The sequence below is a fragment of the Streptomyces sp. SM18 genome, from assembly GCF_002910775.2.
GTDB lineage: Bacteria > Actinomycetota > Actinomycetes > Streptomycetales > Streptomycetaceae > Streptomyces > Streptomyces halstedii.
The window spans coordinates 6,464,124-6,521,598 of record NZ_CP029342.1; the positions used below are offsets into that span (position 1 = coordinate 6,464,124).

Annotated in this window: 47 protein-coding genes and 2 pseudogenes (2 of these 49 only partly in view); 20 read left to right on the top strand and 29 right to left on the bottom strand. The window is 71.5% G+C overall.

The features are described 5' to 3' along the window. Together B9S64_RS28750 and B9S64_RS28755 are read left to right on the top strand one after the other, a co-directional pair. Window positions 1-896, top strand: the 3' portion of a protein-coding gene (locus B9S64_RS28750) for an aldo/keto reductase (protein ID WP_103489441.1). It extends 124 nt beyond the left edge of the window; 896 of the gene's 1,020 nt are visible here — the last part of the coding sequence; its start codon lies off the left edge, out of view; the stop codon is at window positions 894-896. A 268-nt stretch (window positions 897-1,164) separates the two neighbouring features. Then, entirely contained in the window at window positions 1,165-2,025 is an 861-nt protein-coding gene (locus tag B9S64_RS28755; protein WP_103489432.1) for an inositol monophosphatase family protein, read from the top strand. Here the strand turns inward: B9S64_RS28755 and B9S64_RS28760 are convergent. Beyond that, window positions 2,018-2,869 (bottom strand): nucleotidyltransferase domain-containing protein, encoded by an 852-nt coding sequence (locus B9S64_RS28760; RefSeq protein ID WP_103489431.1) that lies wholly within the window; start codon window positions 2,867-2,869, stop codon window positions 2,018-2,020. The two genes, B9S64_RS28755 and B9S64_RS28760, sit on opposite strands and share 8 nt — an antisense overlap. A gap of 86 nt (window positions 2,870-2,955) precedes the next feature. Between B9S64_RS28760 and B9S64_RS28765 the strand changes: the two genes are divergently transcribed. Further along, window positions 2,956-4,371 carry an NAD(P)/FAD-dependent oxidoreductase gene (locus tag B9S64_RS28765; RefSeq protein ID WP_103489430.1) on the top strand — a complete coding sequence of 472 codons (1,416 nt, stop codon included), beginning with the start codon at window positions 2,956-2,958 and terminating at the stop codon, window positions 4,369-4,371. A 90-nt stretch (window positions 4,372-4,461) separates the two neighbouring features. Here the strand turns inward: B9S64_RS28765 and B9S64_RS34780 are convergent, their stop codons facing one another. Both B9S64_RS34780 and B9S64_RS28770 read right to left on the bottom strand, forming a co-directional pair. Further along, window positions 4,462-4,593 carry a putative transporter small subunit gene (locus tag B9S64_RS34780; protein ID WP_218117375.1) on the bottom strand — a complete coding sequence of 44 codons (132 nt, stop codon included), beginning with the start codon at window positions 4,591-4,593 and terminating at the stop codon, window positions 4,462-4,464. 16 nt (window positions 4,594-4,609) lie between these two features. After that, entirely contained in the window at window positions 4,610-6,340 is a 1,731-nt protein-coding gene (locus tag B9S64_RS28770) for a sodium:solute symporter family protein (protein ID WP_103489429.1), read from the bottom strand. A 588-nt stretch (window positions 6,341-6,928) separates the two neighbouring features. Between B9S64_RS28770 and B9S64_RS28775 the strand changes: the two genes are divergently transcribed. Next, window positions 6,929-8,401: a DNA-3-methyladenine glycosylase 2 gene (locus B9S64_RS28775; protein WP_103489428.1), complete on the top strand. Its 1,473-nt coding sequence runs from the start codon at window positions 6,929-6,931 to the stop codon at window positions 8,399-8,401. A gap of 76 nt (window positions 8,402-8,477) precedes the next feature. Then, window positions 8,478-9,013, top strand: a pseudogene (locus B9S64_RS28780) (methylated-DNA--[protein]-cysteine S-methyltransferase). A gap of 51 nt (window positions 9,014-9,064) precedes the next feature. Here the strand turns inward: B9S64_RS28780 and B9S64_RS28785 are convergent. The 3 genes from B9S64_RS28785 to B9S64_RS28795 form a co-directional block, all read right to left on the bottom strand. Next, entirely contained in the window at window positions 9,065-9,652 is a 588-nt protein-coding gene (locus B9S64_RS28785; protein ID WP_103489427.1) for a TMEM165/GDT1 family protein, read from the bottom strand. 322 nt (window positions 9,653-9,974) lie between these two features. Next, window positions 9,975-10,706: a Sir2 family NAD-dependent protein deacetylase gene (locus B9S64_RS28790; protein ID WP_103489440.1), complete on the bottom strand. Its 732-nt coding sequence runs from the start codon at window positions 10,704-10,706 to the stop codon at window positions 9,975-9,977. Between the two features lie 58 nt (window positions 10,707-10,764). Next, complete coding sequence (locus tag B9S64_RS28795) at window positions 10,765-11,259, bottom strand: NUDIX hydrolase (RefSeq protein WP_103489426.1); 495 nt, start codon at window positions 11,257-11,259, stop codon at window positions 10,765-10,767. A 121-nt stretch (window positions 11,260-11,380) separates the two neighbouring features. Between B9S64_RS28795 and B9S64_RS28800 the strand changes: the two genes are divergently transcribed. Next, window positions 11,381-12,496 carry a glycerate kinase gene (locus B9S64_RS28800; protein WP_103489439.1) on the top strand — a complete coding sequence of 372 codons (1,116 nt, stop codon included), beginning with the start codon at window positions 11,381-11,383 and terminating at the stop codon, window positions 12,494-12,496. Window positions 12,497-12,656: 160 nt separating this feature from the next. Here B9S64_RS28800 and B9S64_RS28805 read toward each other — a convergent pair whose 3' ends face one another. Then, a complete protein-coding gene (locus B9S64_RS28805) occupies window positions 12,657-15,026 on the bottom strand; it encodes a discoidin domain-containing protein (protein WP_103489425.1) in 2,370 nt (789 codons plus the stop codon). A 317-nt stretch (window positions 15,027-15,343) separates the two neighbouring features. Between B9S64_RS28805 and B9S64_RS28810 the strand changes: the two genes are divergently transcribed. Together B9S64_RS28810 and B9S64_RS28815 are read left to right on the top strand one after the other, a co-directional pair. Continuing rightward, window positions 15,344-16,702 (top strand): glycoside hydrolase family 5 protein, encoded by a 1,359-nt coding sequence (locus B9S64_RS28810; protein WP_103489424.1) that lies wholly within the window; start codon window positions 15,344-15,346, stop codon window positions 16,700-16,702. Between the two features lie 175 nt (window positions 16,703-16,877). Beyond that, window positions 16,878-18,143 (top strand): low temperature requirement protein A, encoded by a 1,266-nt coding sequence (locus B9S64_RS28815; RefSeq protein WP_103489423.1) that lies wholly within the window; start codon window positions 16,878-16,880, stop codon window positions 18,141-18,143. Window positions 18,144-18,163: 20 nt separating this feature from the next. Here B9S64_RS28815 and pssA read toward each other — a convergent pair whose 3' ends face one another. From pssA to B9S64_RS28855, 8 genes are all read right to left on the bottom strand, one after another. Then, window positions 18,164-18,982, bottom strand: coding sequence for a CDP-diacylglycerol--serine O-phosphatidyltransferase (gene pssA, locus B9S64_RS28820; RefSeq protein WP_176724004.1), 819 nt, complete (start codon window positions 18,980-18,982; stop codon window positions 18,164-18,166). A gap of 22 nt (window positions 18,983-19,004) precedes the next feature. Continuing rightward, the gene (locus tag B9S64_RS28825) at window positions 19,005-19,652 is read right to left on the bottom strand and encodes a phosphatidylserine decarboxylase (protein WP_028442374.1); all 648 of its coding nucleotides are present in this window, start codon (window positions 19,650-19,652) and stop codon (window positions 19,005-19,007) included. Window positions 19,653-19,833: 181 nt separating this feature from the next. Further along, a complete protein-coding gene (locus B9S64_RS28830; protein ID WP_028442375.1) occupies window positions 19,834-21,039 on the bottom strand; it encodes an acyl-CoA dehydrogenase family protein in 1,206 nt (401 codons plus the stop codon). Beyond that, complete coding sequence (locus B9S64_RS28835) at window positions 21,036-21,569, bottom strand: MaoC family dehydratase (protein WP_103489422.1); 534 nt, start codon at window positions 21,567-21,569, stop codon at window positions 21,036-21,038. Before B9S64_RS28835 ends, B9S64_RS28830 begins: the two co-directional genes overlap by 4 nt. A 2-nt stretch (window positions 21,570-21,571) precedes the next feature. Next, the gene (locus B9S64_RS28840; protein WP_103489421.1) at window positions 21,572-22,546 is read right to left on the bottom strand and encodes a CoA ester lyase; all 975 of its coding nucleotides are present in this window, start codon (window positions 22,544-22,546) and stop codon (window positions 21,572-21,574) included. Beyond that, a complete protein-coding gene (locus tag B9S64_RS28845) occupies window positions 22,543-24,555 on the bottom strand; it encodes a protein meaA (RefSeq protein WP_103489420.1) in 2,013 nt (670 codons plus the stop codon). Before B9S64_RS28845 ends, B9S64_RS28840 begins: the two co-directional genes overlap by 4 nt. Window position 24,556: 1 nt before the next feature. Then, entirely contained in the window at window positions 24,557-25,894 is a 1,338-nt protein-coding gene (gene ccrA, locus B9S64_RS28850; RefSeq protein ID WP_103489419.1) for a crotonyl-CoA carboxylase/reductase, read from the bottom strand. A 372-nt stretch (window positions 25,895-26,266) separates the two neighbouring features. Continuing rightward, window positions 26,267-27,058: a GNAT family N-acetyltransferase gene (locus B9S64_RS28855; protein WP_103489438.1), complete on the bottom strand. Its 792-nt coding sequence runs from the start codon at window positions 27,056-27,058 to the stop codon at window positions 26,267-26,269. Window positions 27,059-27,236: 178 nt separating this feature from the next. Here B9S64_RS28855 and B9S64_RS28860 point away from each other — a divergent pair, with 178 nt between their 5' ends. Next, window positions 27,237-28,112, top strand: a complete 876-nt coding sequence (locus B9S64_RS28860; RefSeq protein WP_109492160.1) for a restriction endonuclease — start codon at window positions 27,237-27,239, stop codon at window positions 28,110-28,112. Window positions 28,113-28,143: 31 nt separating this feature from the next. Here the strand turns inward: B9S64_RS28860 and B9S64_RS28865 are convergent, their stop codons facing one another. Together B9S64_RS28865 and B9S64_RS28870 are read right to left on the bottom strand one after the other, a co-directional pair. Further along, complete coding sequence (locus B9S64_RS28865; RefSeq protein ID WP_103489283.1) at window positions 28,144-28,959, bottom strand: TetR family transcriptional regulator; 816 nt, start codon at window positions 28,957-28,959, stop codon at window positions 28,144-28,146. A 145-nt stretch (window positions 28,960-29,104) separates the two neighbouring features. After that, window positions 29,105-30,886 (bottom strand): 3-hydroxyacyl-CoA dehydrogenase family protein, encoded by a 1,782-nt coding sequence (locus B9S64_RS28870; RefSeq protein WP_109492161.1) that lies wholly within the window; start codon window positions 30,884-30,886, stop codon window positions 29,105-29,107. Between the two features lie 391 nt (window positions 30,887-31,277). On the opposite strand from B9S64_RS28870, the gene B9S64_RS34245 reads away from it, so the two are divergent. Genes B9S64_RS34245 through B9S64_RS28890 form a run of 3 tightly spaced genes read left to right on the top strand, consistent with a single transcriptional unit; the run spans window position 31,278 to window position 33,881 of the window. Beyond that, entirely contained in the window at window positions 31,278-31,871 is a 594-nt protein-coding gene (locus tag B9S64_RS34245; RefSeq protein ID WP_146060096.1) for a TetR/AcrR family transcriptional regulator, read from the top strand. Continuing rightward, window positions 31,868-33,298, top strand: a complete 1,431-nt coding sequence (locus tag B9S64_RS28885) for an MFS transporter (RefSeq protein ID WP_181012204.1) — start codon at window positions 31,868-31,870, stop codon at window positions 33,296-33,298. Before B9S64_RS34245 ends, B9S64_RS28885 begins: the two co-directional genes overlap by 4 nt. Before the next feature lie 10 nt (window positions 33,299-33,308). Then, a complete protein-coding gene (locus B9S64_RS28890) occupies window positions 33,309-33,881 on the top strand; it encodes an adenylosuccinate lyase (RefSeq protein ID WP_181012205.1) in 573 nt (190 codons plus the stop codon). A 45-nt stretch (window positions 33,882-33,926) separates the two neighbouring features. On the opposite strand, the gene B9S64_RS34635 is transcribed toward B9S64_RS28890, so the two are convergent. The 4 genes from B9S64_RS34635 to B9S64_RS28900 all read right to left on the bottom strand — a co-directional run bounded on the left by B9S64_RS34635 (window position 33,927) and on the right by B9S64_RS28900 (window position 39,716). Then, window positions 33,927-34,091, bottom strand: coding sequence for a hypothetical protein (locus tag B9S64_RS34635; RefSeq protein WP_258317588.1), 165 nt, complete (start codon window positions 34,089-34,091; stop codon window positions 33,927-33,929). Further along, window positions 34,088-34,246 carry a hypothetical protein gene (locus tag B9S64_RS34640; RefSeq protein WP_181012206.1) on the bottom strand — a complete coding sequence of 53 codons (159 nt, stop codon included), beginning with the start codon at window positions 34,244-34,246 and terminating at the stop codon, window positions 34,088-34,090. Before B9S64_RS34640 ends, B9S64_RS34635 begins: the two co-directional genes overlap by 4 nt. A 174-nt stretch (window positions 34,247-34,420) precedes the next feature. Then, the gene (locus B9S64_RS28895) at window positions 34,421-34,960 is read right to left on the bottom strand and encodes an SMI1/KNR4 family protein (RefSeq protein WP_103490120.1); all 540 of its coding nucleotides are present in this window, start codon (window positions 34,958-34,960) and stop codon (window positions 34,421-34,423) included. Window positions 34,961-34,982: 22 nt separating this feature from the next. Further along, window positions 34,983-39,716, bottom strand: a complete 4,734-nt coding sequence (locus tag B9S64_RS28900; RefSeq protein ID WP_103490121.1) for a DUF6531 domain-containing protein — start codon at window positions 39,714-39,716, stop codon at window positions 34,983-34,985. Between the two features lie 287 nt (window positions 39,717-40,003). On the opposite strand from B9S64_RS28900, the pseudogene B9S64_RS35280 reads away from it, so the two are divergent. Further along, a pseudogene (locus B9S64_RS35280) lies at window positions 40,004-40,176 on the top strand (ISAzo13 family transposase); the annotation flags it as partial. Between the two features lie 172 nt (window positions 40,177-40,348). On the opposite strand, the gene B9S64_RS28905 reads toward B9S64_RS35280, so the two are convergent. Beyond that, window positions 40,349-41,662 (bottom strand): hypothetical protein, encoded by a 1,314-nt coding sequence (locus tag B9S64_RS28905; protein ID WP_103490128.1) that lies wholly within the window; start codon window positions 41,660-41,662, stop codon window positions 40,349-40,351. A 277-nt stretch (window positions 41,663-41,939) separates the two neighbouring features. Next, window positions 41,940-42,389: an ATP-binding protein gene (locus B9S64_RS28910; RefSeq protein WP_258037760.1), complete on the bottom strand. Its 450-nt coding sequence runs from the start codon at window positions 42,387-42,389 to the stop codon at window positions 41,940-41,942. A gap of 233 nt (window positions 42,390-42,622) precedes the next feature. Between B9S64_RS28910 and B9S64_RS28915 the strand changes: the two genes are divergently transcribed. Beyond that, window positions 42,623-43,444 (top strand): helix-turn-helix transcriptional regulator, encoded by an 822-nt coding sequence (locus B9S64_RS28915; protein WP_103490122.1) that lies wholly within the window; start codon window positions 42,623-42,625, stop codon window positions 43,442-43,444. Next, entirely contained in the window at window positions 43,441-43,647 is a 207-nt protein-coding gene (locus tag B9S64_RS28920; RefSeq protein ID WP_103490123.1) for a DUF397 domain-containing protein, read from the top strand. The genes B9S64_RS28915 and B9S64_RS28920 overlap by 4 nt, the downstream gene beginning before the upstream one ends. Window positions 43,648-43,946: 299 nt before the next feature. Here B9S64_RS28920 and B9S64_RS28925 read toward each other — a convergent pair whose 3' ends face one another. Both B9S64_RS28925 and B9S64_RS28930 read right to left on the bottom strand, forming a co-directional pair. After that, window positions 43,947-45,548 carry an alpha/beta hydrolase gene (locus B9S64_RS28925; protein WP_103490124.1) on the bottom strand — a complete coding sequence of 534 codons (1,602 nt, stop codon included), beginning with the start codon at window positions 45,546-45,548 and terminating at the stop codon, window positions 43,947-43,949. A gap of 128 nt (window positions 45,549-45,676) precedes the next feature. Beyond that, complete coding sequence (locus B9S64_RS28930) at window positions 45,677-46,723, bottom strand: Rv2578c family radical SAM protein (RefSeq protein WP_103490125.1); 1,047 nt, start codon at window positions 46,721-46,723, stop codon at window positions 45,677-45,679. Between the two features lie 146 nt (window positions 46,724-46,869). Between B9S64_RS28930 and B9S64_RS28935 the strand changes: the two genes are divergently transcribed. Next, window positions 46,870-47,313, top strand: coding sequence for an SRPBCC family protein (locus B9S64_RS28935; protein ID WP_028442391.1), 444 nt, complete (start codon window positions 46,870-46,872; stop codon window positions 47,311-47,313). Window positions 47,314-47,542: 229 nt separating this feature from the next. Beyond that, on the top strand, window positions 47,543-50,080 hold the full coding sequence (locus B9S64_RS28940) for an MFS transporter (protein ID WP_103504988.1): 2,538 nt from the start codon (window positions 47,543-47,545) through the stop codon (window positions 50,078-50,080). Between the two features lie 63 nt (window positions 50,081-50,143). Here the strand turns inward: B9S64_RS28940 and B9S64_RS28945 are convergent, their stop codons facing one another. The 3 genes from B9S64_RS28945 to B9S64_RS28955 are packed head-to-tail and all read right to left on the bottom strand — an operon-like array spanning window position 50,144 to window position 53,828. Then, on the bottom strand, window positions 50,144-51,214 hold the full coding sequence (locus B9S64_RS28945) for an acyltransferase (protein ID WP_103489711.1): 1,071 nt from the start codon (window positions 51,212-51,214) through the stop codon (window positions 50,144-50,146). Next, the gene (locus B9S64_RS28950) at window positions 51,214-53,445 is read right to left on the bottom strand and encodes a bifunctional polysaccharide deacetylase/glycosyltransferase family 2 protein (RefSeq protein ID WP_103504989.1); all 2,232 of its coding nucleotides are present in this window, start codon (window positions 53,443-53,445) and stop codon (window positions 51,214-51,216) included. The genes B9S64_RS28945 and B9S64_RS28950 overlap by 1 nt, the downstream gene beginning before the upstream one ends. Then, window positions 53,445-53,828: a hypothetical protein gene (locus tag B9S64_RS28955; protein ID WP_109492162.1), complete on the bottom strand. Its 384-nt coding sequence runs from the start codon at window positions 53,826-53,828 to the stop codon at window positions 53,445-53,447. Before B9S64_RS28955 ends, B9S64_RS28950 begins: the two co-directional genes overlap by 1 nt. Before the next feature lie 294 nt (window positions 53,829-54,122). On the opposite strand from B9S64_RS28955, the gene B9S64_RS28960 reads away from it, so the two are divergent. After that, window positions 54,123-55,145, top strand: coding sequence for a hydrolase (locus B9S64_RS28960; RefSeq protein WP_103505123.1), 1,023 nt, complete (start codon window positions 54,123-54,125; stop codon window positions 55,143-55,145). Window positions 55,146-55,158: 13 nt separating this feature from the next. On the opposite strand, the gene B9S64_RS28965 is transcribed toward B9S64_RS28960, so the two are convergent. Further along, complete coding sequence (locus tag B9S64_RS28965) at window positions 55,159-56,049, bottom strand: LysR family transcriptional regulator (protein WP_103491169.1); 891 nt, start codon at window positions 56,047-56,049, stop codon at window positions 55,159-55,161. Between the two features lie 116 nt (window positions 56,050-56,165). On the opposite strand from B9S64_RS28965, the gene B9S64_RS28970 reads away from it, so the two are divergent. Together B9S64_RS28970 and B9S64_RS28975 are read left to right on the top strand one after the other, a co-directional pair. After that, complete coding sequence (locus B9S64_RS28970; RefSeq protein ID WP_103491168.1) at window positions 56,166-57,167, top strand: aldo/keto reductase; 1,002 nt, start codon at window positions 56,166-56,168, stop codon at window positions 57,165-57,167. A 216-nt stretch (window positions 57,168-57,383) separates the two neighbouring features. Beyond that, window positions 57,384-57,475: the beginning of a M55 family metallopeptidase gene (locus B9S64_RS28975; RefSeq protein WP_103491167.1), read on the top strand. The gene runs 742 nt beyond the window's last position; the window shows 92 of its 834 coding nt (coding positions 1-92); the start codon lies at window positions 57,384-57,386; the stop codon falls past the right edge of the window.

A 57,475-nucleotide genomic window follows, 5' to 3' on the forward strand; every position in this document is an offset into this window, starting at 1 on the left:
TCGACGCCGGGATCAACGTCATCGACACCGCCGACATGTACGGCGACGGCGAGTCGGAGGAGATGGTCGGCAAGGCCCTCGCCGGCCGCCGCGACGACATCGTGCTGGCCACCAAGGCCGGCATGCCCATCGGGGAGGAGCGCAACCACCGGGGCAGCTCGCGCCGCTGGCTGGTCACCGAGCTGGACAACAGCCTGCGCCGCCTCGGGGTCGACCACGTCGACCTCTACCAGATCCACCGCTGGGACCCGAGCACCTCCGACGAGGAGACGCTGTCGGCCCTGACCGACCTCCAGCGCGCCGGAAAGATCCGCTACTTCGGCTCCTCGACCTTCCCGGCCTACCGCCTCGTGCAGGCCCAGTGGGCCGCCCGGGAGCACCGTCTCGGCCGCTACGTCACGGAACAGCCCAGCTACTCGATCCTGCAGCGGGGGATCGAGACCCACGTCCTGCCGGTGGCCGAGGAGTACGGCCTCGGCGTGCTGGCCTGGAGCCCGCTCGCCTCGGGCTGGCTGTCGGGGGTGGTCCGGGCGGGCAAGCCCATCAGCACCAGCCGCTCGGTCCTCCTGCCGGAACGCTTCGACACCTCGATCCCCGGTAACCAGGCCAGGCTCCACGCCGTCGAACAACTGGCGGACGTCGCCGCCGAGGCCGGCCTCACCATGATCCAGCTCGCGCTCGGATTCGTGACCGCGCACCCGGCCGTGACCAGCGCGCTCATCGGCCCCCGCACGCCGGACCACCTGCCCGCACAGCTCGCCGCCGCCGACACCGTCCTCTCCTCCGACGTCCTGGACGCGATCGACGCGATCGTCGCCCCGGGCACCGACCTCGCCCCGCAGGAGAAGTTCGACACCCCGCCCTCGTTGCTCGACCCGTCACTACGGCGCCGCTGAGCGCCCCGGCGAGCGGAATCGCGGTACGGAGACCTGGCTGCCCTCGGTGCCCGGTGTGCCCGGGACTCCGCCAGGCCCGGGGATCCGGCGTGCCCGGAGCTCCGTGAGGCCCGCGTCCGGTCGGGCCCGCGCTGCGCCGGGCACCTCGCGGACCGGACCGCTCGCCCGGGTGGCGCGCCGGACGGGACGGCACGGCCACGCCCCCGCCGATCACCAGGACGGGGACCGCGCCGGGGGCGCTTCGCGGGCTCCATGCTTAGCTGGAGGCATGATCGATGACTTCCTCGCCACGGACACGGCCAACCCGGCACGGGTCGAGGCAGCGGTCAGGGCGGCGGCCGCCGCCGAGATCCTGCCCCGCTACCGGCAGCTGGCCGCGCACGAGATCGTCGAGAAGAGCGGGCCGCACGACCTGGTCACCGCCGCCGACCGGCTGGCCGAGGAGCACCTGACGGCCTCCCTGACCCGGCTGCTGCCCGGTTCGGTCGTCGTGGGCGAGGAGGCCGTCCACGCCGACCCGGCGGTCTACGACGCGCTCCACGGCGACGCCCCCGTCTGGATCGTGGATCCCGTCGACGGCACCCGCCAGTTCGTCCACGGTGAACCCGGCTTCTGCACCCTGGTCGCCCTCGCCCACCACGGCGAGGTGTTCGCCTCGTGGACGTACGCCCCCGTGCTCGACGAGTTGGCCGTCGCCGTACGCGGACGCGGGGCGACACTCAACGGAACGCCGCTGCACAGTGGTTCACCCGCGCCCGGCGCCGTCCTCAAGGTGGCGATGTCGCACCCCGACTACACCTCCGACGCCCAGAAGCGGGCGCTGCTGGGGCTGCGTACCGACGGCATCGACGCCCGCGCCTGCGGTTCGGCCGGACTGGAGTACCTGGCCGTCGCGTGCGGGGCGCAGGACGGCGTCGCCTTCAACTGGGAGCTGGCCTGGGATCACGCGGCCGGGCTGCTCCTGGTCACCGAGGCGGGCGGCGCGCAAGCGACCCTGTCCGGCGTGCCCTACCGCATCACCGGCGGCAACGACCTGCCGTTCACGGCGGCCAGGGACGCGGCGACGGCCGAGCGGATCCTCGACGCGTTGCGGTCCGGGGCGGACGGTCCGGACCCCTCGGTCAGCTGACCGGCTCCGGGGTCGCCGCGCCGTCCCGGTCGCCGTCCAGCACCGCCCGTACCTCCCGTACGACCTCGGCCGCCGTCCCGACCGCCTCCACGTCCAGGCCGCGCAGTGCGGCGGCGACCCGGTCCGCGAAGCCCTCGGGGGTCCGGGGCAGGGCCGCCGTCGCCGCGAGCGCGCCCTTCTCGTTCAGACACCAGGCGCGGTGGTGGGCGTGCAAGGACTGGGCGAGCACGCCGAAGGCCTTCGACAGGCACAGGGCGACATGCAGCACGTCGCCGGACGGGGCCGACGTGCGGGCGGCCGCCACGGAGAATTCCGCCTCCCACACGGCGTCGGCGAGCGCCCGGCGCAGCGGTTCGGGGTAGGCGCCCGCCGCTTCCCGAAGGGCTGTCACCTCGCCGTCGGCGTCGCGCAGTACGCGGCCCAGGGCGACCTCTCCGACGTAACAGGGTGACCAGAAGCCCAGCGGATGGCCCGGCTGGACGCCCACCTCGAAGCGGCCCGCGCGGCAGTCCGCCCACACCGACCCCACCCGGTCCAGATCGCGCAGGATCCAGTCGACGGCGACCCCGTCGACCGTCAGCCACGCCCCTCCGTTCACCCACGGCCCCCAGCCGCCCGGACCCGCCACGTCCACCGGAGCCCCCTGGAACTCGGAGGCCAGGGCGGCGAGACCGGCCAGATCGGGGGTGCCCCGGTAGTAGACCCCCAGATCCCAGTCGGAGTCGTGCCGGTGGGTGCCGCGGGCGCGGCTGCCACCCAGCACGACGGCGCTGATCCCGGAGAGCCGGACCAGTCGGCCGGCCATCTCGGCGACGGCGGGGGAGGGGACGCACGGCTCGTTCATCGAACGGGAGGCTACCCGGGGGTCACCGGCGGACGCGCCCCAATATCCTGGGTCCGTAGGCCATCGGCTGACGAAGGAGTCCGAAGGTGCCATCGATGCTGGATGCCGTCGTCGTGGGCGCGGGCCCCAACGGGCTGACCGCCGCTGTCGAACTGGCCCGCCGGGGCTTTGCCGTGGAGGTGTTCGAGGCCCGGGAGACCGTCGGGGGCGGCGCGCGTACGGAGGAGCTGACCCTCCCCGGTTTCCGCCACGACCCCTGTTCCGCCGTACACCCGCTGGGCATCGGCTCGCCCGCCTTCGACGCCATGCCCCTCGCCCGGCACGGCCTGGAGTGGCTCCAGCCCGAGCTGGCGCTCGCCCACCCCTTCCCGGACGGTACCGCCGCCGCGCTCACCCGGTCGGTGGGGGAGAGCGCCATGACGCTCGGCCCTCAGGACGCCGGGGCCTACCGCAGGACCGTCGCGCCCTACCTCGGGCACTGGGACACCCTGGCGGAGGACTTCCTGCGGACCCCGTGGGACGGTCTGCCGCGCGACCCGTACCGCTGGATGCGGTTCGGGCTGGACGCGCTGCCGCCCGCCACCCTGCTCGCCCGGCGCTTCCGGGGCGCCAAGGCGCGCGGGCTGGTCGCCGGGCTCGCCGCGCACGCCATCGCGCCCACCAGCGGCCTCGCGACGAGCGGCATCGCCCTGCTGTTCGCGCTCGCGGCGCACGAGAAGGGCTGGCCCGTGCCGCGCGGCGGCTCCCAGGCCATCTCCGACGCCCTCGCCTCCTACCTGCGCGAGCAGGGCGGCACCGTCCGCACGGACACCGAGGTCAGGCGCCTGGACGAACTGCCGCCCGCCCGCGCGTACATCTTCGACACCTCGCCCACCGCGCTCGCCCGGATCGCCGGCCTGGGCGGCGCCTACCGGGGGTACCGGTACGGCGCCTCCTGCTTCAAGATCGACTACGCCCTGTCGGGGCCCGTCCCCTGGACCGCCGAGGAGGCCCGGAGAGCGGGCACGGTCCACATCGGGCCCACCGCCGGGGAGATCGACCGGGCCCTGCGCGCCGCCGTGGACGGCCGCGATCCCGCCGTCCCCTTCCTGATCACCGCGCAGCCCAGCCTCGTGGACCCCTCCCGCGCGCCCGAGGGCCGGCACGTCTTCTGGGTGTACGGCCATGTCCCGGCGGGCTGGGAAGGGGACGCCACCGAGGTCATCGAACGGCAGCTGGAGCGCTTCGCCCCCGGCTTCCGCGACCTGGTCCTGGCCCGTGCCACCGCCGGTCCGCCGCAACTGGCCGCGCGCAACGCCAATTACGTCGGCGGGGACATCGCCACCGGCGCCTTCGCCGGGCTCCAGACGGTGATCCGCCCCAGGCTCGCCCGCGTGCCGTACGCCACCGCCCGTCCGGCGGTCTTCCTCTGCTCCTCGGCCACCCCGCCGGGACCGGGCGTGCACGGGATGTCGGGCCACCACGCGGCGAAGGCGGTGTGGCGGCGGCTGCGGGCCGCGTGAGCCCGGCGCCGGGTGACGACGCACGGCCCGTTCCGGCCCCGGCGGGCGCACCGGGGCCGGACGGGGGGACGGTTCAGATCAGGTCCCGGTTCAGATCAGGTCCTCGCCCTTGCGGCGGGCCTCGGCCCACTCGCGGAAGAACGCGCGGCTGATCACGAACAGGACGACGGCCACGAGGACGGGCCATACAAGGACGTAGGCGCTCAGAGCGAACGTGGTCATGATGCCTCCTTCTGACTCAGTGGGTGGTGGCGGGCTCGGGCGTGTCGTCGCTGCCCGTACCGTCCGCCTGGTGGGGGACCCCGCCCCCGGTGGCGACCGGGCCCGTGGCGGACCCGTCGTCGAAGTCACCGGTGCGCTGCGCGATGAGGGCGAAGTCGAAGCCGTCCCGCCGGCGGACGGACATGGCCCAGCAGATGACGGTGCTCACGGAGTACGCGACGAGGGAGCCGCACAGTGTGGCGTACTCGTGCAGCGAGCCGATGGCGAACGGCGCGGAGACCACGACGGCCAGTACCCCGACGGTCTTCGCCGCCTTGGTGCCGAAGAAGCCGAACACCATCAGCCCGAGGACGACACCGATGCCGAGCACCGACAGGACGTCCACGACGATGCCGAAGACGCCGTCCACCGGGATCCAGGCGAAGCGGACGGGGAGGAACACGGCGAGCGCCGCGAGCACGGAGACGGTGAACGCTCGGTTGGTGACCTTCTCCCAGTAGAAGCTGGCCAGGACGGGGAAGACGAGCGCACCCCACAGGGCGCCGACGAACACCAGCAGGTCCAGGATGCTCAGTTGGAGGCTGGCGAAGGCCACGGCCATCGCGGTCGCCACGACCATCGTGACGCGGCCGACCAGCAGCATCGTCCGGGGGTTCGCCTTCTTCACGCCGGCCACGTTCTGCCCGTAGACGTCGGCCATCATGATCGAGGAGAGCGCGGCGAGGTCGGAGTCGGCGGTGGAGGAGAGCGCCCCGATGATCATGATGAAGAACAGGGCCAGCAGGACGGGCGGCAGATAGGTGGACGCCATCTCGGGGATCAGGTTGTTCATGTCCCCGCCGGTCGGCTCGAAGCCCAGGTAGAGGGCGAGGACACCGAGCATGCCGACGCCGATCACCATGGCGCCGTAGCCGACGGTCGCGGTGACGAAGGTCGGCTTGATCAGGTTCTGCCGCACGGCGAAGAGCCGCTGCGCGATGGTCTGGTTGCCGATGGCGTAGGCCAGGACCGCGGCGATGTAGGGCGCGCCCTGCCCCATGAACGCCTCGCTGGAGAAGAAGCTGCCCTGCTGCGGTGTCAGGTTCTCGGCGCCCGTCTCGAACGCCGCCGGGAACCCGGCCGCGAAGAAGATGAACGGCACGATCACGGCCACGGCGCCGAGCATCGCGACGACCTGGACGAAGTCGGTCAGGACGGAGGCGCGGAACCCGGACCACAGGGTGTAGAGCAGGACGCCGGCGGCCACGGCGAAGACGCCCTGGGTGAAGTTGAACGGCGACAGCAACGAGATCAGTACGCCACCGGCGATGAAGTTGGACATCAGGCTGATCAGGCTGCCGACGATGTTGGAACCGGCGAGCATCAGCTGGCTGGAACGGCCGTGCCGGGCGTACATGACCTCGGCCAGCGTGTGGGCCTTGGGAGCCACGGAGCGGATGCGCTTGCCGAAGGGGTAGATGAAAAGGATCATCAGGGCACCCCAGAGCCCGTAGTGGATGGGCCCCGATATGCCGTAGGTGTACCCGGACGTCGCGGAGGCGTACATCGAGGCCGCCCAGATCCACGTTGCCGTCATGCTGGCGGCCGATATGCCGAAACCGATGTTGTTGCCGCCGGTCATGTACCCGTCGGCGTTCTCGTCCTTCTTCCCGATACGGGTGGAGATCAGGAAGGTCCCTCCGTAGAAGAAGACCAGCAGACCTACGACCACCACGGCGCTGAACTGAGCTGTTTCCGTTCCGCTCACACACGCCACCCCTTTCGCACTCGCGGAACCCGGCGACGGACGCGCCCGGGAAACCGACCGGGGTCCGTGTACGCGTGCCACGCGACGCGGGCGTGGGCAGGGCTCCTGCACGGGCCCCCGAAACGTGTCGGCACGGTAGCCGGGGGCGTTCACTTGACGGCGGACTCTTCATGTCCGCAAATGCCAGGCACCATAACAGCCTCTCGGGACGGAATGATCTTCGAATGGGCGAGGTTCCACGGGGGCGGCAAAGTCTCATATGTCGCTTCTGGAGGGGTTGTTGTGCTTTGGATGCCGCCTTTGTCCTGCCTTGACTGCTCTCGGGGTCACCCCGGTGGTGTGCTCGCTTTGCGGGTCGCAACTGCGACGGGGGCCGCTTTGTTATGGGGTGGTGATCACGGGGGCGTCCTGGAGGTGCCGTACGGCGCCGCCGACGGCCGGGACGGCGCGGCACCCGGGCGCACGGAGCTCCGCGTCCGTCTCACCGGGTGGACAGGCGCTCGGGGTGGCGCGAGAACGTCCTGGCAGTTCCACGCCGATGTCGGATTTCCGCCAGACCGAAGGCGCTGGGTGACCCATCCTTGAACCATGCACACCGACACCGAGCGCTGCGTGCGGGCCGTCCGGTCGAAGGACGCCCGGTTCGACGGCTGGTTCTTCACGGCGGTCCTGACCACCCGGATCTACTGCCGGCCCAGTTGCCCCGTCGTGCCGCCCAAGGACCGCAACATGGTCTTCTACCCCAGCGCCGCCGCCTGTCAGCAGGCCGGCTTCCGGGCCTGCAAACGGTGCCGGCCCGACACGAGCCCCGGCTCGCCGGAGTGGAACGCCCGCGCCGACTCCGTCGCCCGCGCCATGCGCCTGATCCAGGACGGTGTCGTCGACCGGGAAGGCGTGCCGGGTCTCGCCGCGCGCCTCGGCTACTCGGCCCGCCAGATCGAGCGCCAACTGCTCGCCGAGCTGGGTGCGGGACCCCTCGCGCTGGCCCGCTCGCAGCGGGCCCAGACCGCCAGGCTCCTCATCGAGACGACCGCGCTCCCGATGGCCGAGGTCGCGTTCGCCGCCGGATTCTCGTCGGTCCGCACCTTCAACGACACCGTGCGCGAGGTCTTCGCACTGGCTCCGGGGGAGCTGCGCGGCCGGGCATCCCGTGGGGCCCAGGCACCCCGTACCCCGGGCGTCATCTCCCTGCGGCTGCCCTACCGGGCCCCGCTGGAACCCGGCAACCTCTTCGGACATCTCGCCGCGACCGCCGTCCCGGGGGTGGAGGAGTGGCGCGACGGGGCCTACCGCCGCACGCTCACCCTGCCGCACGGGCACGGCATCGTGGCGCTCTCCCCGCGGCCCGACCACATCGCCTGCCGTCTCTCCCTCACCGACCCCCGGGACCTCACCCAGGCCATCAGCCGGTGCCGCAGACTCCTCGACCTCGACGCCGACCCGGTGGCCGTCGACGGGCAACTGCGCGCCGACCCCCTGCTGGCCCCGCTCGTGGACGCCGCTCCGGGACGACGTGTTCCGCGCACGGTCGACGCGGCGGAGTTCGCCGTCCGCGCGGTGCTCGGCCAGCAGGTGTCCACGGCCGCCGCCCGCACCCACGCGGGCCGCCTGGTCACCGCCCACGGCGTACCGGTCGAGGACCCCGAAGGCGGCCTCACCCACCTCTTCCCGACCCCCGGGGCGCTGGCCGGGCTCGACCCCGAGGCCCTCGCCCTGCCCCGCAGCCGCCGGGCCACGCTCACCACCCTGGTGGCCGCCCTCGCCGGTGGATCCCTGCGGCTGGACGAGGGAACCGACTGGGAGCAGGCGCGGGCCGAGCTGAGCGCCCTGCCCGGATTCGGTCCCTGGACCGTCGAGGTCATCGCGATGCGCGCCCTCGGCGACCCGGACGCCTTCCTCCCCACCGACCTCGGTATCCGCAGGGCCGCCGAGCGGCTCGGCCTCCCGTCCACCCCGGCCGCCCTCACCGCGCGCGCCGCGCACTGGCGGCCGTGGCGGGCGTACGCCGCGCAGTACCTGTGGACCGTCGACGACCACCCCATCAACCACCTGCCCGCCTGAGAAGCCGAGCCCGTACCCGAGAAGCCCACCCGTACGCCGTACGGACACCACATCCACATCCCAGGGAGACCGCACCATGGCCGCCGCCCCGACAGCGAGCCGGACGACCCCGGCGACCCGGCAGCACACCGTCCTCGACAGCCCCTACGGGCCGCTCACCCTGGTCGCCACCGACGGCGTGTGGCAGGTCTGTACATGACCGAACAGCGGCACCGCCCACCCGAGGAGACCTTCGGCGTGCCCGACCCGGAACCCTTCGCCGAGACCGTCCGCCAGCTCGACGCCTACTTCGCGGGCGACCTCACCACGTTCGACCTGCCGCTGCGGCTGGACGGCACCCCCTTCCAGCGCGCCGTCTGGGCCGAACTGCGGCAGATCCCGTACGGCGAGACCCGCTCCTACGGCGAGCTGGCCGAACGCCTCGGGAAGCCGGGCGCCTCCCGCGCGGTGGGTCTCGCCAACGGGAAGAACCCGGTGGGCATCATCGTCCCCTGCCACCGGGTCGTCGGAGCCACCGGCAGCCTCACCGGATACGGCGGCGGGCTGGACCGCAAGCGGCGGCTGCTCGACTTCGAACGGGGGGAGCCGGGCGAGGCGCCCGCCCTGTTCTGACGGCCGCCGCCCCCACCCATCGTATGGCCGGGGGCGGCCTGGGCCGAAGGGTCAGCCGACGAAGATCTCCGTCACCGACCAGATCGCCAGCCCGAGCATGCACAGACCGCCGATGCGCTGCACGGTCTTCAGCGGCACCCGCTTGGCGATGAAGCGCCCCGCCAGCAGTGCCAGGGCGGACACCGACATCAGGGCGACGGCCGAACCGATCGCCGTGGACCAGGCACCGTTGCTCGCGGCGAGGTTGGCGGTGGTGATCTGCGTCAGGTCGCCCCACTCGCTGATGAAGACGGCCATGAAGGCGGTCGAGTAGACCGGCCAGAAGCCGGTCACGGTCTTGATCTCGCCCTCCTCGTCCCCGTCGTCCCCGCCGCTCCCGCGCAGCAGCATGAACGCGCCGAGACCGAAGAGGGCGGCCGAGACCAGCTTGACGACCCAGTCGGGCAGCAGCCCGATCAGACCGCCCGCGCCGACCGCGATGGCCACATGCACGATGAACGCCGAGGACGTTCCGAACCACACGTAGAGCGGGCGCATGCGGGTGCCCATGGCCAGCGAGGCGAACATCGTCTTGTCGGGAAGCTCCGCGAGGAAGATCAGCCCGAAGGCGGTGACGATCGCCAGGAGGTCGAGATGCATTCCGGGTGGCTTTCTGTGAGTGCCGGACCCCGGGCCTTTCGCGAAGTGCCGTTCAGGCTTCCTCGGAGGACCACTCGGCCCGGCATGACGGCAACACCCACGGGGGACGTGGGTGTGTCATACCTGACCGAAGGTCTCGCCCGCCCGTGAGAACTCACGGGCCCGGCCACCGGGAATCCGGAGATTCCAGTGTGTCGACGACCGGTTCGCGGGGCTACTCCCCTTCGCAGCCTTCCACACTACCCCACCCCGGGGGCCGCGAGGCCGGACGGACCGCCCGGCAAGGGCCGGAGCGACCCGCGGACACGGCGGACGGTCCGCCTCAGGGCGTCGCCCCCGCCGCGACCCGCTCCAGCAGGGCGGGCAGCGCCGTCCCGATGGGCTCGCGGATCGTCTCCTCGGCCGACGCGTCGTACGGGGTCGGCTCCGCGTTCACCACGAACAGCCGGGCCCCGTGCTCCACCGCCATCCCGGCCAGCGACGCGGCCGGCCGCACCTGGAGGGTCGTCCCCACGGCGATGAACACCTCGCTCGCCTTGGTGATCGCCGTCGCCTCCGCCAGCACCCGCGGATCGAGCCGCTCCCCGAACATCACCGTCGCCGACTTCAGGATCCCGCCGCAGACGGCGCACGGGGGATCCGCCTCCCCGGCCTCGACCCGCGCGAGCGCCTCGGCCATGGGGGACCGGGCGTGGCACCGAGTGCAGACCACCTCGCGCGCCGTGCCGTGGAGTTCGACGACCTTGCGGGCGGACAGCCCGGCCGCCTGGTGCAGTCCGTCCACGTTCTGGGTGATGACCCTCACCGGGGTCCCGGACCGCTCCAGCGCGGCCACCGCGCGGTGGGCCGCGTTGGGCTCGGCGCCCCACGTCGCGCTGGTGCGGCGCATCTGCCAGGAGCGCCGGCGGATCTCCGGATCGGCCATGTAGAAGTCGTACGTGACGAGCTTCACGGCCTCCGGGTCCTTCCGCCAAAGGCCTTGCGGCCCACGGTAGTCGGGGATGCCGGAGTCCGTGGACACACCGGCGCCGCTGAGGATCGCGACGAGAGTCATGAGCCGAGCGTACGGACGGCCCGCGCCGCCCGCGATCACATTTCCGACCGCCGCGCCGTCACCCTCCGGCCGGTACGCCGTCCTCCAGTTCGGCCGCCCCCGCACCGGAGTCCAGCACCTCCAGCGCCGCCTCGACCCGCAGTGCGAGCCGTCCTGGCAGATGGCCGCCGAGGTCGGCGCGGTCCACCAGGCGCCAGGACAGGAGCTCCTCCTCCTGGAGCCGGATCGCGTCGAGCTGCTCCCCGGACAGCACACCGCCGTCGTACAGATACGCGGCGATCGGCGGGCGCCCCGGCCCGCGCGCCCAGTCCACCGCCAGCAGCCGGCCGGGTTCCAGGTCGAGGCCGATCTCCTCCGCGGTCTCCCGGCGGGCGGCCTGCCGTGGGCTCTCGCCCTGGTCCGACTCGATCGTGCCGCCGGGCAGGGCCCAGCCCTCGCGGTAGTTCGGCTCGACGAGCAGGACCCGTCCCCGGGAGTCCCGGAAGAGCGTGGCGGCGGCGGACAGGATCCGGGGCAGCCCGGCGATGTAGGTGGCGTAGTCAGAGGTCGTCACGGGGGCAGCCTATGCGCGGACGCGGACAGGCATGGGCAGAGCGGGGGTGGTCCCGATAGGGTCGTGGCGGCGCGACTGCCTGTTCGAAAGCAAGGGATACAAGGTGACGGACGGAGCAGTGATCGAGACCGCCCGCGTGCTCGTCGCGGCGGACAAGTTCAAGGGCTCGCTCACGGCCGTGGAGGTCGCGGAGCGGGTGACGGCCGGGCTGCGGCGCGTCGTTCCCGGGGTGCGGGTGGAGACCCTGCCCGTCGCGGACGGCGGCGACGGCACGGTCGCGGCGGCGGTGGCCGCCGGGTTCGAACGCCGCGAGGCACGGGTGACCGGCCCGCTCGGGACCCCGGTGACGGCGGCCTACGCGGTGCGTTCCACCACGGCCGTGGTGGAGATGGCCGAGGCGTCAGGCCTCCAGCACCTCCCCGCCGGGGAGTTCGCCCCGCTCACCGCGACCACGTACGGCTCGGGCGAGCTGTTGCGCGCGGCGCTGGACGCGGGGGCCCGGACCATCGTGTTCGGGGTCGGCGGCAGCGCCACGACGGACGGCGGCGCGGGCATGCTCACCGCGCTCGGAGCCCGCCTCCTGGACGCGGACGGCAAGCCCGTCGGCCCCGGCGGCGCCGCTCTCGCGGAGCTGGCCGAGGCCGACCTGTCGGGCCTCGATCCCCGGTTCGCGGACGTCGATCTGGTCCTCGCCAGCGATGTGGACAACCCGCTGACCGGGCCGAAGGGCGCCCCCGAGGTGTACGGGCGGCAGAAGGGGGCCACCGAGGACGACATCGCGGTCCTCGACGCGGCCCTCGCCCACTACGCGTCCCTGCTGGGACCCGAGCGGGCCCGGCTCCCCGGTGCGGGCGCCGCCGGAGGCATCGGGTACGGCGCGCTGGTGGCCCTCGGCGCGCGCTTCCGGCCCGGTATCGAGGTCATGCTCGACGTGCTGGGCTTCGCCCCGGCGCTGGCGCGGGCCACCCTCGTCGTCACCGGCGAGGGATCGCTCGACGAGCAGACCCTGCACGGCAAGGCCCCGGCGGGTGTCGCCGCCGCCGCGCGGGCGGCGGGCGTGGAGGCCGTCGCGGTCTGCGGACGCCTCGCCCTGCCAGCGGAGGCGCTGCGCGGGGCCGGTATCCGGCGGGCCTACGCCCTCACGGAGCTGGAACCCGACCCGGCCGTCTGCATGGCCCAGGCGGGCCCCCTCCTGGAGCGCGCGGCCGAGTCGATCGCCCGCGACTTCCTGGTCTGACGCCGGGCACCGGCCGGTGACGTGACGGCACTTGGGGCGCCGGGGGTGGCCACGGCCCACGTGGTCCCCGTCGCCGGGGAGTTCACGCCGAAGCCCTGACCCGGCGCCCCGTACGTGAACGGGCCCGGCCGCGAAGGCCGGGCCCGTTCCGTGCGCCGGATCAGCTGGTGTAGGCCTCCAGTTCCGACAACTGGGCGGCGGGCCAGCCGGTGTTCCCGGTGAACGTCAGCCGCAGATGGCGGACCGGCGTTCCCGGGAGGGAGACGGTCGCGGTGTTGCCGCTGGACGGATCGAAGGTGTACCCCGCCGACGGCTTGAGCGTGCCGTACGTGCCGCCGTCGGTGCTGCCCGACACCGTCAGGGTCTGCGTGCGGGCCGCCCACACGGCGGCCGGGGGCAGCTTCAGTACCAGCCGCTTCAGCGCCTTGGGGGCGCCGAGGTCCACCGTGAGGGACTGCGGGAAGGCGTTGTTGACGCTCTCCCAGTAGCTTCCGGCGTTTCCGTCCACGGCGTTGGCCGCGCCGTACACGTCGGCGTGGCCGGTCTCGGTGACCGGACGCCCCTGGGCGAGGTTGCCCGTCTCCTCCGGCGGATCGGTCGGGTCCGTCGGGTCAGTGGGGTCGGTCGGGTCGGTGGGGTTGCCGCCTCCGCCGCCGGGCACACCGCCGTTGGTCCACACCGGGTCGGGCCAGACGCCGGTGCAGGCGGGCGGGTCGGCGTACCAGCCGGAGTTGCCGCCGCCCCGGGTGATCTGGAAGCCGCTGCCCACGCAGTTGTGGATCGGGTTGGACTGGGCGATGTGGGTGGCCACGACCTTCTCGAAGGTGGCGGTGCCCGGAGCCTGGATCTGGAGGGCGTACGTACCAGCCCCGTCGATCTTGACGTTGTCGAAGTGCAGCCCGTTGCTCGCGCCCTCGATCAGGTGGATCGCGGCGTAGGAGCTGTCCAGGACCTCGCTGTCGGTGATGTTGACCGTGGCGCCGCTGATCGGTTCGTTGAGGCCGCTGAACCAGATCGCGCCGACCCCGAAGTTCCAGTTGAAGTCGCTGTTCCCGGTCCGGATCAGGGTGTTGCGGGCGGCCGTGTGCGTACCCGCGACGGCAGTGCCCTGGCCCGAGTTGACGCCCGGATAGCGGTTGGCGATGTGCAGCCCGCCGCCGTTGGTGACCGTGTCCGCCATGACGTTGTCGGAGATCGTGATGTCCTTGCCGCCGTACGTCACGACGTTGTTGGCCAGGATCGGCAGGATCACCGTGTTGAACGTGAACGAGTTCTTCACGTTCGGGACGTTCTCCGCCCACATGGCCAGGCCGTCGTCCCCCGTGTTGCGGACGAAGGTGTTGGTGACGGTCGAGTTCGTGACCCCGTAGTGGAAGTTCACGCCGTCGGCGGTCTGGTCCAGGATCCGGCTGTTCTTGACGGTGAAGTTGTTCATCGGGCCGTCCATCCAGGCACCGCACTTGGTGTGCTGCATCCAGATGTTGTCGACGACCGAGTCGGACATGGCCCCGCCGATGGCGTTGACCTGGTCGTCGTCCACCCGCTCCCGGATGTCGCCGATGACGGCGAAGTCCCTGAGGGTGACGTTCTTGCTGCCGCCCTGCGCCGCGTACTTCCCGTAGACGCCGACCGCCTTGCTCCGGTCCGTGGGGTGACGTCCCGTCAGCACGCTGTACCAGGGGCCCGCTCCCCGCAGCGTCACCTGGTCCACGACGATGTGCTCGCGCACCTGGAAGGTGCCCTGCGGGAGGTAGACGGCCTTGCCCTGGGCGCGGCCCGCGTCCACCGCCGCCTGGATCTTCGCGGTGGAGTCGGCTGCGCCGGTGGGGTCGGCCCCGAAGTCGCTCACCACGTCCAGCGCGCCGGACGGCTTGCCGATCGGCGCTGCCACCTGCTCGAAGTCGGCCAGGTCCACGGTGAACGAGGGCGAGCCGGCGGTGGAGGCCACCTGGAGCCGGACCTTCGTCCCGGCGGGCAGGGTCGAGCCGAACATGGTCCGGGCCTCGTCGTAGAAGTGGTGCGGGTTGGTGTCGCCCGGGTTGTTGTTGAACGGATAACCGCCGTAGTACCAGCCGTACTTGGAGGTCACCGGCACGCTCTTGAGTACGGAGCCGTTCACCCGTACGTCCAGCGAGGCGTCCCGGCCCGTCCCGGCGGCGTTGTCCGGCAGCGAGTAGCGGAAGGTCATCGCGTTCGCGGGGGCGGTGAGGGTGAACTCCACGTACTCACCGACCGCGTCGAGCGTGACGGCCTGTCTGCCTGAGGCCTCCGAGGGCAGTGAGCCGTAGCGGCGGTCCGGGCCGATGAGCGTGCCGTTGGTCGCGGCGTACTCGGCCTCCTGTTCCGTGAAGGGGACGGTGGCGCCCCTGCCGGATATCCCGACCGGGGAAGGCGCGGGGACGGCGGCGGCCTGCGCCGAGGGGGCGCCGGCGAGGACGACCGCCGCGGCGGTGCCCACGGCGGTGAGCGCCATCGAGAGGGAAGCGGACAGGGAACGCCTGAACAGGCGGTGTCTGTGCGGTGGGGTCATGAGTGGGAGGTCCTAGCGGCTCGTGGGGGCTCTGCGGACGCCCCACAGGCTAGAAGGATCCGCGCAAGGAAGTCCACGCTGCTGCGCAAGATTTCGGCTTGGGAACTCAAATTAGTGACTCACGGGCGTGAATTGCTGCCAAGCGAGGGCGCCGGGGCCATGGACCGCGGGCCTCGTGTGGGCTACCGTGCGGCTTCGACTGATGAACGTTGACATGTCCATTGACATGCCGGGCGTCGTGCTGGCTTCATGTGAGGAATGCATGGGAGCGCTCCCAAGATCTTCTGCCTGTCTTGACCCACGAAAGGCGACGACGCATGAAGTCACCGACGCGAACCAGGCTGGGCACGGCACTGGCCGCGGCCGCCACCGCCACGGCTCTGCTGACGGCGCTCTCCGGCCCGGTCGCCGCGCAACCGGCCGCACCCGCGCCGGCCTTCCCGGCCGCCGCGGGCACCGGCACCGACTGGCTGCACACCGAGGGCAACCGGATCGTCGACGAGGACGGCAACCGGGTCTGGCTCACCGGGGCCAACTGGTTCGGGTTCAACACCACCGAGCGCGTCTTCCACGGGCTCTGGTCCGTCAACCTGGACGCCATCACCCGGCAGATGGCGGAGCGGGGCATCAACATCGTCCGCGTACCGATCTCCACCCAGCTCCTGCTGGAGTGGAGGAACGGGCAGGACGCCGTCTCCAGCGCGGTCAACACCTGGGCCAACCCCGAGCTGGAGAACAAGACCACCCTGGGGGTCTTCGACGCCTTCCTCGCCACGGCGGAGAAGTACGGCATCAAGGTGATGCTCGACGTCCACAGCGCCGAGGCCGACAACTCCGGCCATGTGCACCCCGTCTGGTGGAAGGGCGCGATCACCACCGAGCAGTTCTACCAGGCCTGGGAGTGGGTGACCGACCGCTACAAGGACGACGACACCCTCGTGGCGATGGACGTCAAGAACGAACCGCACGGTACGCAGTCCGAGAGCCCCCGGGCCAAGTGGGACGGCTCCACCGACCAGGACAACTTCAAGTACACCTGCGAGACGGCGGGCAGGCGCATCCTCGCGATCAACCCGCACGTCCTGGTCATGTGCGAAGGCGTCGAGGTGTACCCCAAGGACGGGGCCGACTGGTCCTCCACCTCCCCGGCCGACTACCACGGCATGTGGTGGGGCGGGAACCTGCGGGGAGCCCAGGACCATCCCGTGGACCTCGGCGCGGGACAGGACCAGCTCGTCTACTCCCCGCACGACTACGGGCCGCTCGTGTACCAGCAGCCCTGGTTCCAGGGCGCCTGGGACCGCACCACGCTGGAACGCGACGTCTGGGACCCCAACTGGCTCTACCTCCACAAGAACGGGACCGCGCCGCTGTTCATCGGGGAGTGGGGCGGCCACCTCGACAACGGGCCGAACCAGAAGTGGATGACCGCGCTGCGCGACCTGCTCGTGGACGAGGGCATCCACCACACGTTCTGGTGCGTCAACCCCAACTCCGGTGACACGGGCGGCCTGCTCGGTTACGACTGGACCACCTGGGACGAGGCCAAGTACGCCCTGCTCAAGCCCGCCCTGTGGCAGTCCGGGGGCAAGTTCGTCGGCCTCGACCACCAGGTGCGGCTCGGCGGCGCCACCAGCACCACCGGCATCAGTCTGGGCGACCTGTACGGCGGCTGAGCCGGACCCCGCCGCCGCACCACCCTCCACACGTCCTGGGGTGCCGTCTTCCCCCCGCCGCTCCGGCACCCCAGGATCCGCCGTCCCCACGCCCGCGTCCCTTCCGCACACCGCGCCGGCCGGCGGTGAGAATGCGACCGGGGGCGCGAGTGGGACGACGGCGGGAGCGGCGGCGATGAGCGACACGGACACGGACGGCGAGCGCACCGGGGGACTGCGGGTGGCCATGCGCGGGCGGGACCCGGATGAGGAGCACCGGGCCTCCACCCCCTTGGAGCTGCTGTTCGACCTGACGTTCGTGGTCGCGGTCTCCCAGGCCGCGCTCCAGTTGCACCACGCCCTCGCCGAGGGGCGCCTCGGGCCGGGGGTGGCCGCCTACGCGGCGGTGTTCTTCGCGATCTGGTGGGCGTGGATGAACTTCACCTGGTTCGCCTCCGCCTACGACACCGACGACGTGCCCTACCGGCTGCTCACGCTGGTGCAGATGGCCGGGGTGCTGGTGCTGGCCGCGGGGGTGGGCTCGGTGTTCGAGGACGGCGACTTCACCGTGGTCGTCCTCGGCTACGTGCTGATGCGGCTGGCCCTGATCAGCCAGTGGGCGCGCGCCGCCGTCGCCCACCACGACGGCCGGGCGGGCGCGCTGCGGTACGCCGTGGGCGTCGCCCTGGTGCAGGTGGGATGGATCGCCCGGCTGTGGGTGCCCGGCGCGTGGGCCTGGCCCACCTTCGTCGTGCTGGTGGCGGCGGAGCTGGCGGTGCCCGCGTGGGCGGAGTTCCACAGGCGCCGCACGCCGTGGCACCCCGGGCACATCGCGGAACGCTACGGACTGTTCACCATCATCGTCCTCGGTGAGGTGATCCTCGCGTCCTTCACGGCGATCCGCTCCGTCGTGGCGGGCCGGGGCCTGTCCGCGTCCGTCCTGCTGGTGGCGCTGGGCGGTCTGCTGCTGGTCTTCGCCCTGTGGTGGATCTACTTCGCCGTGGGTGAAGCCGTCCTGTCGAGCCTGCGCACCGCTCTGACCTGGGGGTACGGGCACTATGTGGTCTTCGCCGCGCTGGCCGCGATCGGCGCCGGGCTGGAAGCCGCGTCGGCGGCCTCCGAACACCACGCGCACCTCTCGATCCGCGCGGCGGGCCTGGCCGTGGCCCTCCCCGTCGCCCTCGTCCTGCTCGTCCTGGGCGGACTGCACCGCGCCGGCGGCACCGGGACCCCGGGGCACGCCCCGCTGCTGGCCGTGGGCGCGGCCGTCGTGGTCGTCCTGGGCCTCTGCTCCCCGGCGCTGGGGGCCGGAGGAGCGGTCCTGGGAATGGGCCTGGCGGTGAGTGCCACCCTGGCCGCCGACCTCGTCGTCCTCCGCCGCCGGTCCGGCACCCCCGGCCCCCGGGCTCCCCATGGGCACGCGGAAGGGCCCGGACGCCGGGGAGCGTCCGGGCCCTCGTGAGGGTCTGTGCCGCCGTACGACTACGGCAGCTGTGCCGCCCGTGCCTCGCGGCGGTTGTCGCGGAAGGTGTTCACCCGCCGCGCCGTGGCGAAGAGCGGGATCACCGCCCCCAGCACGACCTGGAGCGCACAGCCCGTCTGCAGGAGCAGCTGGCCACCGGGGGCGTCGAACGCCCAGGCGGCGAGGAGCCCCATCGCGGCCACGATCCAGCTGAGCATCGCCACCGCGAGGACACCGCGCGGCTTCGGGTACTCGACGCGGCTCACCATCAGCCACGCCACCCCGATGATCGCCAGCAGCGTCGGTACGAAGGGCAGCTCCAGGAGCACGATCGAGACGACCGTGAGCGCTCCGAAGGGGCTCGGCATGCCCTGGAACATGCCGTCCTTCAGCGTCACGCAGGAGAACCGCGCAAGCCTCAGCACCACCGCCAGCAGCACCACGATCGCCGCGAGCGCCGACACCCGCTGGTGCGCGTCGTCCGCGACCATGCCGTACACCAGCACGAAGTAGGCCGGTGCGAGGCCGAAGCTGATCAGGTCGGAGAGGTTGTCCAGCTCCGCGCCCATCGGCGAGGACCGCAGCTTGCGCGCCACGAGCCCGTCGAAGAGGTCGAACACCGCGGCCATGAGCATCAGGATCACCGCGGTCGCCGCGGAGTGCCTGGCCATGCCCGACTCGTCACTGCCCGTGAGGTGCGGGATGAGGATCCCCGTGGTGGTGAAGTACACCGCCATGAAGCCGCACGTCGCGTTACCGAGCGTGAGGGTGTCCGCTATCGAGAGGCGCAACGAGAGGGGCATGTCCTCGGCGTCGTCCTGCTCCTCGGCCTCGGGCACCCAGCCCGCCTGAGTATCAGGATCAATCACGGTCAATGCGAGTCACCCCCGCGGTGGTGGCCTGACCGACCTCGACCGCGGCCTCGACACCCTCCGGAAGGTAGATGTCGACGCGCGAGCCGAAGCGGATCAGACCGATGCGTTCGCCCTGCTCCACCTTCGTCCCCTGCGGGATGTACGGGACGATACGACGGGCGACCGCTCCCGCGATCTGCACCATCTCGATGTCGCCGAGCTCGGTGTCGAAGTGCCAGACGACGCGCTCGTTGTTCTCGCTCTCCTTGTTGAACGCCGGAACGAAACCACCGGGCACGTGCTCGACGGACGTCACGGTGCCGGACAGGGGCGCCCGGTTGACGTGGACGTTCAGCGGGCTCATGAAGATCGCGACGCGGGTGCGCCCGTCCTTCCACGGCATGATGCTCTGCACCACGCCGTCGGCCGGTGAGATGACGCGACCCTGGGTGATCTCGCGCTCGGGGTCACGGAAGAACCACAGCATGCCCGCCGCGAGCGCGGTGGTGGGCACGGCCACGGCGGCCCAGCGTCCGGACTTGCGGGCCCGGACGAGGCTGAGTGCCGCGGTGGCGACGGTCGGGAGGAGCCACGGCGATGCTCCGCGCGCAAGGCGGACCCCACCGCGCGGTGCAGGGGTTTGGCTGTCGGGCATGGATGACCTTCGTAGCGGATGATGCCGCGCAGGCAACGGGGGGACGGCGGCTTTCCGGCGATGCTATCGGGTACGAGCGGCAACTGGGCAAGCCAGCAGTCGAGTCGGACAGCTGAAACGCTCCCGGCGAGGGTGACCGGGTGTGATGTTCTTCGCCACCAAATCACCTCTAAGGGGACAATCAGCCCTGGAACCGGTACTCCTCGAGGAGCCGGCGGCCGATGATCATTTTCTGGATCTCGGCGGTACCTTCGCCGATCAGCAGCATCGGGGCCTCCCGGTAGAGGCGCTCGATCTCGTACTCCTTGGAGAAGCCGTAACCGCCGTGGATGCGGAAGGCGTCCTCGACGACCTCCTTGCAGTACTCGGAGGCGAGGTACTTCGCCATCCCTGCCTCCAGGTCATTTCGCTCCCCGGAGTCCTTTTTGCGTGCCGCATTGACCATCATCGCATGCGCGGCTTCCACTTTGGTGGCCATTTCGGCCAATTTGAACTGGATCGCCTGGTGCTGGGCGATCGGCTTTCCGAAGGTGTGACGCTGCTGGGCATAGGAAACGCCCAACTCGAAGGCACGCTGCGCGACACCGCAGCCACGCGCCGCGACATTCACCCGGCCCACCTCGACTCCGTCCATCATTTGGTAAAAACCGCGGCCGGTGGTGCCGCCCAGGACCCGATTGGCCGGAATGCGCAGTCCGTCCATGACGAGCTCGGTCGTGTCGACGCCCTTGTAGCCCATCTTGTCGATCTTCCCCGGGATGGTGAGACCGGGGCGGACCTCACCGAACCCCGCCTCCTTCTCCACCAGGAAGGTCGTCATCGAACGGTGCGGGGCCGTGCCCTCGGGGTGTCCTTCGTCACTCCGGCACAGGACGGCGACCAGCGTGGACGTGCCGCCGTTCGTCAGCCACATCTTCTGGCCGTTCAGGACGTACTCCTCGCCGTCCCGCACCCCCTTCGAGGTGATCGCCGAGACGTCCGAACCCAGCGCCGGCTCGGACATCGAGAACGCGCCCCGCACCTCGCCCAGCGCCATCCGCGGCAGGAAGGTGTCCTTCTGCTCCCGCGTACCGTGCTGCTTGAGCATGTACGCCACGATGAAATGCGTGTTGATGATCCCCGACACACTCATCCAGCCGCGCGCGATCTCCTCGACGCACAACGCATAAGTGAGAAGCGACTCGCCCAGACCGCCGTACTCCTCCGGAATCATCAGCCCGAACAGGCCGAGTTCCTTGAGGCCTTCGACGATTTCCGTCGGGTACTCGTCGCGGTGCTCCAGCCGTGTCGCGACGGGAATGATCTCCTTGTCGACGAAATCACGGACCGTGGAGAGGATTTCCCGCTGGACATCGGTCAGGCCGGCGGTCTGCGCGAGACGGCTCATGACTGCTTCTCCCCGTTCTTCTGCGGCGGCTGGACGGGCTCGGGGCGGCCGGGCTGCTCCCCGCCCCGCTCCTGGACGTACGTCTCGGTGGGGACCATCACCGTGCGGCGGAACACGCAGACCAGCGTGCCGTCCTGCTTGTAGCCCCGGGTCTCGACACGGACGATCCCGCGGTCGCTCCTGGACCGCGACGGCGTCTTGTCCAGGACCGTCGTCTCCCCGTAGACCGTGTCACCGTGGAAGGTCGGCGCCACGTGCTTCAGCGACTCCACCTCCAGGTTGGCGATGGCCTTGCCGGAGACGTCCGGCACCGACATGCCGAGCAGCAGCGAGTAGACGTAGTTGCCGACCACGACGTTCCTCTTGAAGTCGGTCGTGCGCTCCGCGTAGTTGCTGTCCAGGTGCAGCGGATGGTGGTTCATGGTCAGCAGGCAGAAGAGGTGGTCGTCGTATTCCGTGACGGTCTTTCCCGGCCAGTGCTTGTAGACGGCACCGACCTCGAATTCCTCGAAGATGCGCCCGAATTGCATGATCAGGCCTCCGGCGCTTCGAAAGCGGTGGTGCGCCGCATGCCGGCCGCCCGGCCCTTGCCCGCGACCACCAGGGCCATCTTGCGGCTGGCCTCGTCGATCATCTCGTCGCCCAGCATCGCCGACCCCTTCTTGCCGCCCGCCTCCGAGGTGCACCAGTCGTACGCGTCGAGGATCATCTCCGCGTGGTCGTAGTCGTCCTGTGAGGGCGAGAACACCTCGTTCGCGGCGTCCACCTGCCCCGGGTGCAGCACCCACTTGCCGTCGAAGCCCAGCGCCGCCGCCCGGCCCGCGACCTCGCGGTAGGCGTCCACGTCGCGGATCTGGAGGAAGGGCCCGTCGATCGCCTGGAGGTCGTGCGCGCGGGCGGCCATCAGGATCCGCATCAGGATGTAGTGGTAGGCGTCCGCCGGGTAGCCGGGCGGTTGCTGGCCGACCACCAGCGTCTTCATGTTGATGGAGGCCATGAAGTCGGCCGGGCCGAAGATCAGGGTCTCCAGACGCGGCGAGGCGCCCGCGATGTCGTCGATGTTCACCAGGCCCCTGGCGTTCTCGATCTGCGCCTCGATGCCGATGCGCCCCACCTCGAAGCCCATCGTCTTCTCGATCTGCGTCAGCAGCAGGTCCAGCGCCACGACCTGCTGGGCGTCCTGGACCTTCGGCAGCATCACGCAGTCGAGGTTCGCCCCCGCGCCCTCGACGACCGTGACCACGTCGCGGTACGTCCAGTGCGTCGTCCAGTCGTTGACCCGCACCACCCGGGTCTTGCCGCTCCAGTCCCCCTTGTTGAGCGCGTCCACGATGGTGTGGCGGGCGCCTTCCTTGGCCAGCGGGGCGCAGGCGTCCTCCAGGTCCAGGAAGACCTGGTCGGCCGGCAGGCCCTGGGCCTTCTCCAGGAACCGCGGGTTCGAGCCGGGCACCGCCAGGCAGGAGCGGCGCGGACGCAGCCGGTTCACGGACGCTGTGGGCGTGGTCATGCGGGGACCTCCAGAGGGTCGAGCTTGTTGGCTGTACGGATCTCGTCGACGATACGGCCGATGATCTCCGTGATACCGAAGTCCTTCGGGGTGAAGACGGCGGCGACACCGGCCTCGACGAGGGCACGCGCGTCGGCCGGCGGGATGATGCCGCCCGCGATCACCGGGATGTCCCTCGCTCCGGCCTCGCGCAGCCTGGCCAGTACGTCGGGCACCAGCTCGGCGTGCGAGCCGGACAGGATGGACAGGCCGACGCAGTGCACGTCCTCGGCCAGCGCCGCGTCGGTGATCTGCTCCGGGGTCAGCCTGATCCCCTGGTAGACCACCTCGAAACCGGCGTCCCTGGCACGGACGGCGATCTGCTCGGCGCCGTTGGAGTGCCCGTCCAGACCGGGCTTGCCGACCAGCAGGCGCAGCCGCCCCACGCCCAGGTCCGCGGCGGTCCGGGCGGCCTTCTCGCGGACCAGGGCGAGCGGGGTGCCCGGCTCGGCGGTGACCGCCAGCGGGGCGGAGGAGACGCCCGTGGGGGCCCGGAACTCGCCGAACACGTCGCGCAGGGCCCAGGTCCACTCACCCGTGGTGACGCCCGCCCGCGCGCACGCGACGGTCGCCTCCATCAGGTTGGCGGTGCCCGCGGCGGCCTTCTTGAGGCCGGCCAGCGCCTCGGAGGCCCGCGCCTCGTCCCGGTCGTCCCGCCACGCGTGCAGCGCGGCGACGACCCGGGACTCGTTCGCGGGGTCCACGGTCATGATCGCGGCGTCCAGGTCCGCGGTCAGCGGGTTCGGCTCGGTGCTCTCGTAGACGTTGACGCCGACGATCTTCTCCTCGCCACCCTCGATCCGGGCCCGCCGCGCCGCGTGCGAGGAGACCAGCTCCGACTTGAGGTAGCCGGACTCGACGGCGGCCATCGCGCCACCCATCCGCTGGATCCGGTCCATCTCGGCCAGCGAGGCGGTGACCAGCTCGCCCACCTTCGCCTCGATCACCCGCGAACCGGCGAAGATGTCCTCGTACTCCAGCAGATCGCTCTCGTGCGCCAGCACCTGCTGGATCCGCAGTGACCACTGCTGGTCCCAGGGGCGGGGCAGGCCGAGCGCCTCGTTCCAGGCGGGCAGTTGCACCGCGCGGGCGCGGGCGTCCTTGGAGAGGGTGACGGCCAGCATCTCCAGGACGATGCGCTGGACGTTGTTCTCCGGCTGCGCCTCGGTCAGCCCGAGGGAGTTGACCTGCACGCCGTAGCGGAAGCGCCGCTGCTTCGCGTCCTCGATGCCGTACCGCTCGCGGGTGACCTGGTCCCAGATGCGGCCGAACGCCCGCATCTTGCACATCTCCTCGATGAAGCGGACGCCCGCGTTCACGAAGAAGGAGATACGGGCGACGACGTCCCCGAACCGCTCCTCGGGCACCTGCCCCGACGCGCGTACCGCGTCGAGCACGGCGATGGCCGTGGACATGGCGTACGCGATCTCCTGGACCGGGGTGGCCCCGGCCTCCTGGAGGTGGTAGCTGCAGATGTTGATCGGGTTCCACCGGGGGACGCGCCCGACCGTGTACGCGATCATGTCGGTGGTCAGCCGCAGCGAGGGGCCGGGCGGGAAGACGTGCGTCCCGCGCGAGAGGTACTCCTTGACGATGTCGTTCTGCGTGGTGCCCTGGAGCCTGGCCGGGTCGGCGCCCTGCTCCTCGGCGACGACCTGGTAGAGCGCGAGCAGCCACATGGCGGTGGCGTTGATTGTCATGGAGGTGTTCATCTGCTCCAGGGGGATGTCCTGGAACAGCCGGCGCATGTCACCGAGGTGCGAGACGGGGACCCCGACCCGGCCGACCTCGCCGCGGGCCAGGACGTGGTCGGGGTCGTAGCCGGTCTGGGTGGGCAGGTCGAAGGCGACCGACAGGCCGGTCTGGCCCTTGGCGAGGTTGCGCCGGTAGAGCTCGTTGGACGCCTCGGCGGTGGAGTGGCCGGCGTACGTCCGCATGAGCCACGGGCGGTCCTTGTGACGGCCGCTCATCTCAGACGTCCCGGAAGCGGTTGATGGCCTCGACGTGCCGCTCGCGCAGCTCCGGGTCGCGCACGCCCAGGCCCTCACGGGGGGCCAGCGCCAGGACGCCGACCTTGCCGTGGTGCAGGTTGCGGTGCACGTCGTACGCGGCCTGGCCGGTGTCCTGGAGCGCGTACACCTTGGAGAGCGTCGGGTGGATCTTCCCCTTGGCGACCAGCCGGTTCGCCTCCCACGCCTCGCGGTAGTTGGCGAAGTGCGAGCCGATGATGCGCTTCAGCGACATCCACAGGTAGCGGTTGTCGTACTCGTGGGTGTAGCCGGAGGTGGAGGCGCAGGTGACGATCGTGCCGCCCTTGCGGGTCACGTACACGCTCGCGCCGAAGGTCTCGCGGCCCGGGTGCTCGAAGACGATGTCCACGTCCTCGCCGCCGGTCAGTTCGCGGATGCGCTTGCCGAACCGCTTCCACTCGCGCGGGTCCTGGTGGTGCTCGTCCTTCCAGAACCGGAAGCCCTCGGCGGTGCGGTCGATGATCGCGCTCGCGCCCATCTTCCGGCAGATCTCGGCCTTCTGCTCACTGGAGACGACACAGATCGGGTTGGCGCCGCCGGCCAGGGCGAACTGCGTGGCGTACGAGCCGAGTCCGCCGCTCGCGCCCCAGATCAGCACGTTGTCGCCCTGCTTCATGCCCGCGCCGTTGCGCGAGACGAGCTGCCGGTACGCGGTGGAGTTGACCAGGCCCGGGGCGGCGGCCTCCTCCCAGCTCAGGTGTCCGGGCTTGGGCATCAGCTGGTTCGACTTCACCAGGGCGAGTTCGGCCAGGCCGCCGAAGTTGGTCTCGAAGCCCCAGATGCGCTGCTCGGGGTCGAGCATCGTGTCGTTGTGGCCGTCGGACGACTCCAGCTCGACCGAGAGGCAGTGCGCGACGACCTCGTCGCCCGGCTGCCAGGCGTTGACGCCGGGGCCGGTGCGCAGGACGACGCCCGCCAGGTCGGAGCCGATGACGTGGTAGGGCAGGTCGTGGCGCCGGGTCAGCTCGCTGAGCTTGCCGTACCGCTCCAGGAAGCCGAAGGTCGCCATCGGCTCGAAGATGGAGGTCCAGACGGAGTTGTAGTTGACCGAACTGGCCATCACGGCGACGAGCGCCTCGCCGGGACCGAGCGGGGGAACCGGCACCTCGTCCAGGTGCAGGGAGGTACGGGGGTCCTTGTCACGGGTGGCGAGTCCGGCGAACATCTCGGTCTCGTCCTTGTGCACGGTCACGGCACGGTACGACTCGGGGACGGACAGAGCCGCGAAGTCGGCGGTGGTGCTGTCCGGCGACTGGATCGCGTCCAGGATTTCCTTCACGGTGGTGCCTCCGGCAGATCGGGTCCCGGGCGTCGAGGGAACGCCTGAGACGCCCCTTGGGCGGGGGAGTGGTGCGGTGTGGAGGTGTGCCGTCGGTTCGGCGGGGGTGCTGCGGCGTGCTCGGTGGAGCGGAAGGGATGCCTGTGACGCAGGCGTCCGGGCGCGCGGACCATGGTCTGCGGGGACAGCCGGCGCACGAAGTGGTTTCTGCGCGCCGGCCGCCCGGACACCTTCACGGTATGGCACTGCGTGACAGGTGACAAGGCACCGAGTGCCAACAATTTCTCTCACTTGTCTTCCGCGGTGCACGCATGAGCGCCATCATGGCCGGTATGCCGGACTCGTCCCGCGCTGATGAGGCTGGGAGAGGTGCTACGGCGTGGTGCGGTACACGTACGGAGTGACGGTGCTCAGGGCGCTGAACCCGAGCCGGCGCAGGATCGGTGCCGACCGGTCCGTGGCGTCGGCCTGGAGATACCGGTAGCCGCGCTCCGCCGCGAGAGCGGCCCGGTGGGCGACCAGGGCGCGGTAGACGCCCCTGCCCCGCCAGCGCTCCACGGTTCCGCCGCCCCAGAGCCCCGCGAAGCCCGTGCCGGGGTGCAGTTCCATCCGGGCCGAGCTGACCGGTTCCCCGTCGGCCAGTGCCACCAGCGCGACGAACGTGCCGGGGTCCCCCGCGAGCCGGGCGAGCACCTGGTGGCGCAGCCGCGACCCGTCGGTGCCGAAGGCGCTCTCGTGGGCGCGCACCATCAGGTCCACCCCCGCCGCGTCGGTCACGGTCTGCAGCCGGACGCCCTCGGGCAGCCGTACGTCGGTGGCGAGGTCCGCGACGGGGGCGACGAGCAGGGTCTCCGGCGGCTCGGCCCCGAACCCGGCGGCGGTGAGCAGCTCACCCAGCGAGGCGGGGTCGTCGTGCGCGTACCGCTTCCACTCGAACTCGCCGAGCCCCAGCGCCGTGTAGTGCTCGATCTGTGCCGTGATCGCGGCCCGCGCGGCCGCGGGGGAGAGGCCGGGGGCGGTCCAGACGACCCCGTTCCAGTCGTCGGCGCCGCCGGTCTGCCGGACGACCGGGCCGGCCCGTTCGACGCGCACGCCGGGGCCGTCGGGGCGGGCGTGTTCACGCATCTCGCGGTCGAAGAGGGCCAGTGTCTCCTGGGGTCGCATCCACGCATCGGACCACGGGCGGTGCCGCCGTGCCATCGGTTTCCGGGCCGGGGCGTCGCCGGGCTGCGACACGGGCTGCGACACGGCGCCTGGAGGCGTCAACCGGCGGGCTCGGGGCAGATGGAAGTGATCTTGAGCTGGTCACGAGAGGTACGAGGAAGAGGGGGTGGGGCGCCCGATGCCGGTACAGGTCCGCAGACGCGTCCGGGGAAGCCGCGGGTCCACGTTCGATCTCCGTCGCACGGCGCTGGGGTTCGTCCTCCTCGCCGTGCTGGTCTGCGGCGTGGGGCTGACCCTCCGTGTCGGCCTGGCGAGCGCCGGACGGCATCCCGTCGCCGCCGCGCTGCTGGCCCTCGCGCTGGTGGCCGGCGCCGTGGCGTTCCTGCGCCGCCGCCGCAACCGCAGGGCGGCGGCCCGGGGCGCGGCGGCGGCCGTGGAGACCGCGTACGAGGTCGTGGACGCGGCCCTGGCCGAGGCCGCTCCCCCCGAGGGCGAGGCCGCCGCCGCGTACGAGGCCGCCCCCGCCGCGTACGGGTCCGGCCTCACCGGGGGCGAGCCCACCGTCGCCCTCGCGGACGAGCCGGCGGGACCTGTCGGCGGACCGGCCGTCCCGGAGCCGGTGGGGCAGCTCGCTCCGGAGCCGGCGGACTGGGTCGCCATGGACCCGTACGCCTTCGAGGAGGCCGTCGCCGCCCTCTGCCGCCGCGACGGCTGCCGGGACGTGGAGGTCGTCGGCGGCGCGGGCGACCTGGGGGCCGATGTCACGGCCACCACGCCCGACGGCCGCCGCCTGGTCGTGCAGTGCAAGCGCTACACGGACGGGAACAAGGTCGGCTCGCAGGACCTCCAGCGCTTCGGCGGCACCTGCTACGCGGTCCACCAGGCGGGCGCGGCGGTCGTCGTCACCACCAGCACGTTCACCGAACCCGCCCTGGAGTACGCCGGGCGGTGCGGCATCGTCTGCCTCGACCTCGCCGGGCTGACCGCGTGGAGCGAGGACGGCGCGCCGCTGCCCTGGCACACCGGGGCGGCCGTGCTGTCCGTCGAGGGGTGAGAGCCGGGCCCGAGGGGGGTGAGCGCCCCGCTCAGCGCTCCTTCAGGGCCCGCTGGATGGTCCGCATCACCTCGTCGAGGGGGGCGTCGGTACGGGCCACGGCGACCAGCACCTCGCCCTCGGAGGTGACCGAGGCGGCCGGGGCCCTCGTGGGCTCGCTCCCCGCGGTCCGCCCCGCGCCGATCCCCGTACCGAACGTGTCCCGCACGATCGCGAACGCGTGGTCGAGCTGGGTCTCCACGTCGCCCTGGCCGTCCGCCCGCAGCCACCGCCGCAGCACATGGTTGTGGGCCGTCACCACGGCGGAGGCGGCCACCTCGGCCAGCAGCGGGTCGTCGTTGCCCACCTGGTGGTCCCGCTCGTCGAAATGGCCCAGCAGATAGCGGGTGAAGAGGCGCTCGTAGCGGGCCACCGAGGCGATCTCGGCCTCCCGCAGCGTGGGCACCTCACGGGTCAGCTTGTAACGGGCCACGGACACCGCGGGCTTCGCCGCGTACATCTTCATGACCTCTTTGATGCCCCGGCACACCGTGTCGAGCGGATGCTCGTGCGCCGGCGCGGCGTTCAGGACCGCCTCGGCCCGCACCAGCGTGTCGTCGTGGTCCGGGAAGATGGCCTCTTCCTTCGACCGGAAGTGGCGGAAGAACGTCCGCCGGGCGACCCCCGCCGCTCCCGCGATCTCGTCGACCGTCGTCGCCTCGTACCCCTTCGTGGCGAACAGTTCCATGGCCGCCGCGGCCAGCTCGCGGCGCATCTTGAGCCGTTGGGCGGCGGCACGGGTACCTGCTGCGCTCTCCGGGGCGTCCGTCGCGGCGGAGGAGCGGGGTGACTTGGCGGGTTGGGACATGGTGTGAACGTAGCTCATCGGCGCACGTGTGTGCGCCTGCGGGGGCGGACCGCCCGGCGCTCCGGGCGGCCCGCCCCGTCCGGCCCCCGTTCCCGGGGGCCCGGCGGTGGCCGGCGCGGGGCCGGCACCGGCCACCGCCGCCCGCTCAGCGGCGGGCGTACTCCCGGAAGCCGCGCCCCGTCTTGCGGCCGAGGCAGCCAGCGGCCACCAGGTGTTCGAGCAGCGGGGCCGGTGCCAGTCCCGGATCGCGGAACTCGCCGTGCAGGACCTTCTCGATGGCCAGCGAGACGTCGAGCCCCACGACGTCCAGCAGCTCGAAGGGGCCCATCGGGTAGCCGCCGCCCAGCTTCATCGCCGCGTCGATGTCGTCGGGGGTCGCGTAGTGCTCCTCGACCATCTTCACCGCGTTGTTGAGATACGGGAAGAGCAGCGCGTTCACGATGAAACCGGCCCGGTCGCCGCAGTCCACGGGGTGCTTGCGCACCGCCGCGCAGACCTCGCGGACCGTGGCGTGCGCCTCGTCGCCGGTGAGCACCGTGCGGACCACCTCGACCAGCTTCATCGCGGGCGCCGGGTTGAAGAAGTGCATCCCGACGACGTCCTGGGGGCGCGAGGTCACCCGGGCCACGGCCACGACCGGCAGCGAGGAGGTGGTGGTGGCCAGCACCGCGCCGGGCTTGCAGACCTTGTCCAGCGTCCTGAACAGCTCCCGCTTGACCTCCAGGTCCTCGGCGACCGCCTCCACCACGAGATCCACCCCGGCGAGGGCGTCGAGCGAACCGGCCGGAGTGATCCGGGCGAGCGTCTCGTCCCGCGCCTGGGCCGTCAGCCGCCCCTTGGCGACCGACCGCTCCAGCGACGTCGCGATCCGCTCCCTGGCCGTGTCCGCCTTCTCCGGGCCACGAGCGGCGAGCACCACGGCGTACCCGGCCTTCGCGAAGACCTCCGCGATGCCCGAGGCCATCGTCCCGGAGCCGGCGACGCCCACCGAGGACACCGGACGCCCGGCGACCGCACCCGCGCCGGCCACCGGAGTCAGCGCGTCCGGCACCACGGTCCGGCCGCCGGGGGCGTCGTACGTGTAGAAGCCGCGGCCGGACTTGCGGCCGGTCAGGCCCGCCCTGCTGAGCTGCCCGAGCACCGGCGCCGGGGCGTGCAGCCGGTCGTGCGAGGCGGAGTACATGGCCTCCAGGACCGTGCGCGCGGTGTCGACGCCGATCAGGTCCAGCAGGGCGAGCGGGCCCATCGGCAGCCCGCAGCCCAGCCGCATCGCGGCGTCGATGTCCTCGCGGGACGCGTAGTTCGCCTCGTACATGGCGGCGGCCTGGTTGAGGTAGCCGAACAGCAGCCCGTCCGCGACGAAGCCCGGCCGGTCACCGACCGCCACCGGCTGCTTGCCCAGCTCGCGGGCGAGCCGTGTCACCGCCTCGACGGCCGAGGGGGCGGTCAGCACGGAGGAGACCACCTCGACCAGCTTCATCGCCGGGGCGGGGTTGAAGAAGTGCAGGCCCAGGACGCGTTCCGGACGGCGCGACTCCGCCGCGAGCCGGGTCACCGACAGCGCGTTGGTGCCCGTCGCGAGGATCGCGGCCGGGGAGACGACGGCGTCCAGGTCGCGGAAGACCTGCTGCTTGATCTCGTACGTCTCCGGCACGACCTCGATGACCAGTTCGGCGTCCGCCGCCGCCCGGAGGTCGCCGAACGTGCGGAAGCGGGCGAGGACGTCGCGCCGCTCCCGCTCCGTGATCTCCTCACGCCGCACGGCGCGCGCGGTGGAGGCTTCCAGGGAGGCGACGGCCTGCCGGGCGGCGGCCTCGCTGACGTCGATGCCGATGACCTCGCGGCCCGCGCGGGCCAGGACCTCGGCGATGCCGGTTCCCATGGTGCCGAGGCCGACGACGGCGATGGTGCGGAGCGGGGTGTCCATCACGGGACTCCAGGGTGAGTGACGACTGTGAGGGGCACGGCGGCGCATGCGGCACGGGTGAACCGGCGCGCGGCGTGCGGGAGTTGCGTTCCGTGGTGCACGGATCCCGGAGCGCGCGGGGCGCGCACCCGGGCCGGGAGGGGCGACGGACTCTGTCCCGGAGTCACGTCACAGAACTGCCGAACCGACAAGCACTCCGGGTGGCTGCGTCACCAGGCCACCGGAGCCGGCGGGTGTGTGGCCCGCTCACTTGAGATTAACCGGCGGGTAACGAGCGCGCCAGCCCCGGGTTGTTGTGCGGTGGGCCACATGTGCGGGGACGGGTGCCCGCCCGACCGCCGCCGGGATCGCGAGTAGACACTGTCTACCCACTCCTGGTAGAACACGGCCCATGACGAATCGGGACGCGGGCCTGGAAGCCCGTCTGGTGGCCGTCGGGGTCCAACTGGTCGAGGAGAGAGGGGTGCAGGCCCTCACCTTGCGCGAGATCGCCCGTGCGGCCGGGGTGTCGCACGGCGCACCGCGCCGCTACTTCCCCACGCATGTGTCCCTGCTCTCCGCCATCGCTCGCACCGGCTTCGCCGACCTGGCCGAACGGGCTGCGGCCGTGACGGCGCCGGGGGAGGCGGAGCGTGATCCCCGCGCCCAGGTCGAGCGGCTGTGCCGGGTCTATCTGGACTTCGCCCGGACGCGGGGCGGCATGTTCGAGCTGATGTTCCGTCACGATCTGCTCGAAAGCGGTCACTTGGGCCTTCGCGAGAGCAGCCTGCCGCTCTTCGGACTCTTCGCGGACACGATCGGGCGGGCCCGAACCCACCCCGCCGGGGCCGACGCCCGGCTCGTCGCGGGTGCGCTCTGGGCGGGACTGCACGGCATCGCCCAGCTGTGGACGTGGGGCAGCCTCCGTCTCGCCACCGGCGCCGACGACGTCGGGCCGCTGCTGCGCACCCTCCTCGACGCCCACCTCGGTCCGGATCCCCGGTGAGCACCGTCCACAGACGGATCACCCTGGCCGCGAGCGTCGTCGGGGCGGCGGTCGTCGCCCTGGACGGCACGGTACTGACCGTGGTCCAGCCAGGACTGCGCACAGACCTCCACGCCTCCTTCGCGCAGGTCCAGTGGACGAGCACCGGTTACCTGATCGCGGTGGCCGCGCTGCTCGTCCTCGCCGGACGCTTCGGCGACCGCCACGGGCACCGGCGGGTCTTCGCCGTGGGGATCCTCGGATTCGGTGCGACCTCCGCGGGCATCGGTCTGGCGTCGGGGATCGGGCCCGTGATCGCCCTGCGCGTCGCCCAGGGGGCCTGCGGCGCGCTCCTGCAACCGGCCACCCTCGGCATGCTCAGGGCGGCCTTCCCGCCCGACCGGCTCGGCATGCCCCTTGCCCTGCGCACCAGTGCCATCGGCCTGGCGGCCGCGGCGGGACCGCTCGTGGGCGGAGCCCTCGCCGTCCGCCACGGATGGCGGGCGGTCTTCTTCCTCAACGTCCCGGTCACCCTGGTGATCGGGGTGCTCGTGCTCGCCGTGCGCGAACCCGCGGCGCGGACCGCCGCGCCCGGCGGACACCGTCCGGACACGGCGCCCGACCTGCCGGGGGCAGTCCTCCTCGGGACCGCCGTGGGCTGCCTGGTGTACGCCCTCACCTGGATGTCCGGGGACGGTGGGGCGGGCGCGTCCGTGACCGGCCTCGGCGCGGCCGTGCTGGCCGGACACCTGTTCGTGAGACGCCAACGGAGCGCGGCGGACCCGCTGGTGCCCCCAGGAGTGCTCGCCGCACCGGGCGTCGCCGCCGGACTGGGCGTCCTGACGGCCGCCTCCGCCGCCCTGTTCGGAAGCCTGTTCACCGGCGTCTACTACCTCCAGGACGTCCTCGGTCTCGACCCGCTGCGCTGCGCCCTGGTGGCACTGCCGGGGCCGGTGGCCATGGTGGTCGCCGCCCCGCTCTCCGTCCGGCCCGCGCGCCGGTACGGGCCGCGCCGCACGGTCGCGGGCGCGATGATCCTGCTCGCGCTGGGCGACCTGCTGCTGTCCCGCCTCGGCGCGGCACCCGGGCCGGTGCTGATCCGCACCGCGTTCCTCCTGGTGGGCGCCGGTTTCGGAGTCGTGATGGTCGTCGCCACGGATGTCGTCGTACGCCAGGTGCCCGAACGGCACGCCGGGGTCGCGGGCGGACTCCAGCAGACCGCGATGAACATCGGCCCCGCCCTGGGCGTGGCCGTGGCGACCGCCCTGCTGGCCCTGGGCGCGCCCGGCGGTCCCGCCTCCGGATCGCGGCAGGCGCTGTCGCACGCCGTCCCGCCCGCGCTCACGGTGCTTGCGGTGGTGGCCGCCGCCGGAGCCCTCGGCGCCCGCGGACTGCCGGGCCCCGCCGCTGCGGCAAAGCGGCACCGGACGGTCCGTGTGCGGCGATAAACTCAGCGTCATGGACGAGGAGTCACGCTCGCTGACGGACCGTCTCCGGGACGAGGCGGGAGGGTCCCCGCTCTTCGGCCGGCTGCTCGCCACCCAGGACGACGAGGAACTGGCCGCCGCCCTCACCGGCGCCGGACAGCCGCTGTGGGCACGGGAGATCGCCGCGTTCCGGCTCGGCTGCCAGGGCGACCGCCGGGCGTTCGAGGCACTGGTCCTCCTGCTCAACCACCGCGACCCCGAGCGCTGCGTCTCGGCCGCCCACGCCCTGCTGCTGCTCCAGGACCCCCGGACGCCCCGCGCCGCCGCCGCACTCGCCACCAACCCCCTGCGTACGGCCTACGCCCTGCACCCGGTACGCCTGCTGACCGCACTGCGGGCCCCGGAGTCGGTACCCGCGCTGATCACCACGCTCGACCGGCTGCTGGCCCCCGCCGAACCGCACTGGCGGGTCGCGCTCGCGTGCGTGGAGGGCCTGGGCACCCTGGCCGACGACCGGGCCCGCCCGGTCCTTCAAGCGGCCCTGCCGCACCCCCGGTTGGGCCCGGCGGCGGAAGAGGCACTGGGGCGGTTGCGGGCGGGGTGAGGGGGCGTACGGCGTGCGAGGAGAGCGCAGCCGACCGGCAGCCCATCACCGTCCGGCCGTCATCAGTGGCGCCAGGAAAGGGCTCGGTGTGCCGTGCCAGAAGATGTCCAGGCTGTCGCGGGCCCGCGTGGTGGCGACGAACAGCAGCGAGCGTGCCTGCTGGACCTCGCGCCGGTGGCGCACCGGATCGGTGGTACGCCTCCGGTTCACTTCTTGCGGCTGCCCGGCTCCGCCTCGCGCACGATCCGCAGGCCCAGCTGGTCGACGTGGCTGATGTCGACGCGGCCGAGCGGGGTTTCCCCGCCGAGCGCCAGGAGACGGGATCGCGCGATCTCCTGGGCCGTCCAGGCGATCGCCGGACGCACCTCTCGACCATGGTCTCCTTGGAGGCGATGGCCGTTCCAGCTCCGCCGACCGAGCCGGCAGTGCACCACCAGTGACCCGCGCGCTCCAGGTCAGCGTATGCACCCGTTCCGTGAACGGTATGGGAGGTGGTGCAGCCGAGCTGCGCTCTTTGCGCGTGCGGAACGTCGGCGCGGCTAACCGAGGATCTCGTCGTTGGAATCGAACTGGTGTTGGTCAACAGGGAGTGCCGGGAAGTAGTCCGTCTCCGCTCGCCCTGTGAGAACGGCCAGAAGGAAGGACGCGCACTGAGCGTCGTGGTGTTCCCACAACGGCCCACGGCCCTCGTTGAACATGACCGTCCATTCGTCCGGTTCCTGGCCCGGCTTCACCAGCCAATACAGCATGGCCCCTGTGCCCTCGATGTAGGCCCAGGGCAATACCTCCGTACCGGACTCCTGGAGCTGAGCAGGCCTGGGCTCGACCTCCCACAGCTTCTTGAGGGTCTCGGCCTTTTCGGCTGCTTGCGCGAGCAGCTCGTAGTCTTCGTCCGGGCAGGCAGGATCCAGGAGCCAGATCGTCTCGTCGAAGACGCCTCCCCCGTACGTCTCGACAAGCTGTCGGTAATCGGTCGGCAGCGCGGTGCCGAGTGCCCGCTCGACGGCCGGCCAGTCCCTGAAGCGGTGTGGACCGGAAGGCGTGACGAGCTCGGTGAGGCGTTCCACGGCGGGGTGCATGTTCGTCTCTCTCTGTGCCGGGTCAGATGCGTTTGGGGACGTTCAGGATAGTGACGATGTTGGTGTTGCTGCCGCCTTCGTAGGGCGCGAAGCTGAAACCCTTGTCGCCCCGGGCTTCGATGGTCAGCCCGATCGGCACGACGTCGGTGGGGTCGTTCGTCCGGTAGATGGGCGTGACGGAGTACTCGATGGTTTCCCCTCGCTTGTCGACAGCCGCCCTGACCTGTTCCTCGACTCTTCGCATGACCGGGGAGTTGGCGAAGCGGTGCATCGTGACGAAGTTTCGCGAATCCTTGTTCGAGCCACCGATCTGCGCGCCGAGCAGATGGGTCTTGTTCAGCTTCTTGTACTTCTCGTAGCCCGCCACCTTCGCGCTCGGGTTGGTCTGCCCGCCTGTCATGTCCCCCTCGATCGTGGCGCGCATGGTGCTTGCCCGCCCGCCCGGCCCGGGGCGTCCGTAGCGAACGCGGCCGCCCCAGCTGACGTCGCTTTCGTCGCACGGCGCGAGACCCAGTGGATCTGTCAGGGTGTGCGGGTTGTCCACGTAGGTGTGGGGGTTCGGCGCTGCGTCGAGTCCGAGCGGGTCAAGGCTGAGGTAGCGAGCGGTCTGCGGGTCGTAGTGGCGGAAGTAGTTGTGGTGGAGTTCCGTTTCCGGGTCGTAGTAGTGGCCGGGGAAACGCAACGGCGTATAGGCGTCCGCGTCCCGGTTCCAGGTGGTGGTGCCCCACAGGGTGGCCCTGGTTCGCCAGGCCACGGTGCCGTGTTCGTCGACCAGTTCGGTCGGGGTGCCCACCTGGTCGGTGACGATCGCGAAGAACCGCTGGTCGATCGATTCCTGCGGTGACCCTGCCAGGGATTTGGTTTCTGTCTGCGCGAGGGGTGCCTGACCGTCGTGGTCCCAGGTGAGCGTGATGAGCTCAGGGGAGCCGGCGGCGGAGGACGTCTGTTCGGTGAGGGTGGTTCCGTCCCAGGTGAAGCGGGTCTCCTCGGCCACAGTTCCGTCCGCGTCGAGGCGCTGCTTGGCAATGCGGCGGCCCAAAGGGTCGTACAGATAGCACCAGCGAGTGCCGTCGGGGGTGGTGACGGACGTGAGACGGTCTTCGGCATCCCAGGTGTACAGCCAGGTGTCGGGCTTACGCGACAGGCGGCTCTTCCGGCGCACCACCACGCGCCCTTGGGCATCGTGTTCGTAACGGATACCGCCGGCACTCACCAGGTTGCTTCCGGTGTACCTGCGAGCTCCACGGCCCTCGCTCCCGGGGTGCTTGTCAGGCCACGAGGCGTGCGTCTGGTTACCGGCTGCGTCGTAGGTGTACCGCTCCGTCCAGTTCTCGGCCTCGACGGCCGTGACACGGCCGGCCCCGTCGAGGGTGAAGGCACGGTGGCCGGCGTGGAGATCGGCTACGGCCGTCAGGTGACCGTCCCTCCGGTACGCGTATGTGCGGTCGATCGCGGGTTGCGGGGACCGGTCGGAGGTGAGGGTCTGCGTGGAGAGCCGACCCGCCTGGTCCCAGCTGTAGGTCAGGGCGAGGCGGTCATCCAGCGTACGGCGGATCTCGCGGCCGGCCATGTCGTGCTCGAAAGAAAGAGTGCGGCCGGATGCCGTCACTGTCTCGAAGTTTCCCATCGGGTCGTACGAATACGTGGTCGCGATACCCAGCGGAGTCGTACGGTGCGTACGGCGGCCCACCGCGTCGCAGTCGGTGGAGAGCGTCCTGCCGTCCACGGTTTCCCCGACAATGCGGCCTACGGCGTCATAGCGGTAGGCCAGCGTGGCATCGGGACCGACCGCATGGACCAGACGCCCGCACGCGTCGTTGTCGAAGTGAATCTCGCGCCCGTCGACACTTTTGCCGGTCAGCTGCCCAGCGGCGGAGTAGCGGTAGGCAACGATCTGGCCCGCGGCATTGGTCCGCCGCGTGAGACGGCCGACGTCGTCGTAGGCGTAGGTCGTGGTACGACCGTCGAAATCGGTCTCGCTGATCAACTGCCCAGCCGCGTCGTAGTCATATGTCCAGGAGAGGGACTGCGGATCGGTGACCTCGATCAGTCGTCGTTCGGTGTCGTACGTGAAGGTGTGGCGCGCGTCGCCAGGTGTGATCCGGGCGGTCGGCAGATCGAAGTGCGTGTATTCGGTACGCGCTGTCGCTCCCAGCGGATCGGTATACAGGGTGCAGTTGCCCTCGCCGTCGAACTCCCATTGCTCGGAACTTCCGTCGGGGTCGGTCCGGCGTATGAGCCAACCGTCCACCGACCACTCCAGCCGGGTCGCGACAGTCTCCTCACGGCCGGCGACGAGCACCGGGCGGCCGAAGGGATCGTAGGTGTAACGACGCACGGTCCCGGACGCGTCGGCGATACTCAGGGGGAGCCCGGCTCCGTTCCGAGTGATCTCCACACGCTCGCCCAGAGCATTGGTCACGGCGGTCACCGCGCCCCGAGGGTCGACCGTGTAGTGCGTGGTGGCCCCGCTCGGATCCGTGAGAGCGGTGCGGTTACCCCTCTCGTCGTAGCTGTGCAGCCACCTCGCCCCGTCAGGCTCGGTCAGGGAGGCCAGGAGTCCGCGGCCGTCGTAGGTGACGGTCGTGCGGTGCCCGTCCGTCCTCACCAGTTCGGCCGGCCGGCCGTCATCGTCGTAGCTCTGCCGGGACGTCTCCCCGTTGGCGTCCGTGTGGGCCAGGAGCCGGCCGGACTCGTCGTACTCGCTCCTCTGCGTGGCACCGAGCGGGTCGGTCGCAGCCACGACCTGAAGCCGGTCATCCCAATGGAAGACGCTGGTGGCGCCGGTCGAGTCCGTGTACCAGGTCGTCCCCCCAGCCGCTTCGGGGGGCGTCTCGTAGGTGAACGTGGAGGAGAGCATGCCGTCCGGGCCGATCGTCCTGACAACCCGGCCGACGGCGTCGTAGACGTACCGGAACGTGGACTCGTTGCGGTCGGTCCAGGAGATGATGCGGGCGTCCGAGTCGTAGGTGAACCGCATGGGCAGACCGGAGGAGTTGACGACCGCGTCGAGGTTGCCCTCACTGTCGTAGCCGTAATGCCTCACGGTGACGGGCCCTTCGGGTGTTCGCAGCGACAGCTCGGTCACCCGGTCGTCCTCGATACGCAACGCGACCTGGTAGCCCCCGTCATGCACGACCCGGACCGGAGCTCCGTCACCGCGCCGTACGAACGTGATGCCGTTGTGATTGCGGTCCTCGACCTCGCTCAGCCAGTACGCGGTCGATTCCTTGTAGGGGCTGCCCGTGAAGTAGCGCGTAGCCCCTGCCGACTCATCTGTTATGCAGTAGGTCGTCGCGGACGCGTAGTCTCGCCCGACATGGGCCAGGGGCAGACGAGGCCCCTCAATCGGCAGAACCCCCTCCACGTCATCCGGGGCCGGCAGCCGCGGATAGACCAGCAACGACCCGTCCTCGCGCGCCCAGACCGCGCCCTGCCCCCTGGGGTCCAGCTCGATGCGTTCGTCCAGAGTGGAAGCCCAGCTGCGTCCGAACCAGCGGCCCCAGCGGTAGTCGGACAGGTGGGTACGGCGCAGAAAGAGGGGCAGGGTGCCAGGGAGTACGAGATCGGTCTGGGGCAGTGCCATCTCGCCGGTGGCGACATCGACCGGATCGTTCTTGCAGGTCTTCTTCTCCAGGGAGATGGCGTGACGGCGGGTGTCATCCCTGGCGCCGTCGAGGGAAGCCGGCTTGAGGCGTGTCCCGCCGCTCCTCCGGGTCGGCCGGTCCCGCACGGCGCCCCGGCGACCGTCGTCGCCCTTACCGTCGCCCGAAGTGATCTTGTTCAGGCCGTCACGGATGTCGTGGTCGGTGTCTTTGTGCGTCTTGGAACTCTTGGCGATGCGTTCGGGCACCGTCTTGCCCACGTGGTCGCCGAGATCACCGAGCGCCTTCCCGAGCTTCTCCACCACCCCTTCGATCGTGGTGTCGAGTACGGCGGTCAGGGAGTCCTTGCCCTTGGCCCGGCCGTGGTGCCCCTTGGCCTTGCCGAGCTTGCCGCCCGTCTTCTCACGCATCGTGATCTGCACACCGGCCAGGTGCATTCCGGCCTTGTTGTGCGCATCGTGGTCGATCACCGGGCCGCCGCCACCGGAACCCGGGCCACCGGACCCACCCACCGAGTTGATCTGCAGCGCGTCCTTGCCCGCCTGCGCCGTCTGCCCGGTGTTGTAACCGTCCTGCACACCTGCGACGTTCAGCGCGGTCTGGACGGCCAGGTCCGCCACGATGTTCTCGATCGCTGCGACCGCCGGCTCGGTGAGCGTCGCAACGATCTCCGATACGGCAGCCTCAGCCATCTCCTTCAGGATGCGCTTGAAGGCGATACGGGTCGCTGCGATCTTCGCGCCGGCCAAGAGCGTCGACAGCCCGGCGGTCAGCGGGGCGAATGCCAGGGTGATCCCCACCGTCGCACACAGGTCGGCCAGTTCGGCCACAGCAGCCATCTTCCGGGCCACGATGATGTCGGCGACCCGGTCGAGCGCACCCGCGACGAGCCGCGCCGCCTTCGCCAGGTCCTTGTGCTTGCCCTGCACCTTCGACCAGTGCGCGTCCAGGGCGGCAAGCGACTCGCTCTGACCGCTCGCCAACAGCTTCTGAATGTGCTGGTACGCGGCGTACGCGTCGTCGTCCGCGTCATCGCCGAACTCCCGAAGTGCGTCCGCCATGTCGCGGTAGGCGTCCTCGTCGACGTTCGGCCAACCCACACCGACCACATCGAGCATGGTGTCGACGCCCTCAGGAATCGTGTACCCCACAATGCAACCCCCGATTAACGGACCATCAGTTCGACCCACCCTATGATTGCCCGCCATGCCCTGCGCGCGATCGGGAGAGACGGGCAGACCGACCTGCCCGCCAAGGCACCCAGGGGGCTGTCCATGGACAACTTCAGGGATTGAAGCTGTTGTTGAACGGTGGGATACGGCGGTGAAAGAGCGCATCGAGGCGGGTCAGGCTGAGGCGTTCGGGCCGTTGTTGCCGTGTCTGGACAAGCGGCGGCGACGGTTGGTGCGGGGGCGCCGACCAGGGAGCTATCGCTCCAGGGCACCGCATCGGGTACGACTCCGTGGCCGCCCTGCCCAAGGCGGAGGGCTTCTTCTCGCAGAGAGCCTCGCGCACACCCGAGCGGCCCGGCACCCCCACCGCGATGCCCAGTTCCGCTACATCAACGACCAGGCCGGAGAGTTCATCCAGGCTGGCCAGCCCGTGATCAGCGCCGGGTCAGCACTACTCTCTGGGATGCCGCCCCTGCCCTTGCTGCACTCGACCACGACATTCCCGCCGGTCCACTCACCGTGACCTCCGCCGAGCAACTCCACGCCATCGCCGGCCACACCCCGACACCACACCCCGAGCAACAACCGCCGAGTAATTCTCCCAAGAGCCCTCAGGCGGGCAGCGCGGGGAACACGACCACCGAGCCGTCCCTGTCGCGGGCGATCTCGATCGCCACGTCCGTCGCACGGCTGTCGACCGAGATGCCATCACCCAGCCGGTGGATCCGGTGGGTCGCGCGCATCAGGCGATCGACTTCACCCGGCGTGAAGACGGGCCGCAAACCGTTCGGGCGGGCCAGCTCCAGCGCCGACAGACGAAGCAGGACACCGGCGACGCCCGACTCCAGTTCACCGAGGCGCTGTTGGTCGCGCCTGAGTGCGCGGGTGAAGCTCTCGAACAGGTTGCCAGGGTCGTTCTGGGCGTGCTCGACGGCTTGCAGGACGACGACCCGCCGCTTCAGCGCAAGGGCCAGGGCGGCGAGTTCGAGGTGGGCGCGGAACGTGCCCCCCTGGTCATCGACACCGGGGAACGACTTGGTCAGCACGGCGATCTCGACGGCCTCGCCCTCGGGCAGCTTGTCGAGTGCGCTCCGCCACCGGGCAAGGCGGCGATCAGCCCTGCCCAGCGCCGTGTTGATGGCATGCACCGCCGAGTCCAGTCCCAGCGAGATGCCGAGCTTGCCCTGGTCGAGCAGGATCGCGGTGGCTTTGTCGATGGCATCGCGGCAGCCGTCGAGTTCGCTGTGCTCGTCATCGAGCTTCTCTTCGTGCAGCTGCTCCAGCAGCTCGGTGATGTGTTCGATGGCCTGCTGGCGCCGACGGTCGGCATGCGCGCTCACCCCCACCGCCACGGCCATGAGCACGAGCGGGGCGGCCACGGTGAGCGCCGCGCTGCCGGCGGCTGCGACGCCGGCCGTCGCACCGGCCCCACCGGCTGCGCCCGCCGCTGCCGCCTTACCGACCGGCACGAACGTCGCGCCGCCGCAGATGCGGCCCATGGGGTCCATGATTGGACTGTGGATGCCGCCAGCCACCGCCTTTGACGGCATCGAGCTAACGATGCCCTGACCGAGCTGGGCGGCGACCTTCGCCGGAACCACCATGTGATACAGGTTCTCGCCGGCAGAGGTCGCCGTAGCCGCCGTGGAGGAATTCCGTGCTGTCTGCGTGACGAGCTGCGACAGGTGCTGTGCCAGCGGGCTCACGGCGTCGAGCGGGATGCCTCGGCTGCGGTCGAGGCCGTCGGGCAGCGGATACACCTCAAGTGTCACGATCGGCTCGTCGGCCAGGGCGGCCAGCACACCGCGCAGTTCACCCAGGCGCTCAGCCGTCATCGGCCCGTCTCCGGCCACTGCGGGCACCCGGACGTCACCCGTCGCGAGCGTCCACACCGGAACGGCTGGTGCCTTGCGGTAGTCGATCATCGTCTCCCCCTTGTTCGCCCACAGCCGTCTCCGGCTGACGCCCGGCCGGAACGGCATGCACCCTCATCTGACCAACGGGCACGGAGACGCTGAAGATCACCGGTCTCTTGCCTGTCCTGCGGCCGTACCAACTCCCCCTGAAGGCAGCCAATCTACGTGATCCGTGAACGTGCAACCGTCCCGCGCACCAACAGGTCGGCCTCGGAACCGGTCACGGAGACACGGGCGGGGCGAGCCGACGGTCGAACGGACGCCTGACCGACCTCCGGCGGCTTCTTCACAGCTCGGCCCAGACCGTCTTGCCGGGTGCGCCGACGCGTGGAGTGACACCCCAGCGGGTGGCCAGGTGCTCGACGAGGAGGAGCCCGCGGCCGGTCTCGGAGCCCGGAGGCGGGGTGGTGGGCCGACGGGTGTCGGCGGGGCGGCGTTCGGTGCGGGTGTCGGTCACCTCGATACGGAGTACATCCGCCGTCACGGTCAGGCGTACGCGGAAGTCGCGGCCTGGGACGTGGCCGTGCTGCACGGCGTTGGTGCAGAGCTCGCCGGTGATGAGCGAGAACGTGTCGTGGGCGGGGGAACGGTAGGGGATGCCCCAGGCGTCCAGCCGTTCACCTACGAGGAGCCGGGCGAGGCGGGCACCGCGTGGGGTGGACGTGAAGCGCATGACGAATTCGTGGTCGGTGCGCGGTGTCACGTTCTTGTGCGAGGCGGTGGGGGAGGAAGTCATGGGAGTGAGGTTGGCGGGAGCGACACCCCGTTCACCAGCAGCAACGCTTGTACGGGGGCCGGTTGTACGGGCTGCGGGAGCTTGCGTACACCGTTGACAGGTCGATCGGCGGACGGGCGGGGGATGCGGAGCGCTCGTTCGGGGGAGAGGGACGGATTCGGGTACGGGGCGTGGTTGCTGTGCGTAGTTTTGTGACCGACAGAGTGTGCGCGGTGTACGTGGCGGGGTGAGCGATGGCGGAGACGGAACGGGACGAGGGAGCCGTGGGATTCCTGCGGTGCTTCGGGGCGCAGTTGAGACTGCTGCGAGAGCGGGAGGGCCTCACACGGGCCGAGTTGGGGTCGCGGCTGGGGTACGGAGAGGATCAGATCGCGTCGGTGGAGCTGGGGCGGCGCATCCCGAAGCCGGAGATGATCGACCGGGCGGATGAGGTGCTGGGGGCGGGAGGGCTGCTCAGTGCGATGAAGGCGGAGGTGGCTCGGGCGCGGTATCCGTCGTTCTTCCAGCATGCGGCCAAGCTGGAATCGGAGGCGGTCGAGCTGCACGTCTACGACACCCTGGCGGTCAACGGCCTCCTGCAGACGGAGGATTATGCGCGTGCAGTGTTCAGGCAGTGGCGCCCCTTCTTGGACGAAGAAGTAGTCGACCAGAGATGCGCATCGCGCATGGCGCGGCAGGAGATCTTCAACCGACGGCCTGTGCCGAACCTGAGCTTCGTGATCGAGGAAGCCGTACTCCACAAACGGATCGGCGGGGACCAGGTCTGGCGGGGACAGTTGGAACAGGTCCTACTGATCGGGCAGAGGCGGAATGTCGAGATTCAGGTGATGCCACTGGGTCGATGCGAACATGCTGGGCTCGCTGGGCCCTTCACTTTGATGGAGACTGGGGATGGGCGCAGAGTTGCTTACACGGAGGTGCAGAGTGATGGTCGTTTGCACACCGAACGTGGCAGAGTGCGTGAGTTGGAGGCTACATACGGGGCGATTCGCGGGCAGGCTCGGGCGCCTCAGGAGTCCATGGCCTTGATCGAGAAGTTGTTGGGAGAAGCATGAGAGTGGACGAATCCGAGTGCGGGACCGACTGCCGCGCCTGGTTCAAGAGCAGCTATAGCGCCGGTGATGGCGGCCAGTGCGTTGAAGTAGCGAGCTGTCCCGACACTGTCCAAGTTCGTGACTCGAAGGACATCGCGCGACCCAGCTTGACCCTGGCTCCGTCGGCTTGGACCGCGTTCATCACGTTCGCCCGCGAGGTGTGAAGCGGGCTGGGCGGCTGATCAGCCCGCCCGGCCCCTCAGCCCCACGTGGTCAGCTCGGCCACGAAATCGTCGTACGAGCGGTGCCGGCCCTGCGGCTTGGCGAGCAGCCCCGCTCATATGCGGCCGTTGCGATCAGCGCCCCGTCGCTCTCGCGGAAGGTGGGCGAGCCGAGCTTGTTCTTCAACGTTCCTTGGGGTCGCGCCCATGGCGCGTTCGCGCGCGCAGGGGGCGTACGCGGGGTGGGGCGGGGTTAACCGGTCCATCCTGGCGTACGCCCCCGACGTGGGGCCGCCTACTTCTCAGCCCCGGGCCCCGAGCAGCCCGTGCAGGGTCAGGCCCTTGGCGGCCGACCCCGTCGATGGGGCCGCCTTCGTGCTCGCCTTCGCCGCGGACGCCGGTTCGGGGTCCGGGAGCGCGTCGCAGACCGCGTCCGGGCCGCTGCCGCCGGAGCGGGGGAGGGTGCCGTCGGTGAGGTAGTCCACCAGGTAGGCGTCCAGGCAGTCGTTGCCGCTCAGGCTGATGCCGTGGTTGCCGCCGCCTTCCTCGACGACCAGGCTCGATCCCTTGAGCTTGCGGTGCATGGTGACGCCGCCCTCGTACGGCGTCGCCGCGTCGTCGGTGGCCTGGAAGAGCAGCGCCGGGGGGATCCGGTCGTTGGTCACCCGTACCGGGTTCAGCGGGGCGACCGGCCAGGTGGCGCACGGCGCGTTGTACCAGGTGTTGTTCCATGCCATGAGCGGCGCCTTGCGGTGCGCCCGCGCGGTGTCGTTGCGCCAGGTGCTCCAGGAGCGCGGCCAGGCGGCGTCGCGGCACTGGACGGCCGTGTAGACGGAGTAGCCGTTGTCCCCGCTCGCGTCGACTGCCGCGAAGTCCTCGTACGCGGTGGCCAGCGCGTCCTCGTCCGCGTCGTTCACGTAGGCGGCGAAGACCTCGGCCAGTTCCGGCCAGTAGCCGTTGTAGTAGCCGCCGGGCAGGAAGATGTCCTCCAGCTCGCTCGGGCCGACCGTGCCTCCCGCCGGGTGCTTCCGTACCGCGTCGCGCATCCGGTACCAGGCGGCCTCGACCTTCGCCGGGTCGGTGCCGAGCCGGTAGGTGGCGTCGTTCTTCGCCACCCACGCGGCGAACGCCTTGTGGCGCGCGTCGAAGGCGTAGTCCTGGCCGAGGTTGTCCTCGTACCAGACGCCGTCCGGGTCCACGATCGAGTCCAGCACCAGGCGCCGCACGCGCTCCGGGAACAGCTTGGCGTAGACCGCGCCCAGGTAGGTGCCGTAGGAGTAGCCGAAGTAGTTGATCTGCCGGGCGCCGAGGGCCTGGCGGATCACGTCGAGGTCCTTCGCGGCGCTGACGCTGTCCATGTACGGCAGCAGGTCGCCGTGCTTCTCGCCGCAGGCGGCGGCGAAGGACGCGGCCCGTTCCCGGTTGGCCCGCTCGGAGCGGAGCGAGTCGGGCACGGAGCCGGGGCGCACCGGGTCGAAGTACCCGGGTACGCAGTCCAGCGCCGGGGTGCTGTCGCCGACGCCGCGCGGGTCGAACCCGATCACGTCGTACTGGGCGGCGACCTTCGCGGGCAGCGCGGACGCCACGAAGCCGGCCAGCGAGAGCCCGCTGCCGCCGGGCCCGCCGGGGTTGACCAGCAGGGGGCCCCGCGAGGTCTTCGCGGTGTGCGGGACCCGGGAGAGGGCGAGGGTGATCCGGCGGCCTGACGGCCGGTCATGGTCCAGCGGCGCGCGGACGGTCGCGCACTGGAGGGCCGGATACGCCTGGGTCCCGCAGGCGGTCCACTTCAGGGACGCGGCGGGCCCGGGGGCCGGGGGTGCGGTGGACGCGGCGGACGGTACCGCGGTGACCAGCCCGGCGACCGTGGCGCCGACTGCGACCAGAATGCCTGCACGTTTCGTCATACGGCCTCCCGTAGTGGGGGATCGAGGCTGTGAGGGGCACAGCCACGGCCGCATGCTCCCCGAATCCGGGCGCGGAAGGACAGATTCCGCCAAGACTTGACCCGATTGGTCAGCGGGTGGTGGTGGCGTCAGAGCAGGGTCAGCTGGGTGGGTCCCGGGTCGTCCCGCATCGGCACCGGCGCCGGCGTGCCGGGCGGGGGGACACGTCGGGCCTCGCCCCGCCGGGCGGGGCCGATGCCGTACTCCGCCGCCAGCTCGTGCACCCGGCGGGTGACGCGCCGCTGGTACCAGGTCGGCGCGTACGCCCCGTCCGCGTACAGCCGTTCGTAGCGCCTCACCAGACTCGGGTGGTGCTCGGCGAGCCAGGCCATGAACCACTCCCGGGCGCCCGGCCGCAGGTGCAGGACGAGCGGGGTCACCGACTGCGCCCCGGCCTCGGCGACGGCCCGGACCGTGTCGCGCAGCTGGTCGGGGCGGTCCCCGAGGAACGGGATGACCGGTGCCATCAGCACCCCGCAGCCGATGCCGTGGTCCGCGAGCGTGCGCACGACGTCGAGGCGGCGCTCGGGGGAGGGGGTGCCCGGTTCGACCGTGCGCCACAGCTCGCGGTCGGTGAAGCCGACCGAGACGGAGATGCCGACCTCGGTGACCTCGGCGGCCTGCTTCAGCAGCTCCAGGTCGCGCAGGATCAGCGTGCCCTTCGTGAGGACGGAGAAAGGGTTGGCGTGGTCGCGCAGGGCGCTGATGATGCCGGGCATCAGCCGGTAGCGGCCCTCCGCCCGCTGGTAGCAGTCCACGTTCGTGCCCATCGCGATGTGCGCGCCGTGCCACCGCGGGGAGGCGAGGTGGCGGGCCAGCAGCTCGCCCGCGTTGGTCTTCACGACGATCTGGGAGTCGAAGCCGAGACCGGTGTCCAGGTCCAGATAGCTGTGGGTCTTGCGCGCGAAGCAGTACACACAGGCGTGGGTGCAGCCCCGGTACGGGTTCACGGTCCACTCGAACGGCATCCGGGACGCGCCGGGCACCCGGTTCACGATCGAGCGGGCGCGGATCTCGTGGAAGGTGATGCCGCGGAATTCCGGGGTGTCGAACGTGCGGGTCGTCACCGCGTCCGCGGCGAACAGGGCTCCGGCCCCTGTCTGTGTGGTGTTGTCGGCCAGATTGTCCCAGCGCATGGACACCTCCTAGGTGGTACTGCGCAGAGAATAGAACACTTGTTCCCTTGATCGTGCGCGCCACCGTCCGGGGCCGATTTTGAGGGGCGCACCGGAGGTGGTTGGCTCAGCACCGTCCCGTACAACCGAGTGCTGGAGGAGCAGGCATGGCGCAGGTCGAGGCCACGACGGAGCGGATCATCGCGGCGGACCCCGAGGCGGTGTTCGACGCGCTGGCCGACTACAAGGAGGTCCGGGGCAAGATCCTCCCCGGGCAGTACAGCGAGTACGAGGTCCGCGAGGGCGGCGACGGGGAAGGCACCCTCGTGCACTGGAAGCTCCAGGCCACCAGCAAGCGGGTCCGCGACTGCCTGCTGGAGGTCACCGAGCCCACCGACGGGCAGCTGGTCGAGAAGGACCGCAACTCCTCGATGGTGACCACCTGGATCGTCACCCCGGCCGGCGAGGGCAGGTCCAAGGCCGTCGTCACCACCGTCTGGGACGGTGCCGGGGGCATCGGCGGGTTCTTCGAGAGGACCTTCGCGCCCAAGGGCCTCGCCCGCATCCACGACGAGCTGCTGGCGAACCTGGCCGCCGAGGTCGAGAAGTAGGTCACGCCCCGGTTCCGCACGGGAATCAAGTCATGTGCTGACACTGCGGGTTCGCGACCGGCCTCACCGGAACGAGTGGTTTTCCGGAACGGCCGGTCGCGTGCCGTAACACCTCCCACCGGCGCATACGCCCTCCGCGCGCGCCGCCCGCCTACCCGGTCGCGTTTGCCCCGCCTTACCGCCTGATGCGACAAATGGGCGGCGCAGGAGCGGACGAGGGGAGCGCCAGGTGGTGGGTGGGATCACTCTGCTGAAGGACGAACCGGACGGGCCCGGGTGCGGGGGCCACGGACCGGGCGGCGGGGGAGGCGGGCCGGGCGGGCCCCCGGAGAGGGGCGACCTGGCGGACGAACTCCTCGGCGGGACCCGCGAGGCGCCGACCGTGCCCGTCGCCGTCCCTCCCGGGCCGCCGGACGGCGCTGCGGCCGGGACCCCGGACGGCGGGTTCAGCCCGCGCCGGGTCCGTCTGGTCTTCCTCGGCCTGATGCTCACCCTGCTGCTCGCCGCGCTCGACCAGATGATCGTCGCCACCGCCCTGCCGAAGATCGTCGGAGAGCTGCACGGCCTGGACAAGATGTCCTGGGCGGTCACCGCCTATCTGCTGGCCTCCACCATCGGTCTGCCGCTCTACGGCAAGCTCGGGGACCTCTTCGGCCGCAAGGGCGTCTTCCAGTTCGCGATCGTGGTCTTCGTCATCGGCTCGGCACTCGCCGGCTGGTCGCGCACCATGGACGAACTCATCGCCTTCCGCGCCGTCCAGGGCATCGGCGGCGGCGGGCTCATGATCGGGGTGCAGGCGATCATCGCCGACATCGTCCCCTCCCGGGAACGCGGCCGGTACATGGGTCTCATCGGGGCCGTGTTCGGCCTCGCCTCGGTCGCCGGTCCGCTGCTCGGCGGCTTCTTCACCGACCACGTCTCCTGGCGCTGGTGCTTCTACGTCAACGTGCCGTTCGGCCTGGTCACCCTCGCCGTCATCGCCGTCGTCCTGAAACTCCCCAGACCGGCCGTCCGGCCCCGCCTCGACGTCCTGGGCGCGCTGCTCCTCGCCGTCGCCTCCACCTGCCTGGTGCTGCTCACCAGCTGGGGCGGTACGGAGTACGCGTGGGGCTCGCGCACCATCCTGGGGCTGGCCGCCGGGGCGCTCGGAACGGCCCTGCTCTTCCTCGTCGTCGAGCACCGGGCGGCCGAACCCGTCATCCCCCTGCGGCTGTTCCGCGACTCGGTCTTCAACGTCACCTCACTCGTGGGCGCCGTCGTCGGGGTCGCGCTCTTCGGCGCGGCCAGCTATCTGCCGACCTACCTCCAGATGGTCGAGGGCGTCTCCGCCACCGAGTCGGGGCTGCTCATGCTCCCGATGATGGGCGGGATCGTCGTCGCCTCCGTCGTCTCGGGGCAACTGGTCTCCCGTACCGGCCGTTACCGCGTCTTCCCGCTGATCGGCGGTGCCGTCTCGGCCGTCGGCATGTGGCTGCTCTCCTCCCTGGACACCGACACCACCCCGCTGGAGTACGGCGTCTGGCAGGCGGTCCTCGGCCTCGGGATCGGCCTCGGGATGTCCGTCCTCGTGCTGGCCGTCCAGAACTCCGTACGCCCCTCGGACCTCGGCACCGCCACCAGCGCCCACAACTACTTCCGGCAGATCGGCGGCAGCGTCGGCGCCGCCGTTTTCGGCACCCTGTTCGCGGGCCGGCTCGCGGACGCGCTCGGGGTACGGCTCCCGTCCGGGGCCGACCTGCCCGACCCGGCGTCGATCACCCCGCAGGCCGTCCACTCCATGGAACCCGCGCTGCGCGACGCCTACATCCAGGCGTACGCCGACGCCATGCCCCGGATCTTCCTCTACCTCGTGCCGGTGCTCCTGCTCGGCCTGTTGCTCGCCTTCTTCCTCAAGGAGAAACCGCTGGTGTCCCACCACACCCCCGCCCCGGCCGCGGAACCCGCCGCGCCCCCCGCCCCGATCCCCCCGGCCCGCACCGACCCCGGCCCGCCGCAGCCGGTCCCGCCGCCCGGTGTCCCGGTCAGCGGCCGCGTCCAGCACTCCGACGGGACGAACGTGGGCCGGGCCGCGCTCACCCTCATCGACGGGCTCGGCCGGCAGGTCGGACGGGGCGCCAGCGGCGACGACGGACGGTACGCGCTGAGCGTGCCCGGCTCCGGCTCCTACGTACTGATCGCCGCGGCCGGCGGTCACCAGCCACAGGCCGTCAGCGTCACCGTGGGGGAGCGGCCGGTCGACCTCCAGGTGGTGCTCGGCGGGGCGGGGCGGCTCGCGGGAGCGGTCCTCACCCCCGACGGCACCCCGGTCCGCGACGCCGCGGTGACCCTCACCGACGTACGCGGCGAAGTCGTCGCCACCACCCGTACCGGGTACGAAGGCGGCTATGTGATCGGTGAGCTGGTGGCCGGCGAGTACACCCTGGCGGCCAGCGCGCCCGCCTTCCGCCCCGCCGCGCTGCCGGTCAGCGTGCAGCCGGCACGGGAGACCCGGCAGGACATCGAACTGGCCGGCGGCGCCGTGCTGCGCGGTGTCGTACGGGCCCCCGGCGGCCGGGTCGTCGAGGACGCCCGGGTCACCCTGCTGGACGCGGCGGGCAACGTGGTGGACACCCACACCACCGGACCCGACGGGTCGTTCCGCTTCGTCGATCTGTCGACCGGCGAGTACACCGTGATCGCGGCCGGATACCCGCCGGTCGCCACGGTCCTCCAGGTGCCCGGGGGCGGCCGCACCGAGCGCGACATCCAGCTGGGGCACGAGGACTGAGCCCACCAGGCCGGGCGGCGGGTGTGCGGACCGGAGACGCCCGCACACCCGTCGCTCACTCGCTCACGGCAGCAGACGCGCCCCCCGCCTCGCCGCGACGTCCTCGACCCAGCCGAGGCACAGCACCGCCACGCCGATCAGCACCCAGGCGACAGCGAACTGCGCCCACAGGCTGTCCAGTACGCCGGACCGCTCCAGGACCTCCACCCGCCACAACAGGTCGATCAGCGGGACCGAGGCCATCAACGCCACCTCGTGCCACAGGTACACGGTCACGGCGCGTGCGTTGAACACCCCGACGACGCGGTCGGCCACCGGGTGGCGGGCGAGCATGCCGCAGCGGGGCCGCAGACGGAGCAGGAGCAGCACGAACCCCGCCGACCACAGCGCCTGGGCGAGCGGGACGTCGTCCAGGTCGACGGAGCCGTCCGCCGGGTGGCGCAGCGCCCACCAGGCACCGGCCGCCATCAGCGGCAGCGCCGCGGCCACCGCCCTCGGCGTGGGCAACCGGTCCAGCACCCCGTCCCGGTGCGCGAAGCCCAGCAGCCAGCAGAACAGGAACACCGACAGATCGCTCAGCGCGGCGCCCGGCCGCCCGTCCGGCACGCCCGTCACCGTCTCCAGCACCACCACCGGAACCAGTGACAGCGCGAGCACCGGCAGTGGGGCGAGCCGGAAGAGCCGGAGCAGCGGCGGCGACAGCAGGACGAACCACAGATACGTACGCAGGTACCAGAGCACCGCCCACGCCTGCTCGCCCCACGCGTTCCCCGGCGGATCCCCGACCGGCAGCACCCAGTACAGGGCGTCCCACCCCGGTCTCCAGCCGTGCGCCAGCATCGCCGCGCCGAGGACCAGGGCGAACGCCCAGACCGGGACCAGCAGCCGGCGGAGCCTCCCCCCAAGGACCGTGAGCGCGGGCCGCTCCAGCGAACGGGCCATCAGCGATCCGGCGAGGGCGAACATCACGCCCATGGCGGGGAAGACGTAACCCAGCCAGGGCCATGCGAAGGTGTGGTACGCCACGACCCGTACCAGTGCGCACGCCCGCAGCACGTCGAACCAGCGGTCGCGGACGGCGGTGCCCGCCGGGGACGCGGGCGCCGGTGCCGTCCTGCGGTGCGTACCCGCCATCACCGCGCCCCGGAGCGGGGGGCGGCCGGATCGGGCGCGCCCACCTCGCCGGTGCGCTTCAGCTTCTGCCAGCGCAGCCGGCCACCGGTCGCGGCGGTGACGCACGAGTGGATCAGCACCAGGTACATCAGCTGCCGGTAGGCCAGTTGCTGGAGCGGCAGCATCAGCAGGAAGCGGTACCTCTCCCGGTCGAGGCGGAACGCGTAGGCCGCGCAGAAGAGCTGGACGCCCAGCACCGCCAGCCAGGCCAGCAGCGACGCCCGGAAGTCCACGAAGAGCATCGCGTAGAGGGTGAAGACATCGATGAGCGGGGCGAACACCGGGGTGACGATCTGGAAGAGCACGACCAGCGGCATACCGACCCGGCCGAAACGGCCCGACGGCCCCCGGTCGGTCACGGAGCCGCGGTGCTTCCACAGCGCCTGCATCGTGCCGTAGCTCCAGCGGTAGCGCTGCCGCCACAACTGGCCGAGCGAGGCGGGCGCCTCGGTCCAGGCACGGGCGTGCTCGGCGTAGACGACGCGCCACCCCGACCGGTGCAGGGCGATGGTGATGTCGGTGTCCTCGGCCAGCGTGTCCTCGCTCATGCCGCCCACCTCCAGGACCGCCTCGCGGCGGAAGGCGCCGACGGCTCCGGGGATGGTGGGCATGCAGCGCAGCAGGTCGTACATCCGGCGGTCCAGGTTGAAGCCCATGACGTACTCGATGTGCTGCCACGCCCCGATCACCGTCGAGCGGTTGCCGACCTTCGCGTTTCCGGCGACGGCGCCGACGGCGGGGTCGGCGAACGGCTGGACGAGGTGGTGGACCGTGTCGGGTTCGAAGACGGTGTCGCCGTCCATCATCACGACGATGCCGTGACGGGCCTGGCGCACCCCGTGGTTGAGCGCCGCGGACTTGCCGGCGTTCTCCTGCCGCACGACCCGTACGTTCGCCAGTCCCAGCGACTCGGCGATCTCCGCCGTGCCGTCGGTCGATCCGTCGTCGACGACCAGGATCTCGACCGGGTGGGTGCTCGCCGCCAGGGAGTTCAGGGTGGCCGCGATGCACTCCTTCTCGTTGTACGCCGGCACGATCACCGTCACCGGCCCGGTCACCTCCGGGCCCCAGCGGAACCCGCGGCGGTTGCGCCGCCGGTGGTGACGGCGGGCCAGCAGGAGCATCAGGCCGAACCGGGCGATGACGGCCACCCCGACCACCGCCAGCAGGACGGCGAGCCCCGGCACGGTCCACTCCGCGACCGCGACCGCGGCGAGCAGGGCGCGGCCCTCCCACCGTGTGACGGTGTCGGCGGGCCGGTGCGCGGCCTGCTCGGCGTCGCCCGCCACCGTGCCGGACGGGGCGGCGGCGTCCCCGTCGCCGGGAGCGCTCCGCCGCTGGGCGCCGCTGACGGTGGTGAAGGTGTAGCCCTTCGCCTTCATCTTCTTGATGTACGCGGGCAGCGCGGCCAGCGTCTCGGACCGGTCGCCGCCCGCGTCGTGGAAGAGCACCGAGGCGCCCTCGCCGCTCTTCGGCGTCGCCCACTCGACGATCTTCGACACACCCGGCCGTTGCCAGTCCTCGCTGTCGGTGTCGATGAAGACGCTCGTGTACCCCATCGCGCCGAGCCGCTGGTAGACGGGCCAGCTGTAGTCGTCGATCGCGTCGTTGGTCGACGAGTAGGGCGCCCGGAACAGGGTCGTCGTGATGCCCGCAGCTCCCGCCAGGGCCAGTTGGGTCTGGGCGATCTCACGCTTGACGCGGGCCTCGCTCTGATAGGAGAGGTCGACGTGGGTGAAGGTGTGCGCCCCGACCTCGTTGCCTTCGTCGACCATCCTGCGCACCACGTCCGGGTGGCGCGAGATCATCGAGCCGACGAGGAAGAAGGTGCCCGGCACCTCGTTCTCGTCGAGGATGTCGAGCACCTGGCCGGTCCACTCGGGGTCCGGTCCGTCGTCGAAGGTGAGCACGATCGTCTTGGCCGGGACGGACTCGGTACGGGCCTCTCCACCCGGAAAGCTCAGGAAGGGGCCTCCGTCCAGGACCTCGTCGGGCACCGAGTCGGCGGAGGCGTCGGAGCGCACCCGCCGGTCGGAACCGATCTCCGTGCGCAGATAGCCGTCGAGCAGCATCATCGAGACGAGGCCCAGCAACAGCAGCAGGGCCATGACCGCACGGGGCTTCGGGACCGCCTGGTTCCGGATCCGGCCGATCCGGCCGACGCCCGCGTGCCTGCGGCGGGAGGAGGCCATCAGCCCGCCCCACCGGAGCCGGAGCCGGTAGGCGCCAGGGACGGCGCCCCGCTCGGCGGCACGCCGCCACCGGGGGGAGCCCCGCCCGGACCGGCCTCCGCGGCGGGCCCGCCGCCGAAGGGCAGCAACCGCGAGGGCGCCACGGAAATGCCCCCCATGAAGGCCAGCGCGAGTACGGCGGCGTAACCGGCACACGCCAGCCCCATCAGCGCACCGGCGCGTCGCAGGAGGCGGGCCCGGCGGCCGGACGCGTCGACGAACACGGGCCCGTCCTGGGGCCGTTCGGCTGCCCGGCGGCGCCCGCCGCGGCGACGGCGGACCGGGTGTGCCCGGCGTCGGCCGCGCGGCGCCGGGTCCTTCTCGATGTCGGGGTCGGATTGCATGTGCGCATGCTGGCGAAGCGAGATGTGCGAAGTCTGGACTCCCGCTGGCCGCACGCTGTGAAGGAGCGGCGAACCTGTCGGGACGCTGAGAGCCGCGGACCGCCACCGCACCGCCTGGCCGCGGGTACGGGCCTGCTCCCTAAGGGAGTTGGCGGCCGGACCCGATTCGGGCGGACCCTTTCCATGAGCGAGCTGTGTCTTCGTGCCGACTGCCGGTATGAGAGGTTCGTGGTACCCCCGCCACCGCCGGTCACCGGCCCACGGGCGGACGAACCGAGAGCAGGTGCAACCTCCATGCGAACGCGCACACGGGCGTTCTCCGCCGTCGCCGGAGTGGTCGCGCTCGGCCTCGCCGCTTCCGCCTGCGCGACGGGAACGGCGGCCGACCAGTCCAACGGCTCGGCGCCGCCGCCCCGTTCGGCGCCCGCCGAGACCGCGTTCACCCCGTACGTGAGCGCCACGACCGCCGCGGCCACCGACGGCGCGGGGTCCCCCGACACGTACAACCTGGCTTTCGTCACCGCCGACGGGTCCCGCTGCACACCCGTCTGGGGCGGTACCGCCGCGGTCGGCGACACGGCGGTCGCGGCGCGGGCGGCGGCGCTCACCGCGACCGGCGCCGACCTCAGGGTGTCCTTCGGCGGGGCCGCGGGCACCGAGGCGGCCCTCGCCTGCGACAGCGCCGAGGAACTGGCCGACGCCTACGCCGAGGCCCTCGACGCCGTCGGTGCCTCCAAGGCGGACTTCGACATCGAGGGGGACGCGCTCACCGACACCGCCTCCCTCACCCGCCGCGACGAGGCCCTCGCCCTCCTCCAGAAGGAGCGTGGCCTCGACGTCACCTACACCCTGCCCGCCATGCCGGACGGACTGGAGGACACCGGACTCGCCGTCCTCCAGGACGCGGCCGACCAGGGCGTCGAGGTGTCCGCGGTGAACATCATGGCCATGAACTACGGCTCCGCCCACGACGGTGACATGGGCGACTACGCGGAACAGGCCGCCGAGGCCGCCCACGACCAGCTCATGGACGTCCTCGGGCTGACCGAGGGCGCGGCATGGCGCTCGCTGCACGTCACGGTGATGGCCGGCGTCAACGACGTGGCGGGAGAGACGTTCACGCTCGCCGACGCCGCGTCCCTGCGCACCTTCGCCTCCCGTAAGGGGGTCGGGGCGCTCTCCCTGTGGGCGACCTTCCGCGACCGGGCCTGCGCCGACGGCGAGGACACCACCACGGCCGCCGACACATGCAGCGGGGTGGACCAGGAGGACGGGGCCTTCGCCGAAGCCCTGGCCGGAGCCGCGGAGACGGACTGAGCGCGCGAACGGCTCAGCCCGGCGCGTCCTGGCGGACCAGCTCCATCAGGGCCTTCGCCCCCGGACTCAGGCTCCGGGCGGGCGGCAGCACCACCACGCTCCGGTAGCCCGGCGGGCGCGCACCCGCGAACTCCACCACGCCCAGCCCGCGCGCCTCCGGCTTGCGGGAGAAGTGGTGCGGCACCACCGCGATGCCCAGCCCCTCGTGGACCAGCTCCAGCAGGCTGTGCACATCGTTGACTTCGAGGCCCACCGTGCGGCGCACCCCGGCCGCCGCGAACGCCTCGTCGGCCGCCCGCCTCGGCCCCCAGTCCGGGTGGAAGTCGATGAAGGACCGGCCGCGCAGCGCGGTCCACTCCACCCGGGGCCCGTCCGCCAGCGGGTGCCCCGGCGCGCAGAGCACGACCATCCGCTCCCGTGCGAGCGGCACCAGCTCGCCCCGCCATTCCGGAGGGCTGACCGTGGCCGCGAACGCCAGGTCCAGCCGCCCGCCGGCCACCCCCTCCAGCAGGCTGGACGTACCCTCCTGGCGCAGCCGGATCTCCATGTGCGGGTGCTCCCGGTGGAAGGCCGCCAGCAGCCGGGCCGGACTCACCCCGGCCACACACTGCTCGACCCCCAGCGTCAGCGTGCCCCGGAGCAGCCCCCGTACGGCGTCCACCGCGTCCCGGGCGGCCCGCGCCCCCGCCAGGGTGCGTTCCGCCTCCACGAGCAGTGCCTGCCCCGCCTCGGTCAGCCGCACCGTACGCGTGGTGCGGCTGAAGAGCGGGGTCCGCAGCTCGTGTTCCAGTGCCCGGACCGACGCGGACAGCCCGGACTGGGAGACGGCCAGCCGCTCGGCCGCACGGGTGAAGTGCCGCTCCTCGGCGACGGCGACGAAGTGTTCCAGCTGACGCAGTTCCATGATTGAGCAATCTAGGCGATGAATCCCAGCGGAATCTCCTGTTGGACCGCTGGATCTTTCTGCGCCAGGCTGGAACCCGCCACACCTGGCCCGGATCTCTCCCGTGGAGTGCTCGTATGTACCTTCCGTCCGCCGACCGCCACACCGCCATGCCCTACCGGCGCACCGGACGCAGCGGCCTGCTGCTGCCCGCGCTGTCCCTCGGGATGTGGCACAACTTCGGGGGCGACCGGACGCCCGAGAGCCAGCGGCAGATCCTCCGCCGGGCCTTCGACCTGGGCATCACCCACTTCGACCTGGCCAACAACTACGGCCCCCCGCCCGGCTCCGCCGAGCTGACCATGGGCCGCGCCCTGAAGACGGACTTCGCCCGTCTGCGGGACGAGATCGTCGTCTCCACCAAGGCCGGCTACCACATGTGGGACGGCCCGTACGGGGAGTGGGGCTCCCGCAAGTACCTGCGCTCCTCCCTGGACCAGAGTCTGCGGCGGCTCGGCCTCGACTACGTCGACATCTTCTACTCGCACCGCCCCGACCCCGACACCCCGCTGGAGGAGACGATGGGCGCCCTGGACACCGCGGTGCGCCAGGGCAAGGCGCTGTACGCCGGGATCTCCAACTACTCCGCCGAGCAGACCCGTGAGGCCGCCCGGATCCTGAAGGAGCTGGGCACTCCGCTCCTCATCCACCAGCCGCGCTACTCGATGCTCGACCGCTGGGTCGAGGACGGACTGCTGGACACCCTGGACGAGCTGGGCACCGGCTCCATCGCCTACTCGCCGCTGGAGCAGGGCATCCTCTCCGACCGCTACCTCCAGGGCATCCCGGAGGGCTCGCGGGCGGCGGGCGCCAGCTCCTTCCTGTCGGCCGACTCCGTCACCCCCGAGCTGGTGGAACGGCTCCGGTCGCTGGACACGGTCGCGCGGGAGCGCGGACAGTCCCTGGCGCAGATGGCGCTGGCCTGGGTGCTGCGCGGCGGCCGGGTCACCTCCGCGGTCGTGGGAGCCAGCAGCGTCACCCAGTTGGAGAACAGCGTCGAGGCCGTGCGGAACCTGGAGTTCGACGAGGCGGAGCTGGCCCGGATCGACGAGCTGGTCAAGGGCGCGGGCCGCCCCTGAACGCGGTCGCCGGGGCCCTGGGGCCGGCGACGGCCGCCCGTTCCGGTGGTCCCCGGGCGGGCGGCGGACGCCGGTACCACCGGACTGGACCAGTGACAGGCGCCGACTGCTCTGGTCCGGTGCCGCCCCGGCGCGTACCGTGATGCGGCACGAAGATCCTCTTCCCGCCGGACGGCGGAAAGAGGGCCCCGCGACCAGCCAGAGGGACCGCTCATCGTGAAGATCCTCGTCAGCGCCGACATGGAGGGCGCCACCGGAGTGACCTGGCCGGCCGACGTGCTGCCCGGCACCCCGCAGTGGGAGCGGTG

Coding starts and splice junctions, on each gene's coding strand:
- B9S64_RS28790 (WP_103489440.1), bottom strand. CDS start 10,706: ATGACTCTCGTCGCGATCCTCAGCGGCGCCGGTGTGTCCACGGACTCC.
- B9S64_RS28915 (WP_103490122.1), top strand. CDS start 42,623: ATGGCGGAGACGGAACGGGACGAGGGAGCCGTGGGATTCCTGCGGTGC.
- B9S64_RS28840 (WP_103489421.1), bottom strand. CDS start 22,546: ATGACCACGCCCACAGCGTCCGTGAACCGGCTGCGTCCGCGCCGCTCC.
- B9S64_RS28955 (WP_109492162.1), bottom strand. CDS start 53,828: ATGCAATCCGACCCCGACATCGAGAAGGACCCGGCGCCGCGCGGCCGA.
- B9S64_RS28860 (WP_109492160.1), top strand. CDS start 27,237: ATGCCGGTACAGGTCCGCAGACGCGTCCGGGGAAGCCGCGGGTCCACG.
- B9S64_RS28755 (WP_103489432.1), top strand. CDS start 1,165: ATGATCGATGACTTCCTCGCCACGGACACGGCCAACCCGGCACGGGTC.
- B9S64_RS28930 (WP_103490125.1), bottom strand. CDS start 46,723: ATGCGCTGGGACAATCTGGCCGACAACACCACACAGACAGGGGCCGGA.
- B9S64_RS28810 (WP_103489424.1), top strand. CDS start 15,344: ATGAAGTCACCGACGCGAACCAGGCTGGGCACGGCACTGGCCGCGGCC.
- B9S64_RS28890 (WP_181012205.1), top strand. CDS start 33,309: ATGGACGAGGAGTCACGCTCGCTGACGGACCGTCTCCGGGACGAGGCG.
- B9S64_RS28870 (WP_109492161.1), bottom strand. CDS start 30,886: ATGGACACCCCGCTCCGCACCATCGCCGTCGTCGGCCTCGGCACCATG.
- B9S64_RS28830 (WP_028442375.1), bottom strand. CDS start 21,039: ATGAGCCGTCTCGCGCAGACCGCCGGCCTGACCGATGTCCAGCGGGAA.
- B9S64_RS28960 (WP_103505123.1), top strand. CDS start 54,123: ATGCGAACGCGCACACGGGCGTTCTCCGCCGTCGCCGGAGTGGTCGCG.
- B9S64_RS28935 (WP_028442391.1), top strand. CDS start 46,870: ATGGCGCAGGTCGAGGCCACGACGGAGCGGATCATCGCGGCGGACCCC.
- B9S64_RS28785 (WP_103489427.1), bottom strand. CDS start 9,652: ATGCATCTCGACCTCCTGGCGATCGTCACCGCCTTCGGGCTGATCTTC.
- B9S64_RS28920 (WP_103490123.1), top strand. CDS start 43,441: ATGAGAGTGGACGAATCCGAGTGCGGGACCGACTGCCGCGCCTGGTTC.
- B9S64_RS28805 (WP_103489425.1), bottom strand. CDS start 15,026: ATGACCCCACCGCACAGACACCGCCTGTTCAGGCGTTCCCTGTCCGCT.
- B9S64_RS28855 (WP_103489438.1), bottom strand. CDS start 27,058: ATGCGACCCCAGGAGACACTGGCCCTCTTCGACCGCGAGATGCGTGAA.
- B9S64_RS28950 (WP_103504989.1), bottom strand. CDS start 53,445: ATGGCCTCCTCCCGCCGCAGGCACGCGGGCGTCGGCCGGATCGGCCGG.
- B9S64_RS28910 (WP_258037760.1), bottom strand. CDS start 42,389: ATGACTTCCTCCCCCACCGCCTCGCACAAGAACGTGACACCGCGCACC.
- B9S64_RS28835 (WP_103489422.1), bottom strand. CDS start 21,569: ATGCAATTCGGGCGCATCTTCGAGGAATTCGAGGTCGGTGCCGTCTAC.
- B9S64_RS28970 (WP_103491168.1), top strand. CDS start 56,166: ATGTACCTTCCGTCCGCCGACCGCCACACCGCCATGCCCTACCGGCGC.
- B9S64_RS28775 (WP_103489428.1), top strand. CDS start 6,929: ATGCACACCGACACCGAGCGCTGCGTGCGGGCCGTCCGGTCGAAGGAC.
- B9S64_RS28815 (WP_103489423.1), top strand. CDS start 16,878: ATGAGCGACACGGACACGGACGGCGAGCGCACCGGGGGACTGCGGGTG.
- B9S64_RS28905 (WP_103490128.1), bottom strand. CDS start 41,662: ATGATCGACTACCGCAAGGCACCAGCCGTTCCGGTGTGGACGCTCGCG.
- B9S64_RS28760 (WP_103489431.1), bottom strand. CDS start 2,869: ATGAACGAGCCGTGCGTCCCCTCCCCCGCCGTCGCCGAGATGGCCGGC.
- B9S64_RS28925 (WP_103490124.1), bottom strand. CDS start 45,548: ATGACGAAACGTGCAGGCATTCTGGTCGCAGTCGGCGCCACGGTCGCC.
- B9S64_RS28865 (WP_103489283.1), bottom strand. CDS start 28,959: ATGTCCCAACCCGCCAAGTCACCCCGCTCCTCCGCCGCGACGGACGCC.
- B9S64_RS28825 (WP_028442374.1), bottom strand. CDS start 19,652: ATGCCCGACAGCCAAACCCCTGCACCGCGCGGTGGGGTCCGCCTTGCG.
- B9S64_RS28965 (WP_103491169.1), bottom strand. CDS start 56,049: ATGGAACTGCGTCAGCTGGAACACTTCGTCGCCGTCGCCGAGGAGCGG.
- B9S64_RS28845 (WP_103489420.1), bottom strand. CDS start 24,555: ATGAGCGGCCGTCACAAGGACCGCCCGTGGCTCATGCGGACGTACGCC.
- B9S64_RS28945 (WP_103489711.1), bottom strand. CDS start 51,214: ATGGCGGGTACGCACCGCAGGACGGCACCGGCGCCCGCGTCCCCGGCG.
- B9S64_RS28895 (WP_103490120.1), bottom strand. CDS start 34,960: ATGCACCCCGCCGTGGAACGCCTCACCGAGCTCGTCACGCCTTCCGGT.
- B9S64_RS34245 (WP_146060096.1), top strand. CDS start 31,278: ATGACGAATCGGGACGCGGGCCTGGAAGCCCGTCTGGTGGCCGTCGGG.
- B9S64_RS34780 (WP_218117375.1), bottom strand. CDS start 4,593: ATGACCACGTTCGCTCTGAGCGCCTACGTCCTTGTATGGCCCGTCCTC.